53 protein-coding genes, 2 tRNA genes and 2 other RNA genes (2 of these 57 only partly in view) are annotated in these 56251 nt (G+C 64.0%); 30 read left to right on the top strand and 27 right to left on the bottom strand.

Features of this window, described 5'->3' with window-relative positions; genetic code table 11:
- Positions 1–600: the 3' portion of an EAL domain-containing protein gene (locus V6R86_RS10805; protein WP_338504463.1), read on the top strand. Its footprint begins 216 nt before the window's first position; 600 of the gene's 816 nt are visible here — the last part of the coding sequence; the start codon falls outside the window, past its left edge; the stop codon is at positions 598–600.
- 2 nt (positions 601–602) lie between these two features.
- On the opposite strand, the gene mfd is transcribed toward V6R86_RS10805, so the two are convergent.
- On the bottom strand, positions 603–4082 hold the full coding sequence (mfd, locus tag V6R86_RS10800) for a transcription-repair coupling factor (protein ID WP_338504461.1): 3480 nt from the start codon (positions 4080–4082) through the stop codon (positions 603–605).
- Positions 4079–4345 (bottom strand): succinate dehydrogenase assembly factor 2, encoded by a 267-nt coding sequence (locus V6R86_RS10795; RefSeq protein WP_338505473.1) that lies wholly within the window; start codon positions 4343–4345, stop codon positions 4079–4081. Before V6R86_RS10795 ends, mfd begins: the two co-directional genes overlap by 4 nt.
- A 133-nt stretch (positions 4346–4478) precedes the next feature.
- On the opposite strand from V6R86_RS10795, the gene recG reads away from it, so the two are divergent.
- Positions 4479–6530, top strand: coding sequence for an ATP-dependent DNA helicase RecG (recG, locus tag V6R86_RS10790; RefSeq protein WP_338504459.1), 2052 nt, complete (start codon positions 4479–4481; stop codon positions 6528–6530).
- On the opposite strand, the gene tyrS is transcribed toward recG, so the two are convergent.
- The gene (tyrS, locus tag V6R86_RS10785) at positions 6527–7765 is read right to left on the bottom strand and encodes a tyrosine--tRNA ligase (protein ID WP_338504458.1); all 1239 of its coding nucleotides are present in this window, start codon (positions 7763–7765) and stop codon (positions 6527–6529) included. The genes recG and tyrS overlap by 4 nt on opposite strands.
- A gap of 45 nt (positions 7766–7810) precedes the next feature.
- Between tyrS and V6R86_RS10780 the strand changes: the two genes are divergently transcribed.
- Positions 7811–8347, top strand: coding sequence for a DOMON-like domain-containing protein (locus V6R86_RS10780; protein ID WP_338504456.1), 537 nt, complete (start codon positions 7811–7813; stop codon positions 8345–8347).
- A gap of 9 nt (positions 8348–8356) precedes the next feature.
- Complete coding sequence (locus V6R86_RS10775; protein WP_338504455.1) at positions 8357–9556, top strand: DUF1343 domain-containing protein; 1200 nt, start codon at positions 8357–8359, stop codon at positions 9554–9556.
- Between the two features lie 3 nt (positions 9557–9559).
- On the opposite strand, the gene V6R86_RS10770 is transcribed toward V6R86_RS10775, so the two are convergent.
- Positions 9560–10735, bottom strand: coding sequence for a vWA domain-containing protein (locus V6R86_RS10770; RefSeq protein ID WP_338504453.1), 1176 nt, complete (start codon positions 10733–10735; stop codon positions 9560–9562).
- Positions 10736–10922: 187 nt separating this feature from the next.
- Between V6R86_RS10770 and V6R86_RS10765 the strand changes: the two genes are divergently transcribed.
- The 3 genes from V6R86_RS10765 to V6R86_RS10755 all read left to right on the top strand — a co-directional run bounded on the left by V6R86_RS10765 (position 10923) and on the right by V6R86_RS10755 (position 14307).
- Positions 10923–12380, top strand: a complete 1458-nt coding sequence (locus V6R86_RS10765) for a sensor histidine kinase (protein WP_338504451.1) — start codon at positions 10923–10925, stop codon at positions 12378–12380.
- 148 nt (positions 12381–12528) lie between these two features.
- Positions 12529–13686 (top strand): DUF6538 domain-containing protein, encoded by a 1158-nt coding sequence (locus tag V6R86_RS10760; protein WP_338504449.1) that lies wholly within the window; start codon positions 12529–12531, stop codon positions 13684–13686.
- 18 nt (positions 13687–13704) lie between these two features.
- Positions 13705–14307 (top strand): tyrosine-type recombinase/integrase, encoded by a 603-nt coding sequence (locus tag V6R86_RS10755; RefSeq protein ID WP_338504447.1) that lies wholly within the window; start codon positions 13705–13707, stop codon positions 14305–14307.
- Between the two features lie 305 nt (positions 14308–14612).
- On the opposite strand, the gene V6R86_RS10750 is transcribed toward V6R86_RS10755, so the two are convergent.
- Positions 14613–15608 carry a hypothetical protein gene (locus V6R86_RS10750; RefSeq protein ID WP_338504445.1) on the bottom strand — a complete coding sequence of 332 codons (996 nt, stop codon included), beginning with the start codon at positions 15606–15608 and terminating at the stop codon, positions 14613–14615.
- A 257-nt stretch (positions 15609–15865) separates the two neighbouring features.
- Between V6R86_RS10750 and V6R86_RS10745 the strand changes: the two genes are divergently transcribed.
- The 3 genes from V6R86_RS10745 to V6R86_RS10735 all read left to right on the top strand — a co-directional run bounded on the left by V6R86_RS10745 (position 15866) and on the right by V6R86_RS10735 (position 20610).
- A complete protein-coding gene (locus V6R86_RS10745) occupies positions 15866–16171 on the top strand; it encodes a hypothetical protein (RefSeq protein ID WP_338504444.1) in 306 nt (101 codons plus the stop codon).
- Positions 16172–16180: 9 nt separating this feature from the next.
- The gene (locus tag V6R86_RS10740; protein ID WP_338504443.1) at positions 16181–16462 is read left to right on the top strand and encodes a hypothetical protein; all 282 of its coding nucleotides are present in this window, start codon (positions 16181–16183) and stop codon (positions 16460–16462) included.
- A 74-nt stretch (positions 16463–16536) separates the two neighbouring features.
- Positions 16537–20610 carry an Eco57I restriction-modification methylase domain-containing protein gene (locus V6R86_RS10735; RefSeq protein ID WP_338504441.1) on the top strand — a complete coding sequence of 1358 codons (4074 nt, stop codon included), beginning with the start codon at positions 16537–16539 and terminating at the stop codon, positions 20608–20610.
- 80 nt (positions 20611–20690) lie between these two features.
- Here the strand turns inward: V6R86_RS10735 and V6R86_RS13880 are convergent, their stop codons facing one another.
- On the bottom strand, positions 20691–21395 hold the full coding sequence (locus V6R86_RS13880; protein WP_425335987.1) for a PP2C family protein-serine/threonine phosphatase: 705 nt from the start codon (positions 21393–21395) through the stop codon (positions 20691–20693).
- A 61-nt stretch (positions 21396–21456) separates the two neighbouring features.
- Positions 21457–22308 (bottom strand): type II toxin-antitoxin system death-on-curing family toxin, encoded by an 852-nt coding sequence (locus V6R86_RS10730; RefSeq protein ID WP_338504439.1) that lies wholly within the window; start codon positions 22306–22308, stop codon positions 21457–21459.
- A gap of 265 nt (positions 22309–22573) precedes the next feature.
- Here V6R86_RS10730 and V6R86_RS10725 point away from each other — a divergent pair, with 265 nt between their 5' ends.
- From V6R86_RS10725 to V6R86_RS10715, 3 genes are all read left to right on the top strand, one after another.
- On the top strand, positions 22574–23140 hold the full coding sequence (locus tag V6R86_RS10725) for a recombinase family protein (protein WP_338504437.1): 567 nt from the start codon (positions 22574–22576) through the stop codon (positions 23138–23140).
- Positions 23141–23646: 506 nt separating this feature from the next.
- Positions 23647–24078 carry a hypothetical protein gene (locus V6R86_RS10720; protein ID WP_338504435.1) on the top strand — a complete coding sequence of 144 codons (432 nt, stop codon included), beginning with the start codon at positions 23647–23649 and terminating at the stop codon, positions 24076–24078.
- A gap of 149 nt (positions 24079–24227) precedes the next feature.
- Positions 24228–26207 (top strand): hypothetical protein, encoded by a 1980-nt coding sequence (locus tag V6R86_RS10715; RefSeq protein WP_338504434.1) that lies wholly within the window; start codon positions 24228–24230, stop codon positions 26205–26207.
- 725 nt (positions 26208–26932) lie between these two features.
- Here V6R86_RS10715 and V6R86_RS10710 read toward each other — a convergent pair.
- Positions 26933–27009: transfer RNA gene (locus V6R86_RS10710), tRNA-Pro, on the bottom strand.
- Positions 27010–27101: 92 nt separating this feature from the next.
- Here V6R86_RS10710 and V6R86_RS10705 point away from each other — a divergent pair.
- Positions 27102–27176 (top strand) — tRNA-Ile (locus V6R86_RS10705).
- A gap of 1 nt (position 27177) precedes the next feature.
- Here V6R86_RS10705 and V6R86_RS10700 read toward each other — a convergent pair.
- The 6 genes from V6R86_RS10700 to V6R86_RS10675 all read right to left on the bottom strand — a co-directional run bounded on the left by V6R86_RS10700 (position 27178) and on the right by V6R86_RS10675 (position 33230).
- A complete protein-coding gene (locus V6R86_RS10700; protein WP_338504433.1) occupies positions 27178–27507 on the bottom strand; it encodes a hypothetical protein in 330 nt (109 codons plus the stop codon).
- On the bottom strand, positions 27504–27731 hold the full coding sequence (locus V6R86_RS10695; RefSeq protein ID WP_338504431.1) for a hypothetical protein: 228 nt from the start codon (positions 27729–27731) through the stop codon (positions 27504–27506). Before V6R86_RS10695 ends, V6R86_RS10700 begins: the two co-directional genes overlap by 4 nt.
- Complete coding sequence (locus tag V6R86_RS10690; RefSeq protein ID WP_338504429.1) at positions 27731–29116, bottom strand: M28 family peptidase; 1386 nt, start codon at positions 29114–29116, stop codon at positions 27731–27733. Before V6R86_RS10690 ends, V6R86_RS10695 begins: the two co-directional genes overlap by 1 nt.
- Positions 29117–29302: 186 nt before the next feature.
- On the bottom strand, positions 29303–30373 hold the full coding sequence (locus V6R86_RS10685) for a PA0069 family radical SAM protein (protein ID WP_338504428.1): 1071 nt from the start codon (positions 30371–30373) through the stop codon (positions 29303–29305).
- A 257-nt stretch (positions 30374–30630) separates the two neighbouring features.
- Complete coding sequence (locus tag V6R86_RS10680) at positions 30631–32484, bottom strand: lytic transglycosylase domain-containing protein (protein WP_338504427.1); 1854 nt, start codon at positions 32482–32484, stop codon at positions 30631–30633.
- Between the two features lie 8 nt (positions 32485–32492).
- Complete coding sequence (locus tag V6R86_RS10675; RefSeq protein WP_338504425.1) at positions 32493–33230, bottom strand: uracil-DNA glycosylase; 738 nt, start codon at positions 33228–33230, stop codon at positions 32493–32495.
- Between the two features lie 89 nt (positions 33231–33319).
- Here V6R86_RS10675 and V6R86_RS10670 point away from each other — a divergent pair, with 89 nt between their 5' ends.
- The 5 genes from V6R86_RS10670 (at position 33320) to V6R86_RS10650 (ending at position 39908) form a co-directional block, all read left to right on the top strand.
- Positions 33320–34972, top strand: a complete 1653-nt coding sequence (locus V6R86_RS10670; RefSeq protein WP_338504423.1) for an electron transfer flavoprotein-ubiquinone oxidoreductase — start codon at positions 33320–33322, stop codon at positions 34970–34972.
- 61 nt (positions 34973–35033) lie between these two features.
- On the top strand, positions 35034–36605 hold the full coding sequence (locus tag V6R86_RS10665; protein ID WP_338504420.1) for a tetratricopeptide repeat protein: 1572 nt from the start codon (positions 35034–35036) through the stop codon (positions 36603–36605).
- Positions 36602–37414 carry a 4-(cytidine 5'-diphospho)-2-C-methyl-D-erythritol kinase gene (locus V6R86_RS10660; protein WP_338504419.1) on the top strand — a complete coding sequence of 271 codons (813 nt, stop codon included), beginning with the start codon at positions 36602–36604 and terminating at the stop codon, positions 37412–37414. The genes V6R86_RS10665 and V6R86_RS10660 overlap by 4 nt, the downstream gene beginning before the upstream one ends.
- Positions 37411–38739 carry an NAD(P)H-hydrate dehydratase gene (locus tag V6R86_RS10655; RefSeq protein ID WP_338504417.1) on the top strand — a complete coding sequence of 443 codons (1329 nt, stop codon included), beginning with the start codon at positions 37411–37413 and terminating at the stop codon, positions 38737–38739. The genes V6R86_RS10660 and V6R86_RS10655 overlap by 4 nt, the downstream gene beginning before the upstream one ends.
- Positions 38736–39908 (top strand): class I SAM-dependent RNA methyltransferase, encoded by a 1173-nt coding sequence (locus V6R86_RS10650; RefSeq protein ID WP_338504416.1) that lies wholly within the window; start codon positions 38736–38738, stop codon positions 39906–39908. Before V6R86_RS10655 ends, V6R86_RS10650 begins: the two co-directional genes overlap by 4 nt.
- On the opposite strand, the gene V6R86_RS10645 is transcribed toward V6R86_RS10650, so the two are convergent.
- The 3 genes from V6R86_RS10645 to V6R86_RS10635 form a co-directional block, all read right to left on the bottom strand.
- The gene (locus V6R86_RS10645) at positions 39905–40324 is read right to left on the bottom strand and encodes an MAPEG family protein (RefSeq protein WP_338504414.1); all 420 of its coding nucleotides are present in this window, start codon (positions 40322–40324) and stop codon (positions 39905–39907) included. The two genes, V6R86_RS10650 and V6R86_RS10645, sit on opposite strands and share 4 nt — an antisense overlap.
- Before the next feature lie 82 nt (positions 40325–40406).
- Positions 40407–41462 carry a 1,9-bis(guanidino)-5-aza-nonane synthase gene (locus V6R86_RS10640; RefSeq protein WP_338504413.1) on the bottom strand — a complete coding sequence of 352 codons (1056 nt, stop codon included), beginning with the start codon at positions 41460–41462 and terminating at the stop codon, positions 40407–40409.
- A gap of 144 nt (positions 41463–41606) precedes the next feature.
- Positions 41607–42860: a type III PLP-dependent enzyme gene (locus V6R86_RS10635; protein WP_425335954.1), complete on the bottom strand. Its 1254-nt coding sequence runs from the start codon at positions 42858–42860 to the stop codon at positions 41607–41609.
- 257 nt (positions 42861–43117) lie between these two features.
- On the opposite strand from V6R86_RS10635, the gene V6R86_RS10630 reads away from it, so the two are divergent.
- A complete protein-coding gene (locus V6R86_RS10630; protein ID WP_338504411.1) occupies positions 43118–43996 on the top strand; it encodes a threonine/serine dehydratase in 879 nt (292 codons plus the stop codon).
- Positions 43997–43999: 3 nt separating this feature from the next.
- On the opposite strand, the gene V6R86_RS10625 is transcribed toward V6R86_RS10630, so the two are convergent.
- Positions 44000–44254, bottom strand: a complete 255-nt coding sequence (locus V6R86_RS10625; protein WP_338504410.1) for a hypothetical protein — start codon at positions 44252–44254, stop codon at positions 44000–44002.
- A gap of 53 nt (positions 44255–44307) precedes the next feature.
- Here V6R86_RS10625 and V6R86_RS10620 point away from each other — a divergent pair, with 53 nt between their 5' ends.
- A complete protein-coding gene (locus tag V6R86_RS10620) occupies positions 44308–44475 on the top strand; it encodes a hypothetical protein (RefSeq protein ID WP_338504409.1) in 168 nt (55 codons plus the stop codon).
- 4 nt (positions 44476–44479) lie between these two features.
- Here V6R86_RS10620 and V6R86_RS10615 read toward each other — a convergent pair whose 3' ends face one another.
- Complete coding sequence (locus V6R86_RS10615; RefSeq protein ID WP_338504408.1) at positions 44480–45121, bottom strand: alpha/beta hydrolase; 642 nt, start codon at positions 45119–45121, stop codon at positions 44480–44482.
- An 81-nt stretch (positions 45122–45202) separates the two neighbouring features.
- Between V6R86_RS10615 and V6R86_RS10610 the strand changes: the two genes are divergently transcribed.
- Genes V6R86_RS10610 through V6R86_RS10600 form a run of 3 tightly spaced genes read left to right on the top strand, consistent with a single transcriptional unit; the run spans position 45203 to position 47666 of the window.
- Positions 45203–46276 (top strand): cysteine desulfurase family protein, encoded by a 1074-nt coding sequence (locus tag V6R86_RS10610; RefSeq protein ID WP_338504406.1) that lies wholly within the window; start codon positions 45203–45205, stop codon positions 46274–46276.
- A complete protein-coding gene (locus V6R86_RS10605) occupies positions 46273–47364 on the top strand; it encodes a cysteine desulfurase family protein (protein ID WP_338504405.1) in 1092 nt (363 codons plus the stop codon). The genes V6R86_RS10610 and V6R86_RS10605 overlap by 4 nt, the downstream gene beginning before the upstream one ends.
- Entirely contained in the window at positions 47361–47666 is a 306-nt protein-coding gene (locus V6R86_RS10600; protein ID WP_338504404.1) for a 2Fe-2S iron-sulfur cluster-binding protein, read from the top strand. Before V6R86_RS10605 ends, V6R86_RS10600 begins: the two co-directional genes overlap by 4 nt.
- A 2-nt stretch (positions 47667–47668) precedes the next feature.
- Here V6R86_RS10600 and ffs read toward each other — a convergent pair.
- Positions 47669–47766, bottom strand: an RNA gene (gene ffs, locus V6R86_RS10595) — signal recognition particle sRNA small type.
- Positions 47767–47840: 74 nt separating this feature from the next.
- On the opposite strand from ffs, the gene V6R86_RS10590 reads away from it, so the two are divergent.
- From V6R86_RS10590 to V6R86_RS10570, 5 genes are all read left to right on the top strand, one after another.
- Positions 47841–49562, top strand: coding sequence for a DNA polymerase III subunit gamma/tau (locus V6R86_RS10590; protein ID WP_338504403.1), 1722 nt, complete (start codon positions 47841–47843; stop codon positions 49560–49562).
- Positions 49555–49878: a YbaB/EbfC family nucleoid-associated protein gene (locus V6R86_RS10585; RefSeq protein WP_338504402.1), complete on the top strand. Its 324-nt coding sequence runs from the start codon at positions 49555–49557 to the stop codon at positions 49876–49878. Before V6R86_RS10590 ends, V6R86_RS10585 begins: the two co-directional genes overlap by 8 nt.
- A 63-nt stretch (positions 49879–49941) precedes the next feature.
- Positions 49942–51549: a long-chain fatty acid--CoA ligase gene (locus tag V6R86_RS10580; protein WP_338504401.1), complete on the top strand. Its 1608-nt coding sequence runs from the start codon at positions 49942–49944 to the stop codon at positions 51547–51549.
- Between the two features lie 23 nt (positions 51550–51572).
- Positions 51573–51949, top strand: an RNA gene (rnpB, locus tag V6R86_RS10575) — RNase P RNA component class A.
- A 29-nt stretch (positions 51950–51978) separates the two neighbouring features.
- Positions 51979–52515 (top strand): J domain-containing protein, encoded by a 537-nt coding sequence (locus V6R86_RS10570; protein ID WP_338504400.1) that lies wholly within the window; start codon positions 51979–51981, stop codon positions 52513–52515.
- On the opposite strand, the gene V6R86_RS10565 is transcribed toward V6R86_RS10570, so the two are convergent.
- From V6R86_RS10565 to pspA, 7 genes are read right to left on the bottom strand one after another with little or no spacing between them, the layout of a single operon-like run.
- Positions 52512–52955, bottom strand: a complete 444-nt coding sequence (locus tag V6R86_RS10565) for a PaaI family thioesterase (protein WP_338504399.1) — start codon at positions 52953–52955, stop codon at positions 52512–52514. The two genes, V6R86_RS10570 and V6R86_RS10565, sit on opposite strands and share 4 nt — an antisense overlap.
- Positions 52952–53362: a SufE family protein gene (locus V6R86_RS10560; RefSeq protein ID WP_338504398.1), complete on the bottom strand. Its 411-nt coding sequence runs from the start codon at positions 53360–53362 to the stop codon at positions 52952–52954. The genes V6R86_RS10565 and V6R86_RS10560 overlap by 4 nt, the downstream gene beginning before the upstream one ends.
- Positions 53363–53399: 37 nt before the next feature.
- The gene (locus V6R86_RS10555) at positions 53400–53648 is read right to left on the bottom strand and encodes a hypothetical protein (RefSeq protein WP_338504396.1); all 249 of its coding nucleotides are present in this window, start codon (positions 53646–53648) and stop codon (positions 53400–53402) included.
- Positions 53645–53932, bottom strand: coding sequence for a hypothetical protein (locus V6R86_RS10550; RefSeq protein WP_338504395.1), 288 nt, complete (start codon positions 53930–53932; stop codon positions 53645–53647). Before V6R86_RS10550 ends, V6R86_RS10555 begins: the two co-directional genes overlap by 4 nt.
- Positions 53933–53965: 33 nt before the next feature.
- Complete coding sequence (gene pspC, locus V6R86_RS10545; RefSeq protein WP_338504394.1) at positions 53966–54355, bottom strand: envelope stress response membrane protein PspC; 390 nt, start codon at positions 54353–54355, stop codon at positions 53966–53968.
- A gap of 1 nt (position 54356) precedes the next feature.
- Positions 54357–54692, bottom strand: a complete 336-nt coding sequence (gene pspB, locus V6R86_RS10540) for an envelope stress response membrane protein PspB (protein ID WP_338504393.1) — start codon at positions 54690–54692, stop codon at positions 54357–54359.
- Between the two features lie 2 nt (positions 54693–54694).
- Positions 54695–55363, bottom strand: coding sequence for a phage shock protein PspA (gene pspA / locus V6R86_RS10535; protein WP_338504392.1), 669 nt, complete (start codon positions 55361–55363; stop codon positions 54695–54697).
- A 165-nt stretch (positions 55364–55528) separates the two neighbouring features.
- On the opposite strand from pspA, the gene pspF reads away from it, so the two are divergent.
- On the top strand, positions 55529–56251 hold the 5' portion of the coding sequence (gene pspF / locus V6R86_RS10530; RefSeq protein WP_338504391.1) for a phage shock protein operon transcriptional activator. The gene runs 333 nt beyond the window's last position; 723 of the gene's 1056 nt are visible here — the first part of the coding sequence; the start codon lies at positions 55529–55531; its stop codon lies off the right edge, out of view.

Raw genomic sequence — 56251 nt, 5'->3', positions numbered from 1 at the left:
ACGATGTTCGCCCGGGCCGCCGCCGCTGCGCTCGGCGAACGACTGTCCCGCGCGGTGCAGCGCAAGGCGTTGCGGGCAATGGGCAAGTGGACGGGCCCGATGGCGCGCCTGCGACTGTCACTCAATCTCCTGCCCGAAGACTTGGCGCGCCCCGGATACGAGCGCTGGCTGCTCAATGAAATCGAGGCCGCTGGCCTGCGCGCCGAGCAGGTGACAGCCGAAATCACCGAATCGAGCCTGATCGCCGATCCGGTCGCCGCGGCGGCGCGACTCGCCTGCCTCCGCGCCGCGGGCGTGCGGATCGCGGTGGACGATTTCGGCACCGGCTATGCCAGCCTCGCGTGGCTGACGACTCTGCCGCTCGACATGATCAAGATCGACCGCGGCCTGATCCTCGATCTCGTCGGCGGGCGCCGCGCGCAGATCGTGGTCAAGGCGCTGATCGCCTTGGCGCGCGAACTCGAACTGCAAGTGCTGGTCGAAGGGGTCGAGGATCCCGATCAGCTAGCGCTGCTCAAGGCCTGGAATTGCGATTACTACCAAGGCTTTCTCGGCGCCAAGGCGATGGCCGAGGACGAGCTCGCCGCGTTCCTCGCCTAAGCTCAGGCCGCAACCTTCTCCCGCTTGCTCGCTGCGACCACTCGCGCAAGACCACGACTCAACTGCAGCGCACCGTTCAGGCGCTGTGCCGGGCTCGCCCAGTCGCGGCTGACGACCAGCTTTTGATCGGGCCGAAGCTTCGCCGTGCCTTTCAGCCGGGCGATATAGTCGAACAGACCTTTGACGTCAGGGAAGCCCGACGGCGCGAACGTAACCACCGCCCCGCGCAAACCTGCGTCTAGCTTGGCGATGCCGGCGGCGCGGCAGTGGATCTTGGTCTCGACCACCTGAAGCAGGTTGCTCGTTTCCTCGGGCAGCTTGCCGAAGCGGTCGATCATCTCGGCGGCGAATTCTTCGACCTCGCGCGGGCTCTCCAGCTCGCCCAAGCGGCGATAGAGGCCCATGCGAAGGTCGAGATCCGGGACATAATCGTCCGAGATCATGATCGGCGCTTCGACGTTGATTTGCGGGCTGAATTCGTCCGGCTTGTCCTCGCGCTGTCCGCCCGCCTTCATGTCGAGGATCGCGTCCTCCAGCATCGACTGGTAGAGTTCGAACCCGACTTCCTTGATGTGTCCCGACTGCTCGTCGCCAAGCAAATTGCCCGCGCCGCGAATGTCGAGATCGTGGCTGGCAAGCTGGAAACCCGCGCCAAGGCTGTCGAGATTGGACAGCACCGTGAGGCGCTTCTCCGCGGTCTCGGTGATCTGCCGGTCGGGCGGGGTGGTCATGTAGGCGTAGGCGCGGGTCTTCGATCGGCCCACCCGCCCGCGAAGCTGGTAAAGCTGCGCCAGGCCGAACCGCTCGGCCCGGTGGACGATCAGCGTATTGGCGCTCGGAATGTCGAGCCCGCTTTCGACGATGGTGGTCGACAGCAGCACGTCATATTTGCGGTCGTAGAAGGCACTCATTCGCTCCTCGACCTCGGTTGGGGCGAGCTGGCCGTGGGCGACGATCGGCTTCACCTCGGGCACTTCTTCGCGCAGCCATTCCTCGATGTCGGGAAGGTCGGAAATGCGCGGCACCACGAAATAGCTTTGCCCGCCGCGATAATGCTCGCGCAGCAGCGCCTCGCGGATGACGACCGGGTCCCACGGGGTAACGTAGGTCCTGACCGCAAGGCGATCGACCGGCGGGGTCTGGATGACGCTGAGTTCGCGAAGGCCCGACATGGCCATTTGCAACGTGCGCGGGATGGGCGTCGCGGTCAGCGTTAGGACGTGAACGTCCGCCTTAAGGCTCTTCAACCGCTCCTTGTGCGTCACCCCGAAGCGCTGTTCTTCATCAACGATTACAAGGCCGAGCTTCTTGAACTTCACACCCTTTGCGAGGATGGCGTGGGTGCCGACGACGATGTCGATCTGCCCTTCCTCAAGCAATTCCTTGGTCCGCTTCGCCTCGTTGGAAGCAACCAGCCGGCTCAGGCGCCCGACCTCAATCGGGAAGCCCTTCATCCGCTCGACGAAATTGGAATAATGCTGGCGGGCGAGCAGGGTGGTGGGGCACACCACCGCCACCTGATAGCCGGCCATCGCCGCCACGAACGCTGCCCGAAGAGCCACTTCGGTTTTACCGAACCCGACGTCGCCGCAGACTAGCCGGTCCATCGGCCGACCGGCGCCGAGGTCCTCCAGAACATCGCCGATGGCGCGGTTCTGGTCGTCGGTTTCTTCGTAGGGGAAGCGGTCGACCATGGCGGGGTAGGCGCTGTCCGGCTCGGCCACCACACCCTGCCGCATCGCCCGCAAAGCGGCGGTCTTGATGAGCTCGCCCGCAATCTCGCGGATCCGCTCCTTCATCCGCGCCTTGCGGCGCTGCCAGGCTTCGCCGCCGAGGCGGTCGAGCGCGACCCCGTCCTCGCCGCTGCCATAGCGCGACAGGACGTCGATATTCTCGACCGGCACGTAGAGCTTGTTGCCGCCGGCATATTCCAGCGCGACGCAATCGTGCGGCGCGCGGCCGACCTGGACCTGCGTCAGCCCCTCGTAACGACCGATGCCATGCTCGGCATGGACCACGAGATCGCCGGGCGTCAGCGTCGCCAGTTCCGACAGGAACGCATCGGCGCTCTTCTTGCGCTTGCGCCGCCGCACCAGCCGGTCGCCGAGCATATCCTGCTCGGTCAGCACCGCGACGTCGGGCGTAGTGAACCCATGATCGAGCGGCAGCACCAGCAATGCAGTGACATTCTGCGCGCCCAGCGCTTCCTGCCAATCGCCGACCATCTTCTGGCCGGTAAGGCCATGATCCTTGAGCAATCCCGCCAATCGTTCGCGGGCGCCCGTGGTGTAGCTGGCCAGAACGACTTTCTGACCTTTTCTCCATAGCTTGTCGACGTGGGTAACGACGGCTTCGTAGATATTTTCGTTCTGCGCCCGCTCGGGCGCGAAGTCGCGCGCGCCACTCACGCCGAAGTCGATGACCCGGTCGGAATCAGGCTCGGGAAAGGCGGTCGCGAGGTGGACGGGGCGGTCGGCGACGAGGCCATCCCATTCCTTGGTCGACAGGTAGAGCGCGCTCGGCGCCAGTGGGCGATAGCTACCAGGTTCGGCCACCATCGCCCGCTCGCGATTGGAGAAATAATCTTGGATCGCTTCACGCCGCGACGCGATCGCGCCATCGACGCCGCCGTCGCGCAGCACGATGTCGCCCGGCGCGAGATGGTCGAACAAGGTCTCCAGTCGCTCCTCGAACAGCGGAAGCCAATGCTCCATCCCCGCCAGCCGCCGCCCGTCGCTGACCGCCTGGTAGAGCGGGTCACCGGTGGCGTTGGCCCCGAACTGCTCGCGATACCGCGCGCGAAAGCGCTTGATGCTGTCTTGGTCGAGCAACGCCTCGCTCGCCGGCATCAGGGTGAAGGGCTCGGCCGCGCCGATGGTGCGCTGGTCGGCGGGGTCGAAGGCGCGTATCGTCTCGATCTCGTCACCGAAGAAATCGAGCCGGATCGCGTGCGGCAGGCCGGAGGGATACAAGTCGAGCAGACCGCCGCGCACCGCAAACTCGCCCGCGTCCGACACGCTGTCGGTGCGATGGTAGCCATTGGCGGTGAGTAGGGTAATGAGCTTGTCGCGTTCGATCCGCTCGCCCGGCGCCAAGCGGCGGGTGAGTTGGCGGATGCGGAACGGCGTCAGCGTGCGCTGGGTCGCGGCGTTGGCGGTGGTGACGAGAAGCTGCGGCTTGTCGGCCTTTTCCTGCAATCGGTTCAGCGTCGCCAGCCGCTCGGCCATGACCCGCAAGGCAGGGGAAGCGCGGTCGTACGGCAGGCAGTCCCACGCCGGAAAGGTCAGCACCTCAATCTCGGGCGCGAACGCGGGCGCATTGTCGGCCAAGGCGCGCATCGCGGTTTCGTCCGACGCGATCACCACCGCGCGGCCTTTGACGGCGCGTGCCAGATCGGCCGTCAGCCACGGCAGAAAGCCAGCCGGAACCGACGCCAGCGTCAGCGGCTCCGACGCCTTGAGGATGCGCTGGAGGTCGCTCACCGGTCGATGGGCAAATAGTCGAGGCGCTGCATGGCGGTCATCATCGCGCCTTGGAAGCGCTCCGGCACCGTCTGGGTTCCGATCGCCCAAGCCATGATGTCGACGTCCTGCTCTTCTAATAACGCTTCGAACAGGGCCATCTCCTGCGCATTCCACTGCTGGTGATGCGCATCGAAGAACCCGCCGATCATCCGGTCGGCTTCCTTGGTCCCACGATGATGCGCGCGCCAGCGCAGGCGCTTGGGGGTCGGGTCTTCCAGCATGGGGGTCATGTAGGCGCTGCCACGGTCAAACGGAAGGTAGTCCGAAGGCGGTTTTCGGCCCTTGGCGGCAGCATGTGCGGCAGTGGTTTCCGGGATTGCTGCGCCCCCCGCGGCTGCTAACGCTATCCGCGTCATGCGCCCCGACCTGCTCAACCCTTTGTTCGCCGAAGTGGAATCGCTGAAAGGCGTCGGGCCGCAGGTCGCCAAGCAGCTCGCCAAGCTCGGAATTACGCGGGCCGTCGATCTCTTGTTCCACCTTCCGACCGGCGCGATCGAGCGGGTGCGGGCGCCTGCTGCCTCTCCGGTGTTGCTCGGCCGTCAGGTGATTCTCGATGTCACCGTGCGCGAGAAGCGGCAAAGCCGGGGCCGCGGGCCGACGCGGATCCATGCGGTGGACGGGGAGGGGAATATGCTGACCCTCGCTTTCTTCAACAATGGCGGCTGGGCGGCCAAGCAACTGCCGCTGGGCGAGAAGCGCACGGTCACCGGCAAGCTCGAAGCCTATGGCGACGAGTGGCAGATGGTGCATCCCGACGTGACCGAGCCCGGCAAGACCGAGCCGGCGCTGAAAGAAACGGTCTATCCGCTGACCGAAGGCCTGACCTCGCGTCGGGTTCGCGAATTGGTGTCGGCTGCTTTGGAAAGGGCGCCGGTGTTGCCCGAATGGATCGAGCCGTCGGTAGTCGCCCGCGAAGCCTGGCGCGACTGGCGGACCAGCCTCGCTACCATCCATGCCGAACCGGCAGACGGCGCGGCGCGCAAGCGGCTCGCTTATGACGAGATCTTCGCCAACCAGCTTGCGCTAGGCCTCCTGCGTCAGGTCAGCCGTCGTCGGCGTGGCGTACCCCTGCGCGGTGACGGCCGACTTACTGACGCGCTCAAATTGCCCTATGCCCTCACCGGGGCGCAGCGCCGCGTGGTGCAGGAAATTCGCGACGACATGGGGCAGGAAGCGCCGATGCTGCGGCTGCTGCAAGGCGACGTCGGCTCGGGCAAGACCTTGGTCGCGCTGCTCGCCATGCTCGAAGCGGTCGAGGCCGGCGCGCAGGCGGCGATGCTGGCGCCGACCGAAATCCTTGCCAGGCAACATCATGCGACCCTGCTCAAGCAACTGGATTCGCTGGGGGTAAGGGTCGCCATCCTGACCGGCCGCGAAAAGGGAAGGGCGCGCGATTCGACATTGATGGGGCTGGCCGATGGATCGATCGACATCCTCGTCGGGACTCATGCGATCTTCCAGGACAAGGTCGCCTATCGCCGCCTCGGCCTGGTGGTGATCGACGAACAGCATCGCTTCGGCGTGTCCGAACGGCTGCTGCTGACCGCCAAGGGGACGAGCACGCCGCACCTGCTGGCCATGACCGCGACGCCCATCCCGCGTACCCTGACGCTGACCCAATATGGCGAAATGGACGTCAGCCGGATCGACGAAATGCCGCCGGGGCGTACCCCGATCGAAACGCGCGTCATTGCTGAAGAACGGATCGGCGACGTCGTCGACGGGCTCGCCCGCCATGTCGCCGCGGGCGGCCAAGCCTATTGGGTCTGTCCTCTGGTCGCCGAGAGCGAGACCAGCGATGCGGCGGCGGCCGAGGAGCGGGCGGCTGCGCTGGCGCTGCGCTTCCCCGGGCAGATCGGGCTGGTCCATGGACGCATGAAAGGTCCGGAGAAGGACGCGGTCATGGCCGAGTTTTCCGCCGGTCGCCTCGCCATCCTCGTCGCCACCACGGTGATCGAAGTCGGGGTCGACGTTCCCAACGCCGCGCTGATGATCATCGAAGGCGCCGAGCGCTTTGGCCTCGCCCAATTGCACCAATTGCGGGGTCGGGTCGGGCGTGGGTCGGCCAAGTCGACCTGCCTCCTGTTGCGCGGTTCGACGCTCAGCGAGACTGGCCGCGCACGCCTGGCACTGATGCGCGAGACCAATGACGGCTTTCGCATCGCCGAGGAAGATTTGCGCCTGCGCGGGCCGGGCGAGATCCTCGGCGTTCGACAGAGCGGCGAAGCGCAATTCCGGCTGGCCTCACCCGAGCAGGTACAGGAGTTGGCACCGATGGCGACCCAGGACGCGCGCCTGCTGCTCGACCGCGACGGCGGGCTCCACGGCGACCGGGGTGAAGCCGCGCGACTTTGTCTTTATCTATTTGAGCGAGACCAAGCAGTGGACCTGCTTCGCTCAGGTTAGGGCAGCAGCAGCCCGTGTTTCTTCTTGCCGAGGCTGAGCTTTCGCTCCGAAGGAACTGAAATCACCGCAGCAATGTCACTGACCGGCTCGCCGTCGAGCCTCACTGCGCCTTCGGCGACCTTGCGCTTGGCTTCGCCATTGGATGCGCAAAAGCCGAGGCCGACCAGCGCCGCCAGCAGCCCGATCTCGCCACCGGTCTCGACGCTCGGCAGCGCCTCACCCGAACCGCCGCCGGCAAAGGTCGCCGCGGCCGTTGCCGCCGCTGCCTCCGCCGCCTCGCGACCATGCAGCAGCGCCGTAGCCTCGGTCGCCAGCACGATCTTGGCCTGGTTGATCTCAGCCCCCTGCAGCGCTTCGAGCCGAGCGATCTCGTCCAGCGGCAGGTCGGTGAACAGCCTGGCGAACTTCGCCACGTCGGCGTCCGCGGTGTTCCGCCAGAACTGCCAGTAATCGTAGGCGCTGAGACGATAGCCGTCTGGGCCCTCGGCATTAAGCCACACCGCGCCCTGCGCCGTCTTTCCCATCTTGGCACCGTCGGCGGTGGTGATCAGCGGGGTCGTTACCGCGAAGACCTCGGTCCCGTCGGCGCGGCGGCACAATTCCACGCCGTTGATGATGTTGCCCCACTGGTCCGACCCGCCCATCTGCAGCCGGCAGCCCTGCCGTCGCGACAGTTCGAGGAAGTCGTACGCCTGCATGATCATGTAGTTGAATTCGAGGAACGACAGCGATTGCTCGCGCTCGAGCCGGAGCTGGACGCTGTCGAAGGTCAGCATCCGGTTGACCGAGAAATGCCGTCCGACCTCGCGCAGGAAGGGGAGGTATTCGAGGCGGTCGAGCCAGTCGGCATTGTCGACCAGCACCGCGTCGGTCGGGCCGTCGCCGAAGGTCAGAAAGCGCTCGAACACCTTGCGAATGCCGGCGATATTTGCCGCGATCGCGTCCTCGTCGAGCAGCTTGCGCTCTTCGGCCTTGAAGCTCGGATCGCCTACCTTGGTCGTGCCGCCGCCCATCAGCACGATCGGCTTGTGCCCGGCTTGCTGCATCCGCCGCAGCATCATGATTTGGACCAGGCTGCCGACATGCAGGCTCGGCGCGGTGGCGTCGAAGCCGATGTAGCCGGTGACGATCTCCTTGTTCGCCAGCGCGTCAAGCCCGGCGGCATCGGTCGTCTGGTGGATGTAGCCGCGCTCGGCCAGGAGCTGGAGCAGATCGGAAGAATAGGTCGTCGTCATGCGAAGGGCGCTTAGCTTACGAGGCGCGATGACGTAAGATGGGCCATGCGCTTCGAACTCGCTCCGCATCCGACCACCGTGCCAAATCCGCCCTACACCGTCTGGGCCTCGGCCGAGCGTTCCGCTGCGTTTGGGGAGACCGCGACGCTCAACCTGTGGTTCGGCGTCAGTGCGCCGCTTAGCCGCTTCGTGGTCCCGCCGCCTTCATTGGCGCCCGCCCGCCGCGACAATCTGTGGCAGTCGACCTGCTTCGAATGTTTTCTCAAAGGTGACGGCGAAGAGGCTTATCAGGAATGGAATTTCTCGCCGTCAGGGGATTGGGCGGGGTATGATTTCGAGGCGGAGCGGGAGGGCATGGAACTCGCCGAGGTCGCCGAGCCACCTTACCTCAGGATCGAGGACAATCTGACCTGGTGGGGCCTCGGCGCGACCCTTTCGATCCCCTCCGAGGCGCAAGGCACGATCGCGCTCAGCGCAGTGATCGAGGAAAAGACCGGTCAGCGCCATTATTTCGCGCTCCATCACCCCTCCGAGCAGCCCGATTTCCACCATCCGGATTGCTTCACCGCGCGACTGGCTTAGACGGGGCTCATGACCCTGTTTGGTATCGATCGCCTCCTCGCCGACCAAGAACTGCGCCGCCCGCTGGAAGGGCGGCGTGTCGCGCTGGTCGGCCACCCCGCCTCGGTCACCGCTGACCTTAGCCACAGCATCGATGCGCTGATTGCCGCGGGACTAAACGTCACCGCTGCTTTCGGGCCGCAGCATGGGCTGAAGGGCGACAAGCAGGACAATATGGTCGAAACGGCGGACGAAACCGACGCCCGTCTGGGTATCCCGGTCTTCAGCCTCTACGGCGAGGTACGCCGCCCGACCGGCCAGATGATGAGCACCGCCGACGTGTTCCTGTTCGACCTGCAGGACCTCGGCTGCCGCATCTACACCTTCGTCACCACGCTTCTTTACCTGCTCGAAGCTGCGGCGGAGGCGGGCAAGGAAGTGTGGGTGCTCGACCGCCCCAATCCCGCGGGACGCCCGGTCGAAGGCACCATCCTCGAGCCCGGTTGGGAGAGCTTCGTCGGCGCGGGGCCGATGCCGATGCGCCATGGCCTCACGATGGGCGAAATGGGCCAGTGGTTCATCGACCATTTCAAGCTCGACGTCGCGTACCGCGTGATTGCGATGGACTGCTGGCAGCCGGAAGCGGCGCCCGGCTTCGGCTGGCCGGCCGACCGGATATGGATCAATCCTAGCCCCAATGCCGCCACCCTCAACATGGCGCGCGCCTACGCCGGCACGGTGATGCTGGAGGGCACGACGCTGAGCGAGGGCAGGGGCACGACCCGGGCGCTCGAACTGTTCGCCGCGCCGGGCCTCGACGCGCGTGCCATCCATGCCGAGATGGAGCGGATCGCGCCGCACTGGCTCGAAGGCTGCGCGCTGCGAGAGATATTCGTCGAACCGACCTTTCACAAGCATGCCGGCAAGCTGTGTTCGGGCCTGTTCATCCATGCCGAAGGTTCGGCTTACGACCATCACGCCTTCCGGCCTTGGCGCCTTCAAGCGCTGGCGTTCAAGGCGATCCGCAACCTCCTGCCCGATTACGACCTGTGGCGCGATTTCCCGTACGAATATGAGTTCGACAAGCTTGCCATCGATGTCATCAACGGCGGCCCGGCGCTTCGGACGTGGGTCGACGATGCCGCCGCAACCGCCGACGATCTCGATGTGCGGACCCGTCCCGACGAGCAGGAATGGGAAGAAATGACGCGGCCGCTGCGCCTCTACTGACGCTTATTTCTTACGACTGAGTGTCCGCATCGCCGCCTCAAGCCCCTGTAGGCTAAGCGGAAACATGCGGTCGTCCATCAGCTTGCGGAGGATCGCGGTTGACGCGGAATGACCCCAATAGGGCTCGGGCGTCGGGTTGATCCAGGCCGCGCTGGCATAGGTATCAGTCAGCCGCTTGAGCCACACCGCGCCTGCTTCCTCGTTCATGTGTTCGATACTACCGCCGGGATGCGTGACCTCGTACGGGCTCATCGCCGCGTCGCCGACGATCACCAGCTTATGATCGGCCCCAAAGCGATGAATGATGTCGAACGTGTTGATGCGCTCGGTCCACCGACGCCGGTTCTCCTTCCACACGCCTTCGTAGATGCAGTTGTGGAAGTAATAATGTTCGAGATGCTTGAACTCGGTGCGGCAGGCGCTGAACAATTCCTCCACCAGCCGCACGTGCCCGTCCATCGACCCGCCGATGTCGAGAAACAGCAGCAGCTTGACCGCATTGTGACGTTCCGGCCGCATGCGAACGTCGAGCCAGCCACGGCGCGCCGTGCCGTCGATGGTGCCTTCGAGGTCGAGCTCGTCCGCGGCGCCCTCCCGGGCAAAGCGGCGTAACCGGCGCAGCGCAACCTTTATCGCGCGCGTGCCGATCTCGCGCCGGTCGTCGAGATCCTGAAATTCGCGCTTTTCCCATACCTTGATCGCGCGGCCGTGCTTGCCCGGCCCGCCGATCCGGACACCCTCGGGATTATAGCCGCCGTGCCCGAACGGCGAGGTGCCGCCGGTGCCAATCCACTTGTTGCCGCCCTGGTGCCGCCCTTGCTGCTCTTCGAGCCGCTTTTTCAGCGTCTCCATGATTTCGTCCCAGGAGCCGAGCGACTTCACCTTTTCCATCTCTTCGGTCGTGAGACACTTTTCGGCGACCAGGCGCAGCCATTCTTCGGGAATGGCGACGGTGTCCTCCGGCGCACCGACCAAGCCCTTGAAGACCTCGCCGAAGATGCGATCGAAGCGGTCGAGCTTGGTCTCGTCGTGAACGAACACCGAGCGGGCCAGATAATAGAATTCTTCGGGACTGGGCGCGATCACGCCCGCATCGAGCGCTTCCAACAGCAGAAGATGTTCCTTGAGGCTGGCGGGAATGCCGCCCCTGCGAAGCGCCTCGACAAAGGAAATGAACATGGGTCGCCGGTTAGCACAGCCCTGACGCGGTGCGTAGGGGCGCGTGCGGTTCCCTAGCATCAAGCTGAGCACACCGGTTTGCAATGCCAAGTCCCGTTATGGGATGCTTAACGTCATGGGTCTTTTCTCCGCGTTAACGGCGGTCCATTTCTCCTGACCCAGTTCCACTCCAGAAAGCCCTGCCGACTTGCGTTATGACGACCGCCTGGCAACTGTTCTTGGCCAGCCCGCCGCGGATGCGCGGGCGCGGGCGGTGCAGTGGCGTCAGCTCGTCGAACTGCTTGCGCGGGGAGACGAGATCAGCGCCGACCTTGCCGAGCGCGCGCTTGCCCGAATTGCCCAACTGATGAGTGACGTTTCCGTCGACCTTCTGTCGGCGACGGCGCGGGCCATTGCCGGGCGTGACGTTCCCGCCGAACTGGTCGCCTTGTTCGCTGCCCGCGATGCCAACGCGTCGGCGGCGCTGCTCGCTGCTGCGCAGCTCAGCCCCACAGGCTGGAATGCGGTCCGCGCGGTCGCGGCGGAGGATGTTCGGCCGCTGCTACAGGCTCTCGGGCATGGGGAACGGGAGCGATCGACCAGTGGCGAGACCGACGCCGGGATGACCGTGACCCGTGACGCTCCCCAAATCCCTCCGCCGGCACCCGTTCGTCCACCCATCACGAAACCCGCGCAGCAAGAGCAGAGGATCGACGCGCCCTTGCCGAATGGCCTGTTCCGCTGGGAGACTGGTCCGACGGGCGAGATCGATTGGGTCGAAGGCATTTCGCGCGCGGCGCTCGTCGGTCGCAGCGTTGCCGACAGCTTCGCCGATTCCTTCGCTGCTCGTCTGCCCTTCGCCGACGAGCCGCTGGTGGTGGCGCAAGATGGTGCGCTGGCTGGCGAATGGCGGTGGAGCGGTGCCCCGGCTTTCTTCGCCGACACGGGTCGCTTCGCAGGCTATCGCGGGGTCGCCCGGCGCGAAGGCGCGGTGCCGCAGCAGTCCCAGGAGAATACAGCCGGCTTCCTCCCAGCCGAAGACGATGGTCTGCGCGAACTCATGCACGAGCTTCGCACCCCACTGAACGCCATCATCGGGTTCAGCGAAATCATCGAAGGGCAGTATTTGGGCCCGGCGCATCGCTCCTATCGCGAACGCGCCGCCACAATCGTCGAACAGGCTCGCAATTTGTCGAACACGATCGACAATCTCGACCTTGCCGCCCGGCTCCGCTCTGGCCGCATTCAGGGCGACGCGACCAGCGATCTTGGCGGCCTGCGCGACCTTCTCGCGGGTATTCGGACCGGCGCGCAGGAACGAGGATTGCGGGTGTCGGTCGAGGATCGCGCCGGCAACATCCGAATCGCGCTTCCGCCACTGCTGGTCGAACGGCTGGTGCGCGACTTCATTACCTCGATGATCGAACCAGCGGTGGCGGGCGAGCAGATCGGCATCGTGATGCTTCGCCTCGGTTCCAGTCTTGCGATCGGAGTAGACCGGGCGGCGGCGCTGGAAGGCTTGTCCGAACAGGAACTGCTAGGCGATCGCGGCCGCGCTGGCATGCGCTTCACGTTGCGGTTGGTGCAGGGACTCGCGGCGATGACCGGCGGTCGCCTGGACATCGCCACCGACCGATTGGTGCTGCTGCTCCCGCTCGCGGACTGACCAACAAAGCATGTGGTCGGGGAGACAGGATTCGAACCTAGAATCTTCCTTCACCGACTTTCCCCGCTAGTAAACCGGTTTTCCTAGTCTTTGCCCGTCCTCTGTGTCACGAGAAGTGTCACAATACCTGTCACATGGACGAGGCAAGATGGCGCGCGGCGACGGCTATAAGATTATTAAACGGAGAAGGAAGGGACGCGAGATCGGGCCCTACCAGGTTCGTGTTCAGGTCCCGGCGAACTGGCGTGCGGTTGTAGGACAGAATGAGGTGTTGCGGTCGCTTGGAACTGCCGATCGGCGCGCCGCTGGTCAACTAGCTCCCCAGGTCGTGACAGACCTCCTCTCCGAATGGAGGGAAAAGGCCGGTGAACTTGGACCGACTGGCCTCATTGACCCTGCCGACGTCGCGGTGAGGGTAGCATATGATGGGATGTTGAAGGCGCTCGAGCAGCGTCGGAAAACATGGCCTGCCGACAATGCGGGTTACGCATCGCGGCTGGCGCAGCGAGAGGCGGATCTCAGGCGCATGTCGCGGCAACTGCACGCTGGCGACACATTGCAGTGGGAAGCGGTAGCGGACCGGGCGATACAAGGGCGTGGGTTGCGCATTGAGAAGGGAACCGACGCTTACAGCGCGTTCGTTCAGGCCATCGCGGAAGCCAGCATCGACGCCGTGGCCGTGTTCACGCGCCGCGCGAATGGGGAGCTGGACGCAGAGCCTCGCACCCAAACGGTTCAGACACCAAAGGCCAAGCAGGCAGCGATGGCCAAGCCAGGTGAGACCTTTCTTGAACTTTTCGAGCGTTGGTCGGCAGAGAGCCTCGCGAAGGGCAGGAAGCGGCCGGATACGGTGGATCAGGACCGGAAGGTCATCAAGCAGTTCGTCGCCTTCGTGGGCACCGATCGCGCTGTAGACTCCATCGAACCTATCGAAATCGCGGCGTATCGAGACACCATGCGTGACCTGCCTCCGAAATGGATGAGCAAGCGAGAATTGGGCGGGCTGGACATGCGCGTGGCAGCTACCAAGGCCCGGAAGGCCGGAATGCCGAGGATGGCCTTCACGAACATCAACAAGCACCTATCGACCATCTCTCCGCTCTACACCTGGCTTCGTAAGCAGCCTCGCTGGGCGGGTTTACGTAACCCGGTCGACGGCTTGTTTTACGATGGGGTCAAGGGCCTTAGGCCGCGCCCGCCGTTCAGAACGGATGACCTAAACAAGATACTGGGCTCACCTCTCTTCACCGGCTTCCTTGCAGATGGGCAAGAGCATCTACCCGGCAACATGCATGCCGATGATTAACGGAAGTGGATCCCACTGGTGTGTCTTTTCTCTGGCGCTCGTCTTGGCGAGATCGCGCAGCTTCGCCTGGGCGATGTTCGGCTGGAGCGAGGAGTGTGGTTCATCCACATCTGCCATGACGCAGGTGCGGGGCTCTCGACGAAGAGTGGAAGGAGTCGCTTCGCAGCAGTGCACCAACTTCTAGAGCGAATTGGCTTCCTCGATTTTCATGCGAAGCAGCTTGAGCGCGTCGGCGGGGACGGGAAGGCAGCTATGTTCCCCGGGCTCGCGCCGAACGGCCGCGGGCAGATCAGCGGCACTCCCTCAGAGTGGTGGCGAGACTATCTGACCGCCATCGGCATTAAGAACGGTGAGGTGCAGGGCGGCGATGGCTACGGCACACACAGCTTCCGCCACACGCTCGCTGATCGGCTGAGGAGTGAGGCTGAACTACTCGACGATCAGATTGAGGTCTGCCTCGGACACAACCAGAAGACAGTGACGTCCGGTTACGGCGAACTGCCACAGGGCACAGTAACGATGTTTAAGGGGTGGATGGAGGCGGTGCGATTTGAGGGGGTCCGCTTTGATCATCTCTTCAGTAGCGCAACGCCGGTGCCAACCTTACCTGTGGCAGATTGATCGCGCACCCGCGCCCGGACTGGGTCACGCCGGGTGCGGATCGAGAATCGGCTGCTATGCACACGCCGCGGAGATCTGGATTAGTGTTCTTTTCTTCTTTCTACCTCCCCGGCTTCCCGCGCTGCGGGAGACGGGCTTCCACTTCTCTTTAAAAGAAGTTCCGCTCGGAGTGGACCGCCTTCCGTAGGGGCTGGATCCGCAGAAAAGCACGACTCTCATTATGGTCGCTGCCGCGGGTGGGTGGCCCCCCACGGCGCAACGTGGTCGAATTTGTAGGGTTTCGAGTGACGCCGGCGACCGGGACCTCATCGCAATGATTGTAGGGGGTGAGAGGCGAGGTGGTGGCGCAGCTCACGCATGCTGAATCGCGGCCAGATCACGCTGCTTTCACCTGGGAGGCGCGTCCTTTCCAGCAGATCGATGCGGCTCAGCGCGCGCCGGACAGCATGGCGTAGGGCACCGTGGGGGCGATGTTGTTCGAAGCCGATTGCCTGCAACTCGCGCGAAATGTTGCTGTCGTTGGTCGAAATACTCCGGAGCTCCAGCCTAGTCTTGGCCAGCCAAGTGCGAGCGTCGAACAAAGATGCTGTCTTTGCGCGCTTGATCTGTGAAGGCCCTTGCGGATGCGCCTGAGCACTTCGGTGGGCTACATAGCGCCAAGCCATCTGACCACTAAGCTCCTCGAGGACAATCTCGTCGAACTTGCCTTCCCGGGCACGCTCTTCGCTCTTCTTTGCCCTCTCTTTGCGCTTGCGTTCCGCTTCCTGAGTGCGCCGCTTTTCCTCTAGTCCGTCGTAATGCGCCGCCACCAGAGCATCGTTGACGCTCGTGAACTCGACCTGCGTGGTCAGCAGGCGGATGAGTTTCGTGTAGACCAACGCCACGGTGCCCGGGGGCCCTTCGTTCAGCCACGTAGCTTCTCGCCCACCAAGGTGCACCCACTCTCGATAATAGTCGTCGATCTCCGGCGTTGCCCGAAGTCGTTCAGCAGCTACATACTTACAAGCCTCGCTGACCGCGCATCGGGCGCAGCGATCAGGAACCCAAGACCTACTCCTGGGACTCCATTGCCGGGCGCCGCCACCATGGCGCATGATCGCTGTCGGTTGCCCAAAGCACGGTCGACCGACAAGCAGCGGCATCGCAGTGATGTTGCCGCGGTCGACCTTCACGCGGTGGGCCAAGAAAGGCTTTTGGATGGGCGGCAGTCGAAGACCGGCCCAAGGCTTGGCCGAGGTCCAATGGCGGATCCTTTGAGCGTGATCGAGGCGCTCAAGCCGCTCAAGTTCGGGATTTGGCATTACAGGTCGCTCCTTCATTTTTCCGAATCAGGGTGATCGGAAGGAGCCGTCCATCTGTCGCAACTTTCCTCGTATGTCCGTTGGCAAATGACGAGGGTGATCCGACAGACTGTCTTTTCAAAAAGTCAACTGCCTCGTCACACCGGAAGTGAACAGCTTTGGGTAGCCGGGGCCAAACGGGAGCCACGATGAGGCCACCCGTATCCAAGGTCTTGAGCACGTAACCAACAGGTTCACAGCAAGAAAGGTGAACCTGCATGAACCTCTACTCCATCACCTCTGACAACCGGCGTGAGCTCCACGTCGTTGCCGCAAGCCAATCTGAGGCTGTCGACATCTTCGTGACCTTCGAAGCATCCAGAGGACGCTTCCATGATGGCCTCACCATTAAGAACCATTTGGTCATGGACCTCGGTGCAGAGCAGGTAGCTCAAGTGCTTGATGCTCTCGCCTTTGGGGTATCTGGCGTTCTCCACTATGACGAAGATCTCGGTTGGGTCTTCTCTGCACCTCTGTGCACTCCGGTCAGTCGCCGCGTTCTGCCGGTAGCTGGTGGCGAGTAGGGCCTAGTGATGCGCCTCTTCCAGTTCTTCGACCTCACCTGCATCGAAGCTTACGTGATAGCCGCAAACCACGACGACGCCCATGAGCTGTTCGAGGAGCATGTCATTCAACATGGCGGCGATCCCGATAAGCTGCGCTGGCGGGAGATGAGGCCCAAGCACCTCAACGATTTCATGCGAGTCGTCGTGCAGGATGCGTTGACTATTGCTCGCGAAGGCTTGGTCGTGGAGGCTGGCACCGGGCGTTGGGTCTTCGTGGTGCCCTTGTCCGATGTGGCGCGGCAAAGGTAGTGCAACCTCGCTGTGCGGCTTGTCTTTTGCCCGACCGGGTTGGACCGGCCGTCCATAGGCCGTAAGACAGCCAAATGACTGATGCGGTGCTCTTCACAGGTGGTTCGCTGTTTTCACAGGATTACCTGGTCGAGGGCATCAAACGCAGCGCTGCGTATGGCGAAGTCGATGCAATCGCCCTCAGAGAGCGTCTGCAAGCACTTCTGGCTGGGTTTCCGCATGCGACACGACCGAATGAGGCCACCACGGAGAGCGATCTCGTATGGCCCGTTCTCGAAGCACTGGGGTGGTCTTCGTGGCTGACTCAGCAGAATCTTTCGTCCAGCGGTCGGGAAAGCGTTCCAGATGGCCTTCTGTTCATCAACGAGGCTGCCAAGTCACGCGCGAACGAGCACGCGGAGGAATGGAAACGCTATGCATTCGGCTCCGCAATCATCGAGAGCAAGCGCTGGGGCCGTGCGCTAGACCGAGCCGAAGGACGCTCCGGGGCCGATCGAGAAACCCCCTCAACGCAGCTACTACGATATCTGCGGCGCATTGACGATCTGACCGGCGGGGATCTGCGCTGGGGCATTCTAACCAATGGTGGGCGTTGGCGGCTCTATTACGCGGGCGCCCGGTCTACGATCGACGATTATCTTGAGATCGACCTCGCTCGGATCATCGGGATTGGACCCGACGTTTTTGACGCGGCCGTCACGGATGAGGAGCGGGAGCACTGGCTGCGCGTCTTTGCGGCCATGTTCTCACGCTCTGCTTTCGAGCGCCAAGCAGCCGATGCCCCCAGCTTCCATGACCAAGCGCGCCGCGAAGCCGCGTTTTACGAAGAGCGGGTTGCAAAGAACCTCTCCGACTTGGTCTTCGCTAGGCTCTACCCCTCACTCGGCAGGGCAATCGCTGAGAAGGCTCCCGCCGATACTGAACTCGAAGAGATCAGAAACGCGACGCTGATCCTGCTCTATCGGCTGCTCTTCATCCTCTATGCGGAGGACCGTGGGCTGCTGCCGGTGAGGGACGCTCGATACGACGACTACGCCTTGCGCGATGCCCGCAAGGATGTTGGGTCGCGCATGGATGCAAGCGGCACCTTTTCGACTGTCGCGACACCGATCTGGGATCGCTTCTCAAGCCTCGCCATGATGATCGACAAGGGAGATCCGTCAGTCGGTCTGCCACCCTATAATGGCGGCCTCTTTAGCGCTTCAGAAACGCCCCTGCTCAAGGTCATCCGCCTACCCGACAGTGTAATGGCCGAAGCGCTAGACATTCTTTCGTGGGAGCAGCGCGAGGGTCGGCGCCGATACATCAACTACCGTGACCTCTCAGTCCAGCAGCTTGGCTCCATCTACGAGCGCCTGCTGGAGTTCGAAATGAAGCGGGTGGATGGCAGGTTCGAGATCCAGCCAAACATCTTCGCGCGCAAGGATAGCGGCAGCTATTACACACCTGACGAGCTGGTGCTGCTCATCATTGACGAGACGCTGGCCCCCCTCATTAAAGATGCCTACGCAGGCTTTGCTAATGCGGTGAATTTGCTCCGCAATGATGACAGCGAAGCCATGAAGCTACGAGCCCTTGAGGCTGCCGACCCGGCCAGGTCTATCACTCGGTTAAGGGTTTGCGACCCGGCAATGGGTTCAGGCCACTTTCTCGTGAGCTTGGTTGACCGGCTTACCAACGCTGCACTCGAGGCTATGGCGAAGGCGGTTGAGATTGCCTCCGAGGCAGGGGTGACCGAATATCAGAGCCCGATAGCCATCGAGATCGAGAAGATCCGCTCGACCATCTGGCACAATGCGCAGGAGAAGAATTGGTCGGTTGCTGAAGAGCAACTCGACGATCCCCAGCTGGTGAAGCGGATGGTTTTAAAGCGCTGCATCCACGGCGTGGACAAGAACCCGATGGCGGTGGAGCTCGCGAAAGTCGCGTTGTGGCTGCACACCTTCACGGTTGGTGCACCGCTCTCTTTCATCAATCACCACCTGCATTGCGGCGACAGCCTGTTTGGCCTTTGGGTTCGCGACGCGATCGACAAGGCGGGCAAGGCGGGCGAACTGCTGTATATCGAGGAGCTCAGGAATGCCGAGCGGCAGGCTTCTCAAATGCAGCGTATCGAGGCGTTGACTGACGCTGAAGTAGCAGAAGTCCATGCCAGCGCTGATATGTGGAAAGACATCGAGTTTCAGACTGGACCGTTCGACAGCTTTGTAAGCTTCGTGCACGCGATCGACTGGCTGGATCTACCGCGGGAGGAGAGACCGCTGGTAACTCAGTGGCTCGATGGAGGCTTCGGAGATCCGCTGCCGATCGCCAGAGGCAAGAAGGAACCCGAAGCGGTCCGATCGAGGCAAGAAGAGGCGGAGCGCTTCCATGTGATCTGGCGCGAGGCGCGCAAGCTGATCGAAGAAGAGCGTTTCTTCAATTGGCAGATTGCCTTTCCAGGCGTTTGGAAGAGCTGGACCAAAAAGGAGCGCGATGGCGGCTTCGACGCTGTGATTGGGAACCCCCCATGGGATCGCATGAAACTTCAGAAAGTCGAGTGGTTCGCCGCGCGCCGACCTGCGATAGCGCAGAAATCAAAGGCAGCTGACCGAGAAAGAATCGTCAAAGCTTTGGAGCGATCTGGCGACCCGCTCTTCAATGATTATCAAATTGCGAATGAGCGTGCGCTTACCGCCTTACGAGTTGCGCGAAAGGGAGGACACTACCCTTTACTGGGGAAGGGTGACATCAACCTCTACAGCCTCTTTGTCGAAAGAGCACATAGCATCGCGAGGCCGGGAGGCATGATAGGATTGCTTACCCCAATTGGTATTGGGATGGACAAGACCAACGCACCTTACATCTCCGCGATTGCCGAGTCCAAGCAGCTCAAGGCATTCATATCCTTTGAGAATAGGCGCCAGTGGCTCTTCAAGGATGTGCATGCCGAAGATCAGCCCACGGTGCTGATCGCCTCGAACAACGGTCGATCATTCGATAGCTTTCGTTATGCAGTAAAGCTTCACGCGCTACCCGAACCCGATGACACCTTCGAGTTGAGCGCGCCGATGTTGCTCGCCTTGAATCCGAACACAGGCACTATCCCTGTCCTCCGATCAAAGCGTGACGCCAAGCTCACTGCTGAAGTCTATAAACGGGTCGATGTTTTTGTGCGTAAGTCAGGTCAGGGAGAGCGGAGCGATTGGGCTTGTGATTACGCAACCATGTTTCACATGACGAATGACAGCGATGCCTTTGCAACCTTGGAGGAACTGAAAGAACAGCACGGAGCGTGGTCAACTGGCGGAAGCAGGTTCGAGAGCGCAGAAGGAGCATGGTTGCCTCTTTACGAAGGTAAGAGCGTGCAGCTTTTCAATCATCGATACGCTTCGATTGAGACGCCGAAGGGGTCGGTAAGCGGGCAGGGGCAAGCGATAAGATCTTCACTTGAGGAACTTCAAGACATCAATTTTGTGACTACGCCTCGATATTGGGTCCGCGAAAATGACATTGCAGGGCTCAAAAACGGTTACGCCATCGGCTTCAATGACATCTGCAACACTAACAACGCTAGGTCGGTCGTCGCATGCATGATTCCGCGCGTAGGTACCGGAAACAAGATCCCACTGCTTGATGGACTAGGAGCATCTGACGCGGCGCTCTTGTTGGCCAATCTTGCCTCGATACCTCTCGACTACATAGCGAGGAACAAGATTCAGAGCCGCAATCTGAACAAGTATATCCTTGAGCAGCTTCCGATCATATCGCCAGCCTCATATGCGCGGGCATTCGGTCCGAAGTCCGCCTTGGAGATCGTGCGCGAGATTGTGCTCGAATTGACCTTTACCGCTTACGACATAGCCGACTTTGCCCGCGACCTAGGCCACGTCGATGCTGCGGGGGAGGTGCTGCCGCCTTTCATTTGGGATGAGGAGCGTCGGCTTCGACTGCGAGCCAAGCTCGATGCTCTCTACTTCATCCTATACGGCATCTACGACCCGGAAAACTCCGCAACTAGCCGCGATGAGATCCGCTATATTTACTCGACCTTCCCAGCCGTTGAGCGGCAGGAAATCGCGAAGTGGAATAGCTACCGTAGCCGGGATTTGGCGCTTGCCTGGATCAGCGCGCTCATGGCTGGCCGACCAGACGCTAACGTCGAATAAATCCAACTCGTTACACAAGTTCGCGTCGAAAGGCTGATAGCGAGCACTAGTCCCTGTCTGGGGGAGTATACCTGAAGACGTTACGCTTGTTGATCAGAGAGAAAGTCCAACAGCACGAATGTTATGTTGTCCGAACCGTCCTTGCATAGAGCTGCTTCTAGCAAGTCGTCTGCGGCTCGTTCCGACTGGATGAAAGATGCGATGTCGGTGTCCGTGAGGCCCCTTGTGAGGCCATCGGTGCAAATGAGTAGCTTATCGCCGACAGCCACCATGATCTCGACCATATGTGGCGCGAGCCTCGCTTGGTTCGCTGGGGTGAAGCCACCGAGGTATCTGGTGAGGGCTCCAGTGGCATCAGTGTGGTCGCTGCTCAATCGTTCTAAGGCTCCGCTGGAGAAACGGTAGATCCGGCTGTCTCCAAGATTGAAAGTCAGCGCTTTGCTTCCGTGCTTGATGATGCCTGCGACCGTTGATCCCATGCCGCGTAAGTTCGGGTCCCTAGAGCTCGCTGAGTGCAGAATGTGATCTGCGACGCTTATGCACCTTTCGATCTCTTGTTTATTCATTAGGGCTGGAGCGGAGCTGCCAACAAAGTCTACAACGGTGCGACTAGCGACATCACCCGCCGGATGACCTCCCATGCCATCAGCTACGACTGCCCATCCCGACGTCGCCTGAGCCTGGTGGCTTATTCTGTTTGCCTGCGTGAGCTGAGTGGCAGGACTGTCGTCCAATCTCGAAGGTGCAAAAGATGTATGCCACGCATCTTCATTCCGCCGCCGCACGTGACCCACGTGCGAGCGAACTAGGCACCGGACAGAGTTGGTTGTTGCGTTCTCCAACTACCTATCGGTCTGCTAGTCGGACTAGGGGCTCGTGATAGCGAGCCAGTAGCTGGCTGACTGGCTCGACATCCTTAAAGAAGACCTGCGAGTCAACTCCGTTCAAGACGTCAAGGTTGGTGGCTTGGCGTATAGTTTTGATGCCTTGTCGGGTGACCTGCTTTGACCAACTCGGGAAGCCAATCTGGCATACCTTGTGACCGGCATCGTTTCCATCAAGGCGGCAAACATCTATGTAATTTCCTTGAGGGTTATTAAGGCAATAGTCAAAACGCTTCAACACCCTGTCCAACTCGCGAAAAGTTATATTATAGTCTCTTCTATCTACATGCCTAGTGATTCCTCTAATCACATGAGCGATATACATGACATCTGCATCTTCAGTATCCTTGAAAGTCCGCTGATACTTCTCCATCTTGCGAAAAGACCTTTCCGCAACCGACACTAAGAAGTTTTCGAATAACTCCGCGCTAACCTTGATATAACGACCGGAGGATTGAAGCTGGTATAAGGCCGCCAAGAAAGCAGTTCTTTTGTTGGCGTCGTGGAAAGGGTGATTAAGCACAATTCCATACAGAAGAGTGGCGACCTTTTCTTCAAGAGAGTCCCACCGTGCAGATCCACCAAAAGAGCTATCCTGTCGAGCTACAGCCGAACTGAGGAGTCCGAGGTCCTTTGGCCCCACTCCCCCTAGACCTCCTGATTGACCATAAAACATGTCCACAATCACGAAGTGCACGTCGAGGACGTCTTGCAATGACAGGCTCTGTTGGCTGCCACTAACCTGGTAAGTGTCTGCTTTCTCCCGCCAGCGGGCAGCCTCATCCGCAACAGCGGCGTTCTTATATGAGATCATCTATCCTACACCATGCAATGTTCCGGCAGATCGTTGTCGCGCCCCCCAAGGCACGTGCCTTTGTCCATCGATGCCGATGCGCAGCAACGGCGTCAGCCTGGCAGCCTAAGCGCTTTGGCAACTGCGTGATAGGCTGTCTTCGCGAGTATACCTTAGCGAGACATTCATGTGAGGCGCCGATTGCGTCTCAATAGAGTTTAACTCTGAGTTTTGAGACATGCGATATCTATGGTCTAGACGCTATCGAGACATCGGAGATCATTGCATGACTAGCACCTACGGCTACGCTCGCGCCTCCTCTGAGGATCAGGACTGTGCAATCCAGGAGGCGGCGCTTCGGGCAGCTGGTTGCACCATTATACGTTCAGAAAAGAAGAGCGGCACGACCTTGGATGGGCGAACCGAGTTGACCACTCTGCTCGATTTCATTCGGGGCGGTGACACCCTGATGGTGACCCGCATCGACCGTCTTGCCCGCTCCGTCGCGGACCTCGAAAAGATCGCTTCAACTTTGAAAGACAAGGGAGCTTTTCTACGCGCAACCGATCAGCCGGTTGACACCTCCACGGCGGCAGGAACCGTATTCTTCCAGATGCTCGGTGTGTTCGCTCAATTCGAAACAGGTCTTCGCCGTGAGCGTCAGATGGAAGGAATCGCGAAGGCCAAAGCTGCCGGTGTCTACAAAGGCCGCAAGCCGACGGTAGACGCCGCTTCAGTGCGTTCTCTGCGCGATCAAGGTCTTGGGGGTGCCGAGATAGCCAGGAAGCTCGGGATCGGCCGTGCCAGCGTCTACAGAGCCTTACAGCCGACTGAGCGCAGCACCGAGCGGTGAGCTTGTCCACTGCACCTTGCATGCGGATGGTAAGCTGGTCTCAGCTTGCATGAAAATGGTAAGTCGTTGTGTCACGAGCGGCCGGGGTCCGAATAGGACCTCAATGCTTCGTGAAAATCTCGCGCCGCCCCCATGCAAGCCGTGCAGACTGTCAAGAGATGTCCTAGAAGTCCCGTGCATGCTTGACCCGGGTGATGCCTGTTAGGCGCGTCGTTTACGCCTTTCCCATCCACCAGCGGGGCGCAAAATCTCGATCGAAGCCGGTAGTGAAAAGTCATGGTTTTCTCGCGCTCGGCGAAGTCGACTGGTTCTGCCATCCACTGGCTACAGAATATGTGCTGACTTTTCCGAGGCTTGATAAGCATCGAGTGGCCAGCACCCGGTTGTCTACGCAAATAAGCGATTAGATGTGCAGATTGCCGCAAGGAAATCTAAAGGTCAGCCTCCGACAGAGTGGCTTCGGTCCGCTAATCAGGCCGGTCTAAATCAGTTGCGAAGGTTTCCATATGTATCGCGTGCTGCTCACCCTTTCCTCCCTGTTCTTGGCGTCGGATGCTCTCGCACAAGAGAAGCTCGACCCTCCTGTTCTTGAACTCACTCCTGAGTGGCTCGAGACGAACGTAAACCCCAGGGTTCTCGATGCGCTGGTCGATCCTGACTCGGCTAAGATCGTGTGGAACTACAGCACGGTTCTTCAAGAAGCGACCGAGAGGCTGCCTGATGCCACCGGCAGGAAGGTGGAGACGAAGGTGATGTTCGCTCTCACTTGCGGTACTGTTAACGCGAAGAACCGAATGGGCGGCTACAACGGCAAGACATTCATCCTTGTAGCGCAATGGCCCGATCGTCTCGTGATGAATATGGATGATGAGGCTGAGGGACTCCGCACCATGTGTGGGGATTATATTCGGCGTGGCGTTATCGTTCCTAGAATCTGACCCAACGATCGCACGTCGCTGGCTAAGCGAGCCCGTCTCTGAATCTGCAACCTGCCCAGGAAGGCGCAAGCAACGTTCTAGGTTGCAGCAGAGTGGTCCGATGCGCCGCTATTAACCCTTTTCTGAGTGGGGGCTTCTATAAGCCGGGCATGATCAAGATACACGCTCGTGACGACCGAAGCGCCGAGCACGAAGCGGCTCAACAACTAGCGAGATTAGCGGTCCAGTATGATCCCGATCTAGAGAGCTCGACTGCTGTCAGTCTTGAGATCTTTCCTTCAGCACAGTGCTTTGGGCAGAAGACCAGAGACATAGATCTCCTAGTATTCTACGGCGACTTTAGAGGTGCCGACAGAAAGTTCACTACCTCCCGAGGGCGCAAAGTTCAGTCACTTTGTGTCACGATAGAGGTTAAAGGGCACCAGCCTCATCAAATTGAATTTCAGGGTGCTAAGTGTTCTGTCCGTTACAATGGCGAGTTGCACGACGTCACAGCTCAGAGTGAGTCGCAGAAGTTCTCACTCAGAAACTACATAAAGAACCAGCCGAAGCGGCCCCGCCCGCCATGGATCATCAATCTCATTTGGCTGACCCGTATGAACACGGCGAGTCTGCCTCAGGCAACCTCTAACATCATCGGTATGGATGTAACTTGGCGCGACTTCTTAGAGAAGTGTGCGCTGATGGATGGGGGAGATAATCACGGCAAGGACGTGGCAACCTTCTTTGGGCGTGCTGCAATCCGAGGCGTGACCGAGATATTTTCAAAAGAGCTCCAGGCTTCAAGAATCGACCGCAAGAAGCTCGAGGGGATTACTCGGTCTGTTCTCGACCGACAGCAATATATGGACAAGCTTGGTAGTCAGCTTCTGATATTCAGAGGCCGTGGAGGAACAGGCAAGACTGTCAGGCTCTTACAACTAGCGTATCAGTCCTACACCGCCGCTGGGCTGCGAGTCCTTATACTCACATATAATAAGGCGCTGATGGCCGATATTCATCGCCTACTTAAGCTATTGGGAACCAAACAGGTGGTCGGGGGACAGAGCCTGACCATAAATAGCATCTACAGTTTCATGCATCGTTGGCTCTCATCGCTGGAGATCATTGAAAAGGAACAGTCTGACTTCCTCGAGAACTATCAATTATACAAACAGCAAGCTCTTGAGATGATCGAAAGCGGAGCCATCACAGCGTCCGATATCGAGTTGGCAAAGGAGCGTTACAGCGCTGACCTCCGGTGGGATCTTGTCCTCATAGACGAATGCCAAGACTGGCCCGCAAACGAGCGCGATCTACTCTATCGCTTATACGGGGCTGAGAGGTTTGTGATAGCTGATGGTGTCGATCAGCTCGTCCGCGGGACTGAGGTTACGGATTGGCGCCAAGGCACCAAGGGGATTGGCTCCCAAGTCGTGCCGCTACATAAGAGTTTGAGGCTCAAGGCATCTCTCTGCCAAGCTGTTACGCATTTCGCCGATGAAATCGACTTCAGTCATTGGAGGCTCGAGCCAGTCCACGAAGCGCAGGGAGGGAAAGTCATCGTCGTTAGCGGCGACGGACTTTCCGAGGATCTCTACAGGAAGCTTACTGACGCTGCAAAAAAGGACGGCAACGAGGCGATAGATATACTTACATGCGTCCCCCCTTCCTGGGTCGTCTCTGGAGTGGACGGGCGCAAGTGCTCAGTGGTCGCAGAGAAGATGCGGCAGTGGGGTTATGATGTCTGGGACGCGGTCGACCCAGAGAACAGAGAAGCCTATCCCACGTCAGTAAGTCAGTATCGCATTGTGCAATACGAGTCTTGCCGGGGTCTAGAGGGCTGGACTGTAGTCTGCTTTGGGCTTGACCAATTCTATGAGCACAAACTGAAGAATGCCGATATCTCCGACGAATCTAGAGGTGACCTGTTCTTTGACGAAGGGGACACTGCGTTGAGCTACGCGAAGAAATGGTTGATGATCCCTCTTACTCGCGCGATCGACACTTTAGTCGTGCACGTTTCTAGTGAAGAATCTAACGTGGGGCTTGCATTGAGGGAGCTGCACCGCAGGTATCCTTCCGACGTCATCTGGGAGTCAGCCCAAAAATCCGACACAGAACGAAAGATCTCGGCGGGCATGAAGTAACGACTTGGCTCTGGCTCGAGTAAGCGGAGACAAGCTCATTACCAGCTCGCAAAGTAAGCGTTGATGCCTCGCTTGGGACCGCCATATGCTCGACGTGGTAAGCTTAGCTGGCAGATTACCGCGTCAGGAGCCTCTTTGAGCTATTGGATGGGTGCATGCTGACGACTGCGCAGATAGGAGCCTCTGGCGTGCTCCTGATCCAATATCGCCTTCTAAGAAGTGGCATCGACTCTGCGGTTATGACAACCGACTCCGGTGTTGATCTTGTTGCCTACTCGGCGCCGTTGGGTCGGCCCGTGACAATTCAGGTGAAAACTTGCCTTCAGCGGAAGCCCTCTGGCGGCAAAGGTGCGCCGACACTAGATTGGTGGCTTCGATCAGACAGCCCGGCTGAGCTAGTTGGTCTCGTAAGTCTTGAGCACGACGCTGTATGGCTCCTGACCCACTCTGAGTTCGAGCTTGCGGCTCAACAAAAGCCAGCGAACCGCCTCCATCTCTATTTCTACACAGACGAAAGCTATAGCGCACGTCCCGGATGCCACCTCCGGGACTTCGAGCAGTTTCGAATCGAGAGCGCCCTGCCGCGACTGCTTGGTCCGAGTGCTCTAGACCGTGGCACGCTCAGCTAATTGCGTCGAATTCAAACGCTGGTGTCTCACGAAGTGTCACTCCGAGTGTCACACGTGACCGATCCCGAATCGCAGAAAATCAACGTTTTCGGCAGTTGGTCGGGGAGACAGGATTCGAACCTGCGACCCTCTGCTCCCAAAGCAGACGCGCTACCAGGCTGCGCCACTCCCCGACTTGGGAGGCCGCCTAGCAGAGGGTTTGCGCGGACGCCACACCTAGCTGAGGTGCTTGGCCGCCGCGCCGCACTTGTCTAGAGGCGGCGCGGGGCCTGTAGCTCAACGGTAGAGCCAGCCGCTCATAACGGCCAGGTTGGGGGTTCGAATCCCTCCGGGCCCACCATTTACTGGTTGTTCGCGGGCGGGGTGTTGTCGCGGCTTTCCTCGCGCACGCCGCGGGCAGCACCTTCGGCGCCAGCTTCGATCTTGTCGCCGGCGCGGTTGGCGGCGTCGCCGACGTCACGCGCCGCATCCTTGACCGCTGGAGCCGCCCGGTCCGCCGCGTCCTTCACTTCCCGGCCGGCATCCTCGAGCGCATTGCCCACGCCATCGACCGCGCCTTCGATCTTCTGGTCGTTGACGGTGATCGAGGTCGTGTCGTTGCCGGGATCGCGTTCGACGTTGCAGGCGGCAAGCGCCAGGGGAAGAGCAATCAGAGCAGCTTTGCGGATCATGGCGTGTCCTCGTTGACGGTTTCGCTTGCAGAACGAGCAGGAAGCCGCTCGGTTTCCGCGCGCGCCGCGGCATTGGCCGATGCACGTTCGGCTTCCGCCATCAGGGCGTTCGCGCTGTCGGCCGATTGCTCGGGAAGCGGCTGGACATCGTCGTTGCTGTTGCCGGGCGAGCAGGCAGCCGTCAGCGCGGCGAGGGCTAGCAGCGCTGACGACCGCGAACGCATCAGCGCGCGCGGCGACGGGTCGGTTGCGGGCGGGCTTCGACCGGCCCGGCGAGGACCGCGACCGCCGTCGTCCAGGCCGCGACGTTCTGCTGCATCTGCTTCTTGTCGACCACCGCCATTGTGTCGTCGGGCGAGTGGTGGATGTCGAAATAGCGGGTGCCGTCCTGCGACAGCGCCGCGCCGGGAAGACCGTCGGCGACCATCGGCCCGATGTCGGAGCCCTCCGTCTCGGTCAAGCTGCCGGGAACGATGCCAAGCGGCTGGAGCATGCGCTGAAGACGCCTGGCCTCGGCTTCGCGCTCTTTGCCCAGGCGGCTGTCGACCTTCCAGATGCGGTCGGCACCAAAGTCGCTTTCCATGATCGCATGGTGCGGCTGCTTGCCGTATTTCGCGCGGTAATCGAGCCCACCGAACAGGCCGACTTCCTCCGCGCCGAACCAGACGATGCGGATCGGGCGGGCGGGCATGCCGGCGTCCATGATCCGTTTGGCCGCGGCGGTGACAATGCCGCAGCCCGCGGCGTCATCCAGCGCGCCGGTGCCGAGATCCCAGCTGTCGAGGTGGCAGGAGACGAGAACGGGCGCGGCATTGGGATCGCGCCCGGGCACTTCGGCGATGACATTGCCCGAGCGGCCTTGGTTCACGGTCGATTCCAGCGTCAGCCGGAGGGTCGGGCGCTGGCCACGGGCGAGGATGCGTTCGAGTTGATCGGCATCGGGATTGGACAGCGCGCCGGCGGGAATGGGGGTCGCACCATCGGCAAAGTTCATGACCCCGGTATGCGGGTTGCGGTGCTCACGGTCGGTGCCAATTGAGCGGATGACGATCCCGATCGCGCCTTTTTGCGAGGCGACGGTGGGGCCTTGCCGGCGCGGGGCACCGAAGACGCCGTAGCCGCTGCCGTCCTCGGTCCGCGGCATGGCATGGCCGATATAGACGATCTTGCCGCGTACCTGCTCGGTCGGCGCGGCGCGCAGCGCCTCGACATCGGGAAAGTTGACGACCTCGGCCGTAATTCCGCTCGCTGGGGTCGCGGCACTGTTGCCGAGGGCGGCGACGACCAGCTTTTGCGGATAGGGGCCGACAAGCTCGGCACTTTCGCGGCCGCGTTGCCAGACCGGCATGGGGAAGTCCTCGATCCGAACCTTGGCGAATCCCATGGCGGTCAGCCGGCGGACGGCCCAGGCGCGGGCGCGCGCTTCGGCTTCGGTTCCGGCGAGCCGCTGGCCGACCTCGGTGGTGAGGTCTTCGGTGATCCGCCAAGCCATGTCGTCGCTCAGCGCGTCGGTGCGCAGGGCGGCGATGCGGGCATCGGGGTCCTGCGTCGGCTGAGCGGTGACGGGAAGGGCGGTCGCGGCGAGCAGGCCGGCAAGAAGGATACGCATGGCGTTGCTGTAGGCCGGTCGGCGGTGGGAGCAAGATCGCGGCCACCCGCGGCACCGGAAAATTGCCATTGAGTCCACTTCGTCCACTTCGTCCCAGGGCGGGACGGTCGCTATGGTGAAGCGACGGCGCGGCGGAAGGACGATCACCGCCAGAAATAGATCAGCCGCGGTCCTACATTGCAAGGTTCAGAGCAGCCGCATCTGCCGTCCCTCGGGCGCCCGAAACAGATCGCGGCGGAGCGTAAGCCGACCGGTTCCCAGCCCCGCCTTGCGGGTCGCCGCGGCGAAGCGGGTGCGGAGAAGATCGGCCCACGGGCCCTGACCCTGCATCCGGGTAAAGAAATTGGGGTCATTGTCCTTGCCCCCGCGCATCGACTGGATGGTCGCCATCACCTTCGCCGCGCGGTCGGGATAATGATCGTCGAGCCAGGCGCGAAACAGCGGCGCGACCTCGTGCGGCAGGCGGACGGGGAGGTAAAAGGCGGCGCGGGCACCGGCCGCAGCGCCAGCCGCGACAATGCGCTCGAGCTCGTGATCGGTGATCTGCGGCACAATCGGCGCGACGGCGAGCAGGGTCGGCACGCCAGCTTCTTGGAGGCGCTGTATCGCGGCGATCCGCTTTCGCCCGGCGGGCGCGCGGGGTTCGAGGGTGCGGCTGATCGCGGGATCGAGCGAGGTGACCGACAGCGCCACCGCCGCCAGCCCGCGGTGGGCGGCCGGCGCGATGAGATCGAGATCGCGCAACACGCGGTCGGACTTGGTGGTGATGGTGAAGGGGTGGCCCGTCTCGGTCAGCAATTCGATGATCGAGCGGGTGATGCGAAACCGCCCTTCGATCGGCTGATAAGGATCGGTGTTGGTGCCGAGCGCGATCGGCGCGACCTCATACCCCGGCCGCGACAAGGCGGCGTGAAGCAGCTTGGCGGCGTCGGGTTTAATAAATAGGCGGCTTTCGAAATCCACGCCGGGCGACAGGTCATGGTAGGCGTGGGTCGGCCGCGCGAAGCAATAGATGCAGCCATGCTCGCACCCGCGATACGGATTGACCGAGCGATCGAAGCCGATGTCGGGAGAGCTGTTGCGGGTGAGGATCGACTTTGGCCGCTCTACCGTGATCGTGGTTCGGCGCTGGGTGACACCGTCGAGCGCTTCCACCTCGTCGAGCCAGTCACCCTCGACCAGACGCTCGGGCAGGTTGAAGCGCGTCGGCACGGCATTGCGGGTGGCCCCGCGCCCCTGGATCGACTCGACAGCCATGCTGCAATCTTACGCGCTGGCGAGAACGAAGCAAGAACACGGACATCAAGACGCAACATAAGTGCCGGCAAGCCGTCATCGTCCGATGCTATTACCATGCCATGGAGAAGAAAGACTTTTCCCAGAACGAGCGGCCGCAAGATCCTGTGCTTCGCCCGAGCATGGCGGAGGAACAAAGGCTTGCGTTCGAGGACGATCAGCGGCGCATCAAGCGCGGAACGCAGATGCGCTGGCCCGGCTTTCTGTTCCGGAACTGATCAGCGCCGAACCGGGAACGTCGGCCAGCGATGCTGCGCCAGTTCGGAGAGCGTCGTCGTCGGCTGCCCTGAGAAGCCTTCATACACCCACAGGTTACGCATCACCGCGGGGACATAGAAACGCGTTTCCCAGAACGGCATGGATTCGATCCACAGCAACGGGTCGCCGCGATCGTTGACCTGCCAGCGCCCGACGGGAAGCGGGCCGGCATTATAGCTGGCGATCACCTTCGGCAGGTGCCCGCCGGTCGCGGGATGGCTGCGCATCCATTCGATCCAGGCCTGGCCGAAGCCCATGTTCACCGCCGGATCGCGCAAATCGCCGGGCTGCAGGCCGCGAGCACGAACGATGAGATCGCGGGTCGAGGGAAGCACCTGCATCAGGCCGACCGCACCGGCCTGGCTGACAGCTTCGGCGCGGAAGGACGATTCCTGTAGCGAGTGGGCCAGCGCCAGCGCCGGATCGATCCGCCACCCTTCACGCGGCGCCCAGCGCGGGGCGGGATAGCGCGCAGCGGCCGCGACCCGAGCGCCCGGTTGGCCGAAGTGGCCGAGGAAATGCTGGGTGGCGGCAAGCTCGAGCCGGGCGGCGGTGGCGACCAGCGCGGATTGTTCGGCGGGCGTGCCGATCCGGGCTTGGTGACGAAGCAGTTCGCCCGCGAGATCGCGCTCCCCGATGCGGACCAACTCGTTTGCGCGCGCCACGTTGGGCAGGCGGGCGATATTGGCCGCGGGGCCAAGATCGAGCGGGCTGAGCCGGGTTTCCTGACCCAGGGTGCGGCGCGCCAGCAGACCGTAGAAATTCTCACCATCGCGGGCGGCGAGGCGCAGCAGGGGCTGGACCGCGGCCGGACGGCGGCAGGCCATTTCCGCGCGGGCCGCCCAATAATAACCAGCTGCGGCAAGGCTCGCCTCCCGCGAGCGCTCACCGACTTCACGAAACGCGCGCGACGCGGTGTTGCAATCGTTCATCCGCCAGCTGGCGAGGCCGCTGACCCATTCGGCCTGCTGCGCCCAAGGGCCGGTCGGGGCTCGCGTGACCGAGATGCTGGGCGGCGGAAGCGGCGGGAGCGGGGCCGGCGCCGACGCGGTCATCTGGCCGGGGGCAAGCGGATCGCTTGGCGGTGGCAGAACCACGACCGGTGCGGGCGGGGGCGGCGGCGGGGTGTAGGCGCTGCGTGCCAAATCCGCCATGCGCCGCGCTTCGGCATCCTGGCCGCGCACGTAGTAAATCCACGCTACCCGTTGGCCGAGTTCGGCGCGGGCTTCGGCGCTGATCGACGGCAAGGATGCGGTGAGCAGGGCTTCCGCGCCGGCCGCATCGTCGACCTTGACCAGCGGCTCCATCGCCTTGCGCAGCCGATCGACCGCGGGTTCGCCGGTGACCGGGCTCGCCCGACCGCGCCGCGGCGCGGAGCCGATCGGGACCAGCGCGGCGCGGCGGGGGAGCGGCGGGGTCGCCAACGCGCCGCGGGCGATGGCGAGGCGCTGGAGCTGCTCGGCCTGCGGCAATTCCGGGGCTTCGGCGAGGAGGTCGAGGACCTGCTGCGCCGTCACCGGGGGCGATCCCTTGGCGGTGTACAGCTGCGCGCGCGCCAGCGGCTTCAGCGGCGACGCGGGCAGGGCATCGATCCCCGCCGCGGCAGCGGCCCATTGGCTGGAGAGGATGGCGGCGAAGACACCGGGCCAATCCTTGGGGACGACCAGCACCGGGACTACCGGCGCAGCAGGGGTTGCCGGCGTGGGAGGCGTCGGCTGCGCCTCGTGCGGTTCCTCGATCGGCGCGAGCGGATCATCGGGCGGGGTGGTAGGCTGAACCGAGGACACAAACAGCACGGACGCGAAAGCGGACAAGAACAAGGTCATTCACCCATGATCAGCTGGAGGTCGGCCCAGGCGAGCGCCTTGTGACCATTGTTGGCGAGCAAGTGGCGCGGTGGGAAGGTGACCACGGTCGGCACACCCCCGATGCGGTGCAGTTTGCCGCGTGCGGTCGTCATCGGCTGACCGAGCAGCAGCTTTGCAGGCTGGTCGCCGAGGAGCAGCAGACGCTTGGGCGCGGCCAGCGCGATCTGCGCCAGCACCGTGTCGCGGCAAGCTGCGCTGTCGGCGTTCGTGAAGCGCGTGCCCGTGCCCGAAAAGCAGGTCAGCGCCGCGACATAGGCTTCGTCCGGCGCCAGGCCCACGGCGCGCAGCATCCGCTCGGCAAGTTTGCTTGCCGGACCGCCGAGCGGCTTGCCTTCCGCGACATCCTCGGGTCCGGGAATGCCGGTCAGCAGCATCAGTTCGGCGCCGGCCGGTCCATGCGGCAGCGCTCGCGCGGCACCGGCGCGGAACAGGGGAAGATCGGCGCTTTCGGCCAGATGCGCGTGGAAGGCGTCGAGCGTGGTGGGCAGCGTCCCGCCGTTGGTCGGCCGTGGAGGCTGGGGGGCTGGAACGTCGAGCGGCTCGGGCGGAAGCGCGGGCGGCGGCGCGGCGCGCACCCGCCAGTCGCGCGGCTCGTCCTGCACGGCGACATCGACGCCCGCCTCGACCCACCACGCGAGCAGGCTCATCGCCTCCGCCCGGGTCAGATCGTTCGGCTCCAGTCGCTCGCTCATCGCGTTCACCATAGACCTTGCGGCCATTGACGGAAGTAGCGGCGGAGGCCAAGTCCGGGCCGAACGAAAAGAAGGACTTGAGCGAAGCGATGAGCGACCGGGAGTCGATGGAATATGATGTCGTCATCGTGGGCGCGGGGCCGGCCGGCCTGAGCGCCGCGATCCGGCTGAAGCAACTGGCGAACGAGGTCGGGCGCGAGCTCAGTGTCTGCATCCTTGAAAAAGGATCGGAAGTCGGCGCTCACATCCTGTCGGGCGCGGTGATCGATCCCCGCAGCTTCGACGAATTGCTTCCCGACTGGCGCGAGGATGACAGCTGCCTGCTCGGCCGCGTGCCGGTCACCAGCAATCACCACTGGGTGTTGACCAGGTCTAAGAAATTCAACCTGCCGCATCTGATGATGCCGAGCTTTCTCGACAACAAGGGCACCTTCACCGGCAGTCTCGCCAACCTGTGCCGCTGGCTTGCCGGCAAGGCCGAAGAGCTTGGCGTTGAGATCTTCCCCGGCTTCCCGGCCGCCGAGGTGCTGTACAACGACGACGGCTCGGTCAAGGGCGTCGCGACCGGCGCGATGGGCATCGCCCGCGATGGCAGCCACAAGGGCGATTACCAACCGGGCATGGAGCTCCACGCCCGTTACACCTTCTTCGCCGAAGGGGCGCGCGGAAGCCTGACCAAGCAATTGAAGAAGCAGTTCGATCTCGAAGCCGATTGTCAGCCGCAGGTCTACGGCATCGGGATCAAGGAATTGTGGGACATCGATCCGGCCAAGCATAAGCCCGGCACGGTGATCCACACCCAGGGCTGGCCGCTCGACGATGCGTGGGGCGGGGGCTGGATCTACCACCAGGACAACCACCAGGTGTCGATCGGCTTCGTCGTCGCGCTCAACTACAAGAACCCGCACCTGTCGCCGTTCGACGAAATGCAGCGTTACAAGCAGCATCCGGCGATCCGTCCCCTGCTCGAAGGCGGACGGCGCGTGTCCTATGGCGCGCGCGCCATCAACGAGGGCGGGTGGCAGAGCATTCCCAAGCTCGCTTTCCCGGGCGGGGCGCTGATCGGCTGTTCGGCCGGCTTCGTGAACGTGCCGCGGATCAAGGGCACGCATACCGCGATGAAATCGGGCATGCTGGCCGCCGACGCCGCTTTTGCCGCGATCGCTGCTGATCGCCGCAGCGATGTTCTCGCCGAGTATGAGCCGTCGGTCAGAAACGGCTGGATCGGCGAGGAATTGCGCAAGGTGAAGAATGCCGAGCCGGCGGTCGCCAAGCTCGGCGCCACCATCGGCACTCTGGTCGCTGGGACCGACATGTGGCTTCGGCACCTCGGCCTTCGGCTGCCGTTCGAGATGAAGCATCATCCCGATCACGAAACCCTGTGGCGCCGCGATATCGCCCCGCCGATCAACTACCCGCGGCCCGACGGCGTGATCAGCTTCGACAAATTGTCGAGCGTCTTCCTGTCAAACACCAATCACGAGGAAGACCAGCCGGTCCATCTTCAGCTCAAGGATGCGACCATTCCGACGCGGGTCAACCTGCCTGAATATGATGGCCCTGAGCAGCGTTATTGCCCGGCTGGGGTCTACGAATATGTGCTGGAGGGCGGCGCGCCCAAGCTGCAGATCAACGCGCAGAACTGCGTCCACTGCAAGACGTGCGACATCAAGGACCCGTGCCAGAACATCAACTGGGTGACCCCGGAGGGCGGCGGTGGGCCCAATTATCCGAACATGTAGTCTGACGATTGCACTCGCGTTGATCGCGGCTCCGGTTGGAGCGGCACCGGGGCGCGAGCAGGTGGATTTCCTGAGGTCCGGTGCTGCGACCTTTGTCGCCGCGCGGGCGGCCGCCGATGCCGGCGATGCCCGCCGGGCGGCCATGCTTTATGCCAGCCTTGCGGCAGCCGATCCCGGCGATCGGAGCATGGCACGGCGCGCGCTGAGCCAAGCGATCGTCGGCGGCGACATGCCGCTCGCCTTGCGTCTGATCGGCCAGCAACCCGCCGCCGGCCTGCCGGTCGAAGCGCAATTGCTGCGGATCAGCCAATACTTGCAGACCCGTTCGTCGGCCAAGACGGAGTATCCGCAGCAGATCGCGTTCATGGCCCCGTTAGTGGGCGCCTGGATCCTCGCTGAGCGACGCCGCTGGAAAGAAGCGGTGCGGCTGCTGGACGGCGTCGCCGCCGACGCGCCGCTGGCCGGGCTGGTGCCCGAGCAAAAGGCGCTGATCCTGCTTGCCGCCGGCCGCTCTTCGGAAGCGCAACCATTCATCCAGCCGGCGCTAGCCGCCGCGCGTGGTCGTTCCAACCGCCTTCGCATCGCCTTCGCTACCGGCCTTGCCGCGGCCGGCGAGCGCGAGGCCGGCCTTACCCTTCTTACCGGACGGGACTCGACCCTGCGCGCGGCCGCCTCGACCCTTGCCGCAGAACGCAGGCCGCGGCCGCTGATCGCGACGGCGACGCAAGGCTATTCCGAACTATTGACCGCGCTTGCCGTCAGCCTCGACGGGGAAGAGGGCCGCAGCCTTGCGCTCAGTCTGGCCCAGGTGGCGCGCTATGCCGACCCGCGTAGCGAGCAGGCCGCGCTGCTGACGGCGTTGCTGCTCGACCGCAGCTGGCGCGGCGCCGATGCCCTGTCCATCCTGCGCAGCATTCCCGACAGCTCTCCGTTCGCAGGCGAAATGCGTGATGCCGAGATGCGGGTGCTGCTGGGCGCCGACCGGCAGGAAGAAGCCTTGGCGCGCGCCCGCGCCTTCGTCGCGTCGAATGACAAGCAGGCGGGCGATTGGCTGCGGCTTGGCGATGTGCTGGACGCCATGGGGCGTCACGGCGAGGCCGCGGCGGCCTATGACAGCGCGGTGTCGGCGCTGCAGTCGGGTGGGGCGGGACCGGAGCTATGGTCCGTGCATCTGCTGCGGGGGGCCGCACTCGAGCAGGCCGGGATGTGGCCCCAGGCGGAAAGCGCGCTTGAACTGGCGTATCGGCTGGCGCCCGAGAACCCCACGGTGCTCAATTATCTCGGCTATGCGCGATTGGAGCGCGGGCAGAAGCTCGACGAAGCCGAGGCGCTCATCGCCGAGGCGAGCCGCCGGGCGCCCGACGACGCCTCGATCACCGATTCGCTCGGCTGGGCGCAATATAAGCGGGGCAAGCTGAGCCAGGCGATCCTGACGCTGCAACGCGCCGCGGCGGCCGATCCCGCACAGGCTGAGATCAACGAGCATCTCGGCGACGCCCTGTACGCCGCTGGGCGCAAATATGAGGCGCGTTTCGCCTGGAATGCGGCGCTCGTCACCGCCGAGGACGATGTCGCCACGCGGATTGCCGCCAAGATCGCCGGCGGCCTTTCCCCGGCGACCGCCGCGCCGTGAGCAGCCCGCCCCTGACCGAGATTGCCGCCGCCAAGATCAATCTCGCGCTGCATGTCCGCGGCAAAAGGCCGGACGGGCGCCATGACCTCGAGACGATCTTCGCCTTTTGCACCGATGGCGACCGTCTGACGGCCGAACTTGCCGACGACCTGTCGCTGACGGTGACCGGACCGTTCGCCGCGATGCTCGACGACGGCGCCGACAATCTCGTTCACCGCGCCGCGGCGGCGCTGGCGGCCGAAGCGCGGGTGGGGAAGGGCGTTCGCCTGACCCTAGACAAGCGCCTTCCGGTGGCGAGCGGGATCGGCGGCGGGTCGGCCGATGCGGCGGCGGCGCTGCGGCTGTTGACCAGCCTGTGGGGCATCGACCCCTTGCTTGCCCAGCGTATCGCGCCGACGCTCGGGAGCGACGTTCCCGCCTGCCTGCTCAGCATGACCGCGCGAGGCGAAGGGGCGGGCGACGCCCTGACCCTGGTGGATGCGGGCATAGCCGGGTCGCCGATCCTGCTCATCAACCCGCGCCTGCCGCTGTCCACCGCGGCGGTGTTCGGAGGGTGGGACGGGGTCGATCGTGGCCCGCTTGGCAACTGGCGCGACGGGCGCAACGACCTCGAAGCGCCAGCCCGGGCCTTGGTGCCGGAGATCGGCCGGGTGCTCGACTGGCTCGGCGTGCGCGAGGGGGCGGAACTCGTTCGGATGTCGGGCTCGGGCGCGACCTGCTTCGCGCTGTTCGACAGCGAGGAGGCACGCGACACGGCGGCCGCCGCCTGCCCGCCCCAATGGTGGCATCTCGCGAGCGTTCTGCGGTGAACGAGGCGAGGCCGATCCTGTCGGTCGCGGCGATGCGCGATGCCGAAGCCGCGGCACCCTGCGGGCTGACCGAATTGATGGAGCGGGCGGGCCGCGGTCTTGCCGAGGCGACCTGCCGCTTTGCCGGACCGATGCCGGCGCTGATCCTGTGCGGACCCGGCAACAACGGGGGCGACGGCTATGTCGCGGCACGGTGTCTTGCCGAGCGCGGCATCGCGGTCCGGGTCGCCGCGCTGGGTGAGCCGACCAGCGATCTCGCGCGGGCTGCTCGTCAGCACTGGGAGGGGCCGGTCGAAAGGGTCGAGAACTGCTCTCCCGCCCCCGTGCTGATCGATTGCCTGTTCGGGACCGGCCTAAAGCGCGGGTTGGACCCGTCGCTTCACGAGCGCCTCCTGTCGCTGGCGCAAGAATCGCATCTCGCGGTCGCGGCCGATCTGCCGAGCGGGGTGGACGCCGATAGCGGGGCTCTGCTGTCGCCGATCCCCGACTACCATCTGACGGTCGCGTTCGGTGCCCTCAAGCCTGCGCACCGCCTGATGCCTGCCATGACGCAGATGGGTCGCGTCGTGGTGGCCAACATCGGGATTGAGGCGGACCGCCGATGGTTCGAGATCGGCACGCCCGCCTTGCCCGCAGTCCGCCCCGACGCGCACAAGTACAGCCGCGGGCTCGTCCATTGTCTTGCCGGCGAGATGCCGGGGGCGATGGCGCTGTCGGCAAGCGCTGCGGCGCGGAGCGGTGCCGGCTACGTGCGGGTATCGACCTCGCGCCCGATCGCCGGGCTTCCCCGCAGCGTGGTCGAGGTCGGCGACGCCCGGCTCGACGACCCGCGGATCGGGTGCATCCTGGTCGGGCCGGGTCTTGGCCACCTGCCACAACTGCTCACCCTCGCGCTGACCAGCAATCGGCCCAAGGTGATCGATGCCGAGGCGATTTCGCTGGTCGGCGATCCCGCGCGGCTGAGGGGGCAGGACGCCATTTTGACGCCGCATGCAGGCGAGTTCGAGCGCCTGTTCGGCACGCTTTCCGGCAGCAAGGCCGACCAGGCGCTGGCCGCCGCCGAGGCGTCGGGGGCGGTGATCGTGTTCAAGGGTGCCGACACCCTGGTCGCCGCGCCCGACGGACGGCTGGGCTTCGCCCCGCCCGCGCCCGCGTGGCTCGCCACGGCAGGAACGGGCGATGTTCTTGCCGGCATGATCGCGGCACTCCGGGCGCGCGGGATGGCCGCGTTCGACGCCGCCTGCGCGGGGGTCTGGCTGCACGGCCGCGCCGCCGAGCACGCCGGTCCGGACATGATCGCCGACGATCTACTGGAGCATTTATGAGCGAAACCGTCGTCCGGATCGCGGCGCGCGGCGATGGCGTTACGCCAAGTGGCCGTCATGTTGCCTTTGCGGCACCGGGCGATCTCGTCGATGCCGACGGAGCGCTGACGCCGGGGCCGCACCGGCAGATGCCGCCATGCCGCCACTTTCCCGAATGCGGAGGTTGCCAGCTTCAGCACATCGACGATGCGGCTTATGCCGACTATCTCGTCGAGCGCGTCGCCGGAGCGCTGGCGCAGCACGATCTCACCGGCGACATTCGCCCGCCGCACTTCTCGCCGCCGCGCAGCCGCCGCCGCGCGACATTGCGGGCGCTCAGGGCCGGCAACGGGGTTGTGCTCGGCTTCAACGCCGAGAAGTCGAACCGGATCATCGACCTCAAGGAATGCCACATCCTGCGGCCCGAGCTGTTCACGCTGATCGCGCCGCTGCGCGACCTGCTGGCGAAGCTCCTCGCGCCGAAACGCACGGCCGAGGTTCAGCTGACCCTTGCGGATCAGGGCGTCGATCTGCTGTTGAAAGGCGTTAAGGCCGAGGGGTTCGAGGCTGCGCAGGGGCTGGTGGACTTTGCGCAGGAGCAGGGCTTGGCGCGGCTCAGCCTCGACGAAGGGCTTGGCCCCGAAGTCCGGTGGGAACCGCAGCCGGCGACCGTCACCCTGTCGGGCCGACCCGTGCCGCTGCCGATCGGCGCGTTCCTGCAGGCCACAGCGGATGGCGAGCAGGCGCTGGTCGACGCGGTGATCGACGCGATCGGCGAAGCGCAGTCGAGCGCCGACCTGTTCGCCGGCATCGGCACGTTCGCACTGGCGCTCCCCGGCAAGGTCGTCGCGGCGGAGGCGAGCCGGGACGCCGTGCTGGCGCTGAAGCGGGCGGCCCCGGCGGTCGCTGCGCAGCATCGCGATCTCTATCGCCGCCCTTTCATGGCAGAGGAGCTTGCCGGCCTGGACGCCGTCGTGCTCGACCCACCACGATCCGGAGCGGAAACGCAGGTGGCGGAGCTGGCCGCATCCGCTGTGCCGCGGATCGCCTATGTCAGCTGCAATCCCGCGACCTTTGCGCGGGATGCGGCGGTGCTGGTGTCAGGTGGCTACCGGATCGACTGGGTGCGCCCGGTCGGGCAATTCCGCTGGTCCACCCACGTCGAGCTGGCGGCCGCCTTCAGTCGCTAGTGCCAGAGCGCGATGGCGGCGTGCAGCGTCAGCGCGGCGAGGCACAGGGTCGATAGCGCGAACAGGCTCAGGCGAATCGCCACCACGTTGATCGTCGCCTGGACGATGCTGTGGATGATGCGCAGGCCGACATAGCCCCACGCCAGCAGCACGTTCATCGGGTGATCGAACCCCATTACCGCCAGCGCCAGCACGATCGCGTAGAACAGCGTCGGCTGCTCCATCAGATGGTTGTAATTGTGCGCCTTCCACTGCGCCTTGGCTTCCGGGCTATTGTCGAGCGCCGAGCCGCGGGAGCCGGCGGGAATGGTGCGCAGCGAGACGCCGAGGCGCTTGAACGCGCCGGCCCGTGCGATCGCCATCCACACCAGCATGACGAGCGACCAGGCGACGAGCGCGACGACTGGCCCGAGCAAAGGACTTGGCTGCAGCAATGAAAAACCCTCCCCGTTTGAGGCGGGGAGGGTCCGTCATTCGGCTTTGGTTCGCAAGCGAAACTTAATCGAACAGCTTGGCGAAGGCGCGCTTTGCGCGGTTCTTCCAGTGGCCGCGATGATAGGCGTCGGACGCCAGCAGCGGCAGGACCGAGGTCGCTTCAGCAAACACCATCTGCTCGAGCGCGGTCGAGACCTTGCCCCAGCTGGCGGCTTCCTGAAGCGTCGAGGAGGAGCAGGCGCCGTCGCGGACGTCAGCGACGGTGATCTGCACGGCATATTTGTGCACCTCTACATCCTCGTGACCGAGGATCTCGGCGCACACCACGGTGTCCTGCGTGAAGTTCTTCGGCACGCCGCCGCCGATCATCAGCAGGCCCGTGGTGCCGGCCTTGATCTTGATGTCGGTCAGTTCGCGGAAGTCGGCGATCGAATCCATCGTCATGTACCGGCGACCAGCCTTCATCGCATCGACCTGATGCTTGACGAGACCGAAGCCCGCCGAGCTGTCGGTGAAGGCCGGGCAGAAGATCGGCACGTCATGCTCGTAGGCGAGCTTGACCAGGCTGTTGTCCTTCTTGCCGTTCTCCAGCAGCCACTTGCCCATCTCCTTGATGAACTCGCGGCTGCTGTACGGACGCGGCTCCAGCGTGTCGGCGATCTTGCCGATGGTGAAGTCGGTGTCCTGCAGCTGAATTTCGTCGATGTAGGTGTCGTAGATGCGGTCAATGTAGAGCGAACGCAGCGTGTCATCGTCAGGGATTTCAAGCGCTTGATAGTGCTTGTGGCCAAGCGCTTCGAAGAAGTCCATGTCGACGATCGAGGCGCCGGTGGCGACGATGGCGTCGACCATGTTGGAGCGGACGAGCTCGGCGTAGAGGTCCATGCAGCCGCCGGCCGAGGTTGAGCCGGCGATCACCAGGATCACCGAGCAATCGGGATCGCTCAGCATCTGATTGTAGATGTCGGTCGCGCGCGACAGGTCGCGGCTGGTGAAGCTCATCTTGCCCATCGCCTCGACGATCGGGCGGGCGTCGAACTTGGTGATGTCGATATGCTCGACGGTGCTGCTGAGAAGCTCCGCCTTGCGGGTGTCGTTGATCTTGGCTTCGGTGTTCATGGTGCTCCAATAGCTCCGTGCGTTTCCGTCCCGCGGGCGGGAAGGGCTGGGGTGGGCGCTTGCCCGCTATTGGCCGTCATTGTTTCAGCAGGGGGACAGGCCGACCCCCGACCCCTCCCGCGCGAACGGGAGGGGGAAGATCCGTTACAGCGTAACGACGTTCGAACGCGCCGGTGCCGTAGCTTCGCCGTAGAGCGAGGCCATCGGAGCGTCGGTCACGACGACCGACCAGCCATTGGCCGAGCCGAAGCCGTTGAACCGCGTCCGCATCGCCGAGCCGTAGGCGCCGAGCATGCCGATCTCGATATAGTCGCCGGCAGCGACGTCAGCGGGCAGCTCGAACGGCCCGACCATGTGGTCGAGGTCGTCGCAAGTCGGTCCGTAGAAGCTGAAGCCGTGCGGACGGGTGTCGCTTTCCTCGTCACGGACCAACTGGACCGGGAAGCGCCAGCCGATGTGCGCGGCGTCGAACAGCGTCCCGTAGGCACCGTCGTTGATGTAGAGCTCGTCGCCGCGGCGCTTTTCGACGCGCACGAGGACCGAGGCATATTCGGCGCACAGGGCGCGGCCTGGCTCGCACCACAGTTCGGCCGAGTAGCTGATCGGCAGCTTTTCGAACGATTCGTGGATGACGGCGAAGTAAGCCTCGAGCGGCGGCGGCTCCATGCCCGGGTAGGACGAGGGGAACCCGCCGCCCACATCGACGATGTCGACGGTGACCGCCGCTTCGACAATGGCGTCACGGACGCGAGCCATGGCTTCGGCATAGGCGGCAGGCGTCATCGCCTGACTGCCGACGTGGAAGCACAGGCCAAGCGCGTCGGACGCTTGGCGGGCGGCCATCAGCAGCGCCTTCAGTTCCGCCGGATCGGCACCGAACTTGGAGGCGAGGCTGAGCTTGGAATGCTCGGACGAGACCCGCACGCGGACGAGCAGGTTTAGGTCGCTTGCAGCAACGCCGTCGGTGGCGGTCGCCGAGACGATCTTGTCCAGCTCATCGAGGCTGTCGAGGCTGAAGGTGCGGACGCCATGGCCGTGATAGGCCTCGGCAATCGCTTCCTCGGCCTTGACCGGGTGCATGAAGCACAGGGTCGCATCGGGCAGCGTGTCGCTGACCAGGCGGACTTCGCCGATCGAGGCCACGTCGTAATGGGTGACGCCGCCATCCCACAGCACGCGCAGCAGGTCGGGCGAGGGGTTCGCCTTTACCGCGTAGAGCGACTTGCCGGGAAACTTCTCGACAAAGAAGCGCGCAGCGGCACGGGCGGCGTGGGGACGCAGCAGCGTGACCGGCTGGACCGGCTTCAGTCGTGCAATGTCAGCCGCACCGGAAGCGACAAAGGATTCGGTGCGATCGGAACGGGGCGCTAGCCCCAGCGCGAAGGGGTGCTCAGCCAATGCAAGGGACCTCCAAGTGCCTTTCGGCGACAGTTGACGAACAGCTGCCTTGCGGTTGGAAGTCCCATGGGGCAGCGAGAGGCGCGATATATGGAGGGGGTCACCTTAACGCAACATTTTTTGCGGGCTCTTTTCGCGGACAATTCATCAGTCCGGCGCACTGTGGACACGGATCAACTAAGGCTCTGATGCAACAGGACAATCTTCCAACCCGAGCCGACGTCGTCGCAGCTTCCCGCCGGATCGAAGAGCTGGTTGTGGAAACGCCGCTCCGTTCGCTGCAGCGTGGCGGCCACGAGCTGTGGCTGAAATGCGAATCGCTGCAGACCGGTGGCTCGTTCAAGCTGCGGGGCGCGAGCAATCGGCTGGCGTTGCTCAGCGAGGCCGAGCGCCACGCCGGAGTGGTTGCTTTTTCCAGCGGCAATCATGCGCAGGGCGTCGCGATCGCGGCTCGCCGGCTCGGCATCCCGGCAACCATCGTCATGCCGTCGGACGCGCCGGCGCCCAAGGTCGCGGGCACCCGCGCGCAAGGGGCCGAGATCGTCTTTTACGATCGCGCCACCGAGGACCGTGTCGCCATTTCGCATGCCCTCGCGGCGCAGCGGGGCGCGGTGGTAGTGCCGAGCTTCGATGATCCGCACATCATTGCCGGGCAGGGAACGGCGGGGCTGGAGATCCTCGAACAGTGCCCGGAGCCCGTGCGACAGATCGTGGTCTGCTGCGGCGGTGGCGGGCTGGCCGCGGGCATCGCGCTGGCCTGCCCCGATGCCGACATCGTGATCGTCGAGCCCGAGGGGTGGGACGACATGGGGCGCAGTCTTGCGCTCGGCCATATCGTGCCGGTCGGGCCCGACGCGCCGCCGACGTCGTGCGATGCGCTTCAGACGCCTTTGGTGTCGCCGCTGACCTTTGGCGTGCTGCAGGCGAGGGGCGCGGGCCATGCGGCCGTCAGCGAGGCCGACGTGCGCGCGGCCGTGCGCTTCGCCTGGCATGAGCTTGGCCTGATGGTCGAGCCGGGCGGCTCGGCGGCGCTTGCGGCGGTGCTGGCGGGCAAGGTTGCGCTAGGTCCGGGAACGGTGGTGATGATTACCGGCGGCAACATAGACCCGGCGATGCACGCCGAGTGGGTGGCCTGAAACTCAGGCGCTCGCGCTGGTGCGGTAGGAGCCTGGATCGAGGTGCGAGGGCGAACAGAGCTCGACGCTGCGGGTCAATTCTTCCAATTCGGCGGCCAGCGTCTGCAGTTCGGCGACCAGCGCCTTGGGATCGGAATGCTCGAGCCCCAGCGAGGCGTCGAGCAGCGTGTCCAGCATCATGCTGATGCAGGGCAGGATCGTCCCCTCGATTCGCTCGAACGCCTCGGCGAGTTTCTGTTGCTGGTCGGCTCCGATCATCACGAACGCCGGTTTAGTGTAACAGCGGTTAAAAGACCGTTTCGGGAGGATCGATGAACACCACCGCGTCCACGCTTCTGTCCATCGTCATGCTGGCAGCCTTTCTGCTGGCGGCATTCGGCGCGCGCTTCGCGTGGCAGGGTACCTACCGCAAGCAGGGGCTGCTGATGATGGTGGTCGCGGTGATCTTGGTCGCGAACGTGCTGATCTGGGTGCTCTAGGCCGCTAGCGGCCGAGGCGCATGTCCAGATAGCCGTCGACGCTCTTCATCAGCAGGTCGAGTTCGTTGGCGAAGAAGTGGTTCGCGCCCGGGATCGTGTCGTGATGAATGGTGATGTGACGCTGGGTGCGCAGCTTGTCGACCAGCTTCTGGACGCTCGCCGGGCTGACCACTTCGTCCTGCTCGCCCTGAATGATGATGCCCGACGAAGGGCAGGGGGCAAGGAATCCGAAATCATACATGTTGGCGGGCGGGGCGATCGAGATGAAGCCCTTGATCTCTGGCCGGCGCATCAGGAGCTGCATGCCGATCCAGGCGCCAAAGCTGACGCCGGCGACCCAAGTCTGTTCGGCCTCGGGATGAATCTGCTGCACCCAGTCGAGCGCGCTGGCGGCGTCTGAGAGTTCGCCGATGCCATTGTCGAAGGTGCCCTGGCTCTTGCCGGTACCGCGGAAATTGAAACGCAGCGTCGCGAAGCCGCGCTTCACAAAGGTTTGGTAGAGCAGCTGCACGATCTTGTTGTTCATCGTGCCGCCCGCCTGCGGGTGGCTGTGCAGGATCAGCGCAACCGGCGCGCGGGGGCGCAGACCGGGATGAAAACGGCCTTCGAGGCGGCCTTCCGGCCCCGGAAAGATGACTTCGGGCATGGGTCTCTTTTGTTTAGCTGACGGGTGCAGGCGGCGCGATTATATAGAGCCGAGCCAACAAACAGCAATCACAAGGTATCCGTGACCCGACGCCGCATCTATCTCGACCATGCCGCGACCACGCCGGTTCTGCCGGAAGCGCAGCAGGCCATGGCGGGCGCGCTGACGCTGTGGGCCAATCCGTCGAGCCCGCATGGCGAGGGGCGCGCGGCCAAGGCGGCGCTGGAACGGGCGCGGGCGACGATCGCCGAGGCTCTCGGCTGGCGCCACGATATCCTCTTCACCAGCGGAGCGAGCGAAGCGGTCGGAATCGCCGCGGCGCGGGCGCTACCGAAGCGGCGGCTGGTCGGCGCGACCGAGCATGATGTGGTGCCTTATCACATGGGCGAGTCGGCGACCGTGTTGCCGGTGGATACCAACGGGCTGATCGATCTCGACGCACTGGACCGCGCGCTGGCGGGCGAGCCGGCCCTGGTCGCGGTTCAGCACGTCAACAATGAAACAGGCGTTATCCAGCAGATCGCCGCGATCGCCGAGCGGGTGCGCGAAGCGGGCGGGTTGCTGCTCGCCGATTGCGCGCAGTCGGCGGGCAAAATCGCGATTCCCCATGCCGACTTCATCGCTATCTCCGCTCACAAGTTCGGTGGGCCGCCCGGAATTGGCGCCTTGCTGGTCAAGGATCTGACGACGCTGACCCCGTCCGGCGGACAGGAAAAAGGCTATCGCCGCGGCACGCAGAACTTGCCGGGGGTGATGGGTATGGCCGCTGCGCTGGCGAGCGGTGCGCATCGTGATGTCATGCCGCTGATGAAGGCACTTCAAGAGCGGCTCGAAGCGGGCGTGCTGTCGGCAGGCGGCACCGTGATCGCCGCTGAGGCGGAGCGGATCCCGGCGATCAGCGCCATTGCGCTAGACGGTACGTCGCGCGACAGCCTGCTGATCCAGCTCGATCTCGCCGGCTTCGCGGTCAGCGCGGGGTCGGCCTGCGCAAGCGGCAAGATGAAGGCGAGCCGGGTGCTCTCCGCGATGGGCGTTCCGGCCGCGATCGCCGACGGCGCGCTGCGCCTGAGCTTCGGACCGCAGACGACCAAAACCGACATCGATGCTTTCGTGTCGGCCTTCGCCGCCATCGCCGAGCGCCGCCGCGCCGCATGATTTATCTCGATTATCAGGCCACCACGCCGCTCGCGCCCGAAGCCAAGGCGGCGATGCTGCCGTGGCTCGACAAGTTCGCCAATCCGCACAGCCCAAGCCGCGCCGGACGCGAAGCCGCGGCGGCCATCGAACATGCCCGCGGGCAGGTCGCGGCGCTGCTGCCGGAGGGCGGGCAGGTCATCTTCACCTCCGGCGCGACCGAAGCGCTGAATATGGCGATTGGGGGCGTGAAAGGTCGCATCGTCACCCTCGCCACCGAGCATGCGGCCGTACTCGACACCGCTGAATGGCTGCGCGGCGAGGGACACGACATCGACGTTCTGCCGGTCGGCCCCGATGGCCTGGTCGATCTCGACCGGCTTCGCAGCGCCTTGCGCCAGCCGACGGCGCTGGTCGCGGCGATGCTGGTCAACAACGAAATCGGCGTCGTGCAACCGATCACCGAAATTGCCAGGCTGGCGCATGACGCGGGCGCGCGGATGCTCTGCGACGCGGTGCAAGGGTTCGGGCGCCTGCCCATTCCCGACGGTCCCGATCTGATCGCCGTCAGCGCGCACAAGATCCACGGTCCCAAGGGCATTGGCGCGCTGTGGGTGCGCCAGGGCGTGGACGTTGCGCCGCTCCTGCACGGCGGCGGGCAGGAGCGGGGGATGCGGTCCGGAACGCTGTCGCCGATGCTGTGCGCTGGCTTCGGCGCTGCGGCGGTGGTGGCGGCTGAGCAGCGGGAGGCCGATCGGGCGCATGTCGAACAACTTTGGCACGCCGCACTCGATACGCTCGGGCCGGACTGGATCGTCAACGGCAGCACCGAGCATCGCTATCGCGGCAACCTGAACGTCCGCCGCGAAGGCCTCGATACTGCCCGCTTGCTCTCGGACTGCCGGCAGATCGCCTTTTCGCTCGGCTCCGCCTGCGCCAGCGGCTCGGGCCGCCCCAGCCATGTGCTACGCGCGCTCGGCCTCAGCGATCGGGAGGCCCGGCAAAGCATCCGCCTCGGTTTCGGCCGCTACACTGCCCTCGATGAGATCACCGAGGCCTGCACCCTGATCCGGCGCACCGCCGAGGATCAGCAACGGTTTGCGGCATGACTTTGATACGATTTCTTAGGTCCGACGGATCGCTCGATCGCGAAGTGGAAGCCGCCGAAGGCGACAATCTGCTCGACGTGGCGCAGGACAATGACCAGCCGCTCGAAGGCACCTGCGGCAAATGCATCAGCTGCTCCACCTGCCATGTGATTCTCGCCCCGGAAGATTTTGCGCGCTTACCGGAAGCCAGCGAAGAGGAGGAAGACCTGCTCGACCTCGCCGGCAACGCCCAGCGCTTCAGCCGCCTGGCCTGCCAGGTGACGATCAATGGTCCGACGATGACGGTGAGGATGCCCGGCTAGGGCAGGGTGGGAGCCGGAACGACCCGGGACGAAATCGTTGTGGCTGCTTCCTTCCGGACCTGACCAGGTTGGCGACAATCCCGTCCGCCCGACTCCCGCGGCGCATATGGCGGCACTGGCGCCCGAGCGCAAGAAGTGGCGCGGCGGGCCGCGGCGTCCTACTGTCCCGCCGCAATGACCGACGACGAATCGCAGCACGACGAACCGGGCCTCGGCCTCGACCTTCCGGCCCAGCCGCTGGAGAAGAGCGCGGCGGCTTCGCCCTACCGCGTGCTCGCCCGCAAATATCGTCCGCAAAGCTTCGGCGAACTGATCGGGCAGGACGCGATGGTGCGCACGCTCGGCAATGCGATCGACAGCGGCCGCATCGCCCACGCCTTTCTGCTGACCGGTGTGCGGGGGGTCGGCAAGACCTCCACGGCGCGGCTGGTCGCCAAGGCGCTCAATTGCATCGGCCCGGACGGAAAGGGCGGCCCGACCATCGATCCGTGCGGGGTATGCGAGCCGTGCCGGGCGATTGCCGAGGGGCGACACATCGACGTCACCGAAATGGACGCCGCCAGCCATACCGGCGTGGACGATGTTCGCGAGATCATCGAGGCGGTGCGCTATTCGGCGGTCAGCGCACGCTTCAAGATTTACATCATCGACGAAGTGCACATGCTGACCAAGAACGCCTTCAACGCGCTGTTGAAGACGCTCGAGGAGCCGCCGGCGCACGTTAAATTCCTGTTCGCGACGACCGAGGTCAACAAGGTGCCGGTGACGGTGCTGTCGCGCTGCCAGCGCTTCGACTTGCGCCGGATCCCAGCCGAAAAACTGGTCGAGCATTTCCAGCGCATCGCCGAGATCGAGCAGGTGTCGATCGAGCCCGATGCGCTGCTGATGATCGCCCGCGCCGCCGAAGGGTCGGCCCGCGACGGCTTGTCGCTGCTCGACCAGGCGATCGCGCATGGCGGCGGCGAGGTGAAGACCGAAGCGGTGCGCGACATGCTCGGCCTCGCGGATCGCGGGCGGGTTCGGCGTTTGCTGTCCCTGCTGATCGCCGGCGATGCGTCGGGTAGCCTTGCCGAGCTGGACGAAGCGCAGGCGCTCGGGATCGATCCGACGGCGCTGCTGCGCGGGCTGATGGAGCAGATCCATGCCGCTTCGCGCGCCAAGGCCGGCCGCGGCGGCGATCCGCTGGCCAGCGTCGAGGAACGCGAAGCGAGCGAGCAATTGTCGGCAAGCCTTGGCTGGTCGCAGCTTCACCGTTTGTGGCAGCTGCTGTTGAAGGGGCTGTCCGACGTCAGCCTGGCGCCCGATCCCAATGAAGCGGCCGCAATGGTGCTGCTGCGACTGGTTCATGCTGCCGATCTCCCCGATCCCGCCGCGCTGCTGAGCCGCTTGCAGGGGCAGGGCGAGGGCGCGGTCAGCGCCTCCGCGGCGCGCCCGGCACCCTCCGCCGCGCCGCGCGCCGCGATGCCGGCGCCGCCTGCTCCCGCTCCGACATCAGAGCCGGCACCCGAACCCGCCGCTCCGCCGCTTCCGGCGAGTTTCCGCGACCTCGTCGACTTCATCGAGAGCAAGGGCAAGGCGATCCGCGCGGTGCAGTTGCGCAATCAGGTCGGCCTGATCCGTTATGCGCCGGGCGAAATCGCGCTGAAGCCGCTGCAGCCGCTCGGCACGTCCTTCGCCCGCGAGTTTGAGGCCGAGTTGCGCTCGGTCACCGGCTCGCCTTGGCAGGTAATGCTCGCCGACGGTGAGGCCGAACCTTCGCTCGCCGCGCAGGAGAAAATGGCCGAAGAACGCGCCCGCGACGCCATTTTGCGGGAGCCTTCGGTCGCTGCCGTGCTTTCTGCCTTTCCCGACGCCACTCTCGAATCAGTCAGCCCCAAGGACGTGAACCATGCCTAGCCTCGAAGAAATCATGCAGATGGCGCAGAACGCGCAGGCCGAACTCCAGAAGGCGCAGGACAATCTCGACAAGATCGAGGTCGAAGGCCAGTCGGGCGGCGGCCTGGTCAAGATCAAGGCGTCCGCCAAGGGCCGGATCATCGGCGTCTCGATCGACGAAAGCCTGCTCGATCCCGCCGAAAAGACGATGGTCGAAGATCTGATCGCCGCCGCGCTCAACGATGCACGGACCAAGGCCGACCAGGCCGCCGCCACCGAAATGCAGAAGATGAGCTCGACCCTGCCGATGCCGCCGGGCTTCCAGATGCCCTTCTGACCGGCACCGCTTGACTCGCCCCGGCGTGGCGTCACTCTTCCTAACGTAGAGGAGAGAGTGATCATGAGTATATTGGGCGCGATGCAGCATCATCAGTTGCGGGTGATGCGGCTGGTCGATCACGCCAGCCGCGAGCATGGCGGCCGCGAGATTGTCAGCGCCTGGGCCGACGGCACGATCAGCCGTACCAACTGGCACGGCGCCGCGCAGGACGCGCGGCGGTTGGCCAAGGCGCTGACCAGGCTCGGGATCAATCGCGGCGACCGCGTCGCGACGCTGGCGATGAACCACGCGCATCACCTGATCAGTTGGTACGGCACGATCGGGATGGGGGGCATTCTCCACACCATCAATCCGCGGCTGTTCCCCGATCAGCTCGTCTATATCGCCAATCACGCCGAGGACCGGGTTCTCCTCTACGACAAGGCGTTCGCGCCGCTGGTCGAGAAGCTGAAGCCGCAGTGGAAGACCATCGAGCATTACGTCTGCATGGACGATGGCGAGTTTCGCGCCTGGATCGACAAGGAAGACGATGATTTCGCCTGGGTCGAAGGCGACGAGCGCGAGCCATTGGGGCTGTGCTACACCTCCGGCACCACCGGCAATCCCAAGGGCGTCCTCTACGAACATCGCTCGACCATGCTCCACACGCTGGTCGAAGTCGGGCCGGACGTGTTTGAACTGTCGGCGCGCTCGACCTGTTTGCCCATCGTGCCGATGTTCCATGCCAATGCCTGGGGCGTTCCGTGGGCGGCGCCGATGGTCGGGGCCAAGCTGGTGCTTAGCGCCGATTATCGTCCGCAACAGATGTGCGACCTGTTCCGCGAGGAAGGCGTCACGCATTCGGCGGGCGTGCCGACCGTCTGGCTCGGCATCATCGATCATATCGAGCGCACCGGCGCCGAGCTTGGCTCGCTGCAAAGCGTCACCATCGGCGGATCGGCCGCGCCGCGAGCGATGGTGGAATGGTTCCGCCGCAAAGGCGTTCGCATCGGCCACGCCTGGGGCATGACCGAAACCAGCCCGATCGGCACCTGCGGCAATCCCCCGGCCAATTGGGACGACATGACCGACGAAGAGCAGGTCGAGTTCACCTGCCGCCAGGGGCGCATTCCCTTTGGGGTCGAACTTCGCATCGTCGACGACGAAGGCAACGAACTGCCCCGCGATGGCATCGCTTCGGGCCGGCTGCAGACTCGCGGGCATTGGGTCGTCGAGCGCTATTTCAAGGAAGAGCAATCGGCGACCGATGCGGACTGCTGGTTCGATACCGGCGATGTCGCCGCGCTGCATCCCGACGGCACCATGCAGATCACCGACCGCGCCAAGGACGTGATCAAGTCGGGCGGGGAGTGGATCAGTTCGATCGAGCTCGAAAATGCCGCGGTCGGCGTGCCGGGTGTCGCCGAAGCGGCGGCGATCGGTATCGCGCACCCCAAATGGGACGAGCGACCGCTGCTGCTGGTGGTGAAGCAGCCCGATAGCATCGTTTTTGAGGAGACGATCCGCGAGCATCTCGCCAAGCATGTCGCCCGCTGGTGGATGCCCGACGCGATCGAGTTCGTCGACGAACTGCCGCATACCGCCACCGGCAAGCTCAGCAAGAAGACGCTGCGCGAACAGTGGAAGGATTTTACCCTGCCCACCGCGGCGGAGATGGTCGGACGCTGAAGGCTCTGCTAGGGCGCTCGCCGTCAGAGGGCCGGGCGGCCGCGTCGAAATCGCAAGTTTTCGCCGAGGAAAGTCCGGGCACCACGGAATAACGGTGCCGGGTAACGCCCGGCGGGTCGCCTTCGGGCGGCTCAGGGACAGTGCCACAGAAAGCAAACCGCCGCTCCTCGGGGCGGTAAGGGCGAAAGGGTGCGGCAAGAGCGCACCGCGGGGCCGGCAACGGCAACGGCATGGTAAACCCCACCGGGTGCAAGACCGAATAGGGGCGACGCATGGGCCTGTTCCGGCTCGTCGCCCGGGTTGGTCGCTGGAGCCTGCCGGCAACGGCAGGCCGAGAGGAATGGTCGCACATCCGTCTTCGGGCGGAGGACAGAACCCGGCTTACAGGCCCTCTGGCACTTTCACGCCGTCCGACTAGTTAGAAAGCTCATGGCCCGCTCCACCCGCTCCAACGACTGGGGATTTCCCCGCTGGCGCTCCTATGCCGACAAGGGCCGGGACGCGGCCAAGGTGCGTCTGTGCGACCGGGAAGGCTGCACCGAGCCCGGCGACCGGCCCGCTCCCAAAGCGCCGAACAGCCCCGAACGCTGGCATTTCTGCGAAGCCCACGCCGCCGAATACAACAAGAATTGGGATTATTTCGCCAACCTTTCCGCCGCCGAAGCGGCTGAGCGCGAGGCGAATGAGCGGCGCGGTGCCAACGGCTTCAAGCAAAGCTCGCACTATGCCTGGGGCGGGCCCGGCGACGGCACCCGCAGCCGCGAGGAAATGCGCGCCCTGTCGGTGCTCGAGGTCGAGAGCGATGCCAGCTTCGACGAGATCAAGGCGGCGCACCGGCGTCTCGCCAAGGCCAGCCACCCGGACTTGAAGCCCGGCGACGAGGAAGCCGCCAGGCGCTTCCAGGCGGTGCAGGCGGCCTATGACGTGTTGCGCAAGGCCGAGGAACGCAAAGCCGCCTCGGCTTAGTCGACGCCCACGAACGTCGCGGCGCTATGCGCGATCGGCCGCGCTTCGTCGCCGCCATGCGCGACACCGCGAACGAAGGCGACCTTGCGGGTGATCTTGTAGCATTCGCACCGTGCGATCACCGTTTCACCGCGCGCCGCCGGGCGGAGATAATCGAGCCGGAGATCGAGGGTGACGGCGGGCCGAAAGCCGCCCAGCGCCGTCCACACCGAGGTGCCCGAACAGGTGTCGATCAGACTGACGATTGCCCCCGTGGCGATGATCCCCTCGTCGGGCATGCTGACCAGTTCGGGCCGCCAGGGAAGGGCAAGCTCGACCCAATCGGCCCCGTGCGCGCGATATTCGAGGCCGAGCGCGCGGCCGTGCCCGACCTTACGGGCCATGGCGAAGAACAGCGCGGGATCGAACGGCGCGCTGACGCCGTCGCGGAAATCGCTCATGCCAGGCGCTGCGCCGTGTCCTGGACCAGTGCGATCATGTTGGGAATGCCCTGCGTCCGATTAGAAGACAGCTGACGCGACAAATCGAACGGCGCGAGTTCGGCGGCGATGTCGGTGCCCGCGATGTCGGCCGGCAAGCGATCCTGCACCGCGCTCAGCACCAGGGCAACGATGCCCTTGGTGATCGCGGCATTGCTGTCGGCGAGGAAATGCAGCCGCCCGTCGTCGAGCCGGGTGGGATAGACCCATACGCTGGCCGAACAGCCACGCACCTTGGTCGCCTCGGTCTTGAGTGCGTCGGGCATCTCCTCGAGTTCGCGGCCGAGCTCGATCAGCATCCGGTAACGCTCCTCGGCGTCGAGCAGCTCGTAATCGTCACGCAGATCGGCAAGTGGGGGCAGGGTCATGGCCGGGGCGTTACGCGAAGCGACGCGGGCGCGAAAGTCAGCGGTTGCGCAGATCCTCGATCTCGCGCGACAGGCTGTTTTCCTTTTCGACCGTGATCCGCTCGAGCACCTGGATTCGCTCCTTCAGCTGGCGAACCTCGTCGCGCAGCTGGCGGGTGTCGGCGCTTTCCTGCGGGGGCGCGATGACCTCGCCATTCTCATCGGTGCGGATGCCCATCTTGTGCTTCACGATCTGCCAGATGAAGATCAGGCCAAGCAGGATGAGGACGAATTCAAATGGATTCACTGCACCTTGTCCCGCATCGTTTCGAAGCTGACCGGGCTGTCGCGCAGCGCTTCGATCTGGGCCGCCGTCTGGATGCCGCCATCGGTGGCGATCCGCTCCAGCACCCGGACGCGCTGCTCGAGCTCGGCGACGCGGGACGCATATTGCGCGGCTTTCTCGGCGGTATTTTCACCCATGGCGGTGAGTTGACGTTCCTTCATCTCGATCGAACGCATGTAGACCTTGGCGAGGATGGCGATGATCGGGATCATCATGCCGATGATGGGGATCATGAGTGGCGACATGAGTGGGAAACCTCTTGGAGCAGGCAAAAGCGCCTAGCGCAGTTCCTCGATCTCGCGAGCGAGACTGCGGTTATTGGTGAGGACGTAGCTTTCGACGTCGGCTAGGCGGCGGTCGATCGCTTTCATGCTCGAGCGGATCTCGCGCGCGGTGCGGGTCGGCGAGGAGCGGACCTGCTGCCAGAAGCGCTTGTCCTCGGGCGTGTCGTTGCTCAGTTCGCGTGGGCGATCTTCGGCAATCATTCCCAGCACGAAGTAGAAGGGCAAGACGCTGAAGCCCGACAGCCAGATCGCCATGAACATCATGATCCGCACGACCAAGACGTCGAGCCCGGTATAGTCGGCGATGCCGGCGCAGACGCCCATCACCTTGCCGTTGCGCTTGTCCTTGTAGAAGCGGGTGCGGGTCGGCGGCTGGGTCGACATGTCAGCGCACCTCCCGCATGCGGCTGCGCTCAGCCAGGCGGGCGAATTCGGCATCGAGGTCCATGTCGAGGCCGCGTGCCGAATTATCGCTCAGCGACTGCTGCTCGGGCGCGCATTGCTGCCGCCAATTGGGGTTTTCGGCGGTCATGATCCGCTCGATCGAGCACATCCGATCGTCGAGCCGGCGGGCCAGGTCGTGCAATTCTTCCAGCATCCGCTCGTCGCCGCCGGTCAGCGTCGCCGCGGTTTTCCAGCGCGTGATGTAGTGCATGATCAGCCACGGCAGGCCGATAAACAGCATGCCGACGACCAGCACCGGAATGATGACCTCTTCCACCCTTATTCCCCTTTATTCGCGAGGCGCGCCTTCAGCGCTTCCAATTCCTTGTCGACCTGCTCTTCGGCGCGAAGGTCGGCGATTTCTTCTTCGAGGCTCTTGGGCCCCGTCATGCCGAGTGCGTCGGCACGGCCTTCGGCGAAATCGGCGCGCCGCTCAAGCAGTTCGAAGCGACTGAAAGCGTCCTCGGTCCGGCTGCCGTTCAGCATCTCGCGCGCCTTGGCTCGGGTCACCGCGCTTTCGATACGGGTCGAAATGGCGTTTTGGCGGGCGCGGGCCTCGCGCAGCTTGCCCTGCAGCTTGGCGATGTCGGCTTCATAGGCCTTGAGCGTGCTGTCGATAACCGCGACTTCCGCTTCGAGGCCCTTGGCCATGTCCGACGCCTTCTGGCGCTCGATCAACGCCTGCTTGGCCAGATCCTCGCGACCCTTGGAGAGGGCAAGCTCGGCCTTTTCGGTCCAGCTGTCGGTGATGCCTTCAAGGCGAACCATCGCACGGCGCATTTCCTTGGCGTCGGCAATGGACCGCGCGGCGGTGGCGCGCACTTCGACCAGCGTTTCTTCCATCTCGAGGATGATCATGCGGATCATGCGCGAGGGATCTTCGGCCCGGTCGAGGAGCTCGGTGAAATTGGCGGCCATGATGTCCCGGGTGCGGGAAAAGATGCTCATTCTATTCGTACCTCACGAGAGTGGGGCCCTGTCTGTCACGCCAACTATGCACGGTCCGTGCCAGTTTGAAAAATAGCACCAAACCGCGCGAATCCGGGCGAAACGGCACCGCCGTTGGTCGGAAAAAACTTGCCAAGGCTTGGAAAATCCCACCAACTCTTGCCCGTGGCACGCACCTTGAATTTCATCGGGCAGAGCATTCCGTTCCTCGACGCCGTGGAGCGGGCGAGCCGCGCCGCGCCGCTCAACCGCCCGGTGCTTGTGATCGGGGAACGCGGCACCGGCAAGGAGCTGATCGCCGAACGCCTCCACCACCTGTCCGGCCGCTGGGCCGGGCCGCTGGTGACGATGAACTGCGCGGCGTTGCCAGAAAATCTGATCGAGGCCGAGCTGTTCGGGCATGAAGCGGGCGCCTTCACCGGTGCCGCCAAGACCCGCAAGGGCCGCTTCGAAGAGGCCGATGGCGGCACCCTGTTCCTCGACGAACTGGCGACCTTGTCGAGCCCGGCGCAGGACCGGCTGCTGCGCGCCGTCGAATATGGCGAGGTGACGCGCATCGGCGCCAGCCGTCCGGTCAAGGTCGATGTCCGCATCGTCGCTGCCACCAACGAACATCTGCCCCGCCTGACCGATGAGGGCAAGTTTCGCGCGGACCTTCTCGACCGGCTGAGCTTCGAGGTCGTCACCTTGCCGCCGTTGCGCCTTCGGCAGGGAGACGTGTCGCTGCTGGCCGAGCATTTCGGGCGGCGGATGGCGTCCGAGCTGGAGTGGGGCGGCTGGCCTGGCTTTTCGAAAGCCGCGATGGCGTCGCTCGAAGCCTATGGCTGGCCGGGCAACGTCCGTGAGCTACGCAACGTGGTCGAGCGCGCGGTCTATCGGTGGGACAGC

The organism is Sphingomonas kaistensis (genome assembly GCF_036884275.1).
In the GTDB taxonomy this organism is placed as follows: domain Bacteria; phylum Pseudomonadota; class Alphaproteobacteria; order Sphingomonadales; family Sphingomonadaceae; genus Sphingomicrobium; species Sphingomicrobium kaistense_A.
Note: the sequence above shows the minus strand (reverse complement) of the source record. Positions and strands in the feature narration are given on the sequence as shown.

Bases quoted from the DNA above. Each gene is read 5' to 3' on its own strand.
- V6R86_RS10795 (WP_338505473.1), bottom strand. From the start codon at position 4,345: ATGCTGGAAGACCCGACCCCCAAGCGCCTGCGCTGGCGCGCGCATCAT.
- recG (WP_338504459.1), top strand. From the start codon at position 4,479: ATGCGCCCCGACCTGCTCAACCCTTTGTTCGCCGAAGTGGAATCGCTG.
- tyrS (WP_338504458.1), bottom strand. From the start codon at position 7,765: ATGACGACGACCTATTCTTCCGATCTGCTCCAGCTCCTGGCCGAGCGC.
- V6R86_RS10780 (WP_338504456.1), top strand. From the start codon at position 7,811: ATGCGCTTCGAACTCGCTCCGCATCCGACCACCGTGCCAAATCCGCCC.
- V6R86_RS10775 (WP_338504455.1), top strand. From the start codon at position 8,357: ATGACCCTGTTTGGTATCGATCGCCTCCTCGCCGACCAAGAACTGCGC.
- V6R86_RS10770 (WP_338504453.1), bottom strand. From the start codon at position 10,735: ATGTTCATTTCCTTTGTCGAGGCGCTTCGCAGGGGCGGCATTCCCGCC.
- V6R86_RS10760 (WP_338504449.1), top strand. From the start codon at position 12,529: ATGGCGCGCGGCGACGGCTATAAGATTATTAAACGGAGAAGGAAGGGA.
- V6R86_RS10750 (WP_338504445.1), bottom strand. From the start codon at position 15,608: ATGCCAAATCCCGAACTTGAGCGGCTTGAGCGCCTCGATCACGCTCAA.
- V6R86_RS10745 (WP_338504444.1), top strand. From the start codon at position 15,866: ATGAACCTCTACTCCATCACCTCTGACAACCGGCGTGAGCTCCACGTC.
- V6R86_RS10740 (WP_338504443.1), top strand. From the start codon at position 16,181: ATGCGCCTCTTCCAGTTCTTCGACCTCACCTGCATCGAAGCTTACGTG.
- V6R86_RS10735 (WP_338504441.1), top strand. From the start codon at position 16,537: ATGACTGATGCGGTGCTCTTCACAGGTGGTTCGCTGTTTTCACAGGAT.
- V6R86_RS10730 (WP_338504439.1), bottom strand. From the start codon at position 22,308: ATGATCTCATATAAGAACGCCGCTGTTGCGGATGAGGCTGCCCGCTGG.
- V6R86_RS10725 (WP_338504437.1), top strand. From the start codon at position 22,574: ATGACTAGCACCTACGGCTACGCTCGCGCCTCCTCTGAGGATCAGGAC.
- V6R86_RS10720 (WP_338504435.1), top strand. From the start codon at position 23,647: ATGTATCGCGTGCTGCTCACCCTTTCCTCCCTGTTCTTGGCGTCGGAT.
- V6R86_RS10715 (WP_338504434.1), top strand. From the start codon at position 24,228: ATGATCAAGATACACGCTCGTGACGACCGAAGCGCCGAGCACGAAGCG.
- V6R86_RS10700 (WP_338504433.1), bottom strand. From the start codon at position 27,507: ATGATCCGCAAAGCTGCTCTGATTGCTCTTCCCCTGGCGCTTGCCGCC.
- V6R86_RS10695 (WP_338504431.1), bottom strand. From the start codon at position 27,731: ATGCGTTCGCGGTCGTCAGCGCTGCTAGCCCTCGCCGCGCTGACGGCT.
- V6R86_RS10690 (WP_338504429.1), bottom strand. From the start codon at position 29,116: ATGCGTATCCTTCTTGCCGGCCTGCTCGCCGCGACCGCCCTTCCCGTC.
- V6R86_RS10685 (WP_338504428.1), bottom strand. From the start codon at position 30,373: ATGGCTGTCGAGTCGATCCAGGGGCGCGGGGCCACCCGCAATGCCGTG.
- V6R86_RS10675 (WP_338504425.1), bottom strand. From the start codon at position 33,230: ATGAGCGAGCGACTGGAGCCGAACGATCTGACCCGGGCGGAGGCGATG.
- V6R86_RS10670 (WP_338504423.1), top strand. From the start codon at position 33,320: ATGAGCGACCGGGAGTCGATGGAATATGATGTCGTCATCGTGGGCGCG.
- V6R86_RS10650 (WP_338504416.1), top strand. From the start codon at position 38,736: ATGAGCGAAACCGTCGTCCGGATCGCGGCGCGCGGCGATGGCGTTACG.
- V6R86_RS10640 (WP_338504413.1), bottom strand. From the start codon at position 41,462: ATGAACACCGAAGCCAAGATCAACGACACCCGCAAGGCGGAGCTTCTC.
- V6R86_RS10625 (WP_338504410.1), bottom strand. From the start codon at position 44,254: ATGATCGGAGCCGACCAGCAACAGAAACTCGCCGAGGCGTTCGAGCGA.
- V6R86_RS10620 (WP_338504409.1), top strand. From the start codon at position 44,308: ATGAACACCACCGCGTCCACGCTTCTGTCCATCGTCATGCTGGCAGCC.
- V6R86_RS10615 (WP_338504408.1), bottom strand. From the start codon at position 45,121: ATGCCCGAAGTCATCTTTCCGGGGCCGGAAGGCCGCCTCGAAGGCCGT.
- V6R86_RS10605 (WP_338504405.1), top strand. From the start codon at position 46,273: ATGATTTATCTCGATTATCAGGCCACCACGCCGCTCGCGCCCGAAGCC.
- V6R86_RS10600 (WP_338504404.1), top strand. From the start codon at position 47,361: ATGACTTTGATACGATTTCTTAGGTCCGACGGATCGCTCGATCGCGAA.
- V6R86_RS10590 (WP_338504403.1), top strand. From the start codon at position 47,841: ATGACCGACGACGAATCGCAGCACGACGAACCGGGCCTCGGCCTCGAC.
- V6R86_RS10585 (WP_338504402.1), top strand. From the start codon at position 49,555: ATGCCTAGCCTCGAAGAAATCATGCAGATGGCGCAGAACGCGCAGGCC.
- V6R86_RS10580 (WP_338504401.1), top strand. From the start codon at position 49,942: ATGAGTATATTGGGCGCGATGCAGCATCATCAGTTGCGGGTGATGCGG.
- V6R86_RS10570 (WP_338504400.1), top strand. From the start codon at position 51,979: ATGGCCCGCTCCACCCGCTCCAACGACTGGGGATTTCCCCGCTGGCGC.
- V6R86_RS10565 (WP_338504399.1), bottom strand. From the start codon at position 52,955: ATGAGCGATTTCCGCGACGGCGTCAGCGCGCCGTTCGATCCCGCGCTG.
- V6R86_RS10560 (WP_338504398.1), bottom strand. From the start codon at position 53,362: ATGACCCTGCCCCCACTTGCCGATCTGCGTGACGATTACGAGCTGCTC.
- V6R86_RS10550 (WP_338504395.1), bottom strand. From the start codon at position 53,932: ATGTCGCCACTCATGATCCCCATCATCGGCATGATGATCCCGATCATC.
- pspC (WP_338504394.1), bottom strand. From the start codon at position 54,355: ATGTCGACCCAGCCGCCGACCCGCACCCGCTTCTACAAGGACAAGCGC.
- pspA (WP_338504392.1), bottom strand. From the start codon at position 55,363: ATGAGCATCTTTTCCCGCACCCGGGACATCATGGCCGCCAATTTCACC.